Below are 57,671 nucleotides of genomic sequence, written 5' to 3'. Positions count from 1 at the left end.
ATTGGTTGGATGAAAACGACAATGCCAACCGCCAAGAAGCAGTGAAGATGCTATCAAAAAGCGAATATGTTGGAGCCGATGCCGAAGTTATCGCCAACTCAATGACCGGCACATTTGAATACGAGAAAGGCGACAAACGAGACGTGCCAGACTTCAACGTGTTCTTCCGTCATAACGCCACGTATCCGTATTACAGCGATGCGATTTGGTATCTGACTCAAATGCGCCGTTGGGGACAAATCTCAAGCGAGAAATCCGATGATTGGTACATGGATGTGGCGAAAGAGGTTTACCGTCCAGATATCTACCAACAAGCAGCTCAAGCGCTAATTGAAGATGGTGTGTTGAGCAAAAAAGACTTCCCAGATTTTAGTGCTGAAGATGGTTTCCGTGCGCCACAAACACACTTTATCGACAACATCGTTTATGACGGTCGCGAGCCAAATAAATATCTAGAGAAGTTCTCTATCGGGCTTAAAGGAAAAGACAAGGTTTAACCATAACGATAAACGCCACAAGCGAGGGAATTCGCTTGTGGCAACAAGGATGTAAATTTCTTAGGAGTGAGTATGTCTAGTAATGTCATTTCCCTGTTTCCTGCTAAGCAGGTAGTGAACCGAAGTCGGTTGGTGCTTTTACCCGTCATTGGCTTGCTGATCTTTTTGGCAATGTGGCACTTAGCAGCGAGAGAAGTGCAAACTTCATTAGGTACGCTACCGGGACCTGTGCAAACTTTTCAGCAGTTCAGCAATCTTGTCGATGACCATTGGCAAGAGCGAGAAAAGGAACAAGCGTTTATCGAGCGTCAGGAAAAGCGCAATGCTGCGAAGTTAGCCAAGAATCCGGACGCGGAAGTGAAGATTCGTCCCTACACAGGTAAACCGACGTTCTTCGATCAAATCATAACAAGCTTAGTGACTGTGACTGCGGGCTTTTTACTGGCGACTGTCATCGCGATTCCGCTTGGCATCGTGCTTGGTCTTAATCAAGGGCTGTATCAAGCGTTCAACCCAATCATTCAACTGCTCAAGCCCGTATCACCTTTAGCTTGGCTGCCTATCGTCACTATGGTTGTAAGTGCCACTTATGTGAGTGATGACCCGATGTTTGCTAAGTCGTTCATTAACTCTCTGATCACTGTAGCGCTGTGTAGCTTATGGCCGACGCTGATTAATACCGCAGTGGGTGTAACGAGCGTTGATAAAGACTTAATCAACGTGAGTAAAGTGCTTCAACTTTCGTGGTGGCAGCACATTCGCACTATCGTTTTACCTTCTGCCATTCCAATGATCTTCACAGGTTTACGTCTCTCTTTAGGTATCGCTTGGATGGTGTTGATTGCGGCAGAAATGCTCGCTCAGAACCCGGGGTTAGGCAAGTTCGTTTGGGATGAATTCCAGAACGGCAGCTCGGCATCATTGGGGCGCATCATGGTGGCAGTCATCACCATTGGTTTTATCGGTTTGATGCTCGATAGAGGCATGCTGCAACTTCAAAAGTGGCTGTCTTGGAATAAACAACAAGCGTTGAGATAAGGGAAACGATCATGGAAAAAGCATTATTAGATCTAACGCGTTTAGGGATGCGATTCCCAACGCCAGATGGCGAGTTCATCGCGCTTAAGAACGTCGATTTACAAATCAATAAAGGCGAGTTTGTATCCCTAATTGGTCACTCTGGCTGTGGTAAATCAACGGTATTGAACTTAGTCGCAGGGCTGCACATGCCAACAGATGGCGGCGTGATCGTCGATGGACGAGAAGTAGCTGGACCGGGACCTGACCGCGCAGTGGTGTTCCAAAACCATTCATTATTGCCTTGGTTAACCGTGTATCAAAATGTTGAGTTAGCTGTAAAACAAATTGCCGGCAAAAAGGGCAAAGCGTGGATTCAGGAGCAAGTGAATCACTATTTGGAGTTGATTCAAATGCAGCATGCCGCGCACAAAAAGCCCGATGAAATCTCGGGTGGTATGAAGCAGCGAGTCGGCATCGCCAGAGCACTGGCACTTCAACCAAAGGTTCTACTGATGGATGAGCCATTTGGCGCGTTGGATGCGTTAACTCGTGCGCATTTGCAGGATGCACTGATGAAGATTCAAGCCGAGCTAAACAACACCGTCATCATGATTACCCACGACGTGGATGAAGCGGTGCTGCTATCCGACAAAATCGTGATGATGACTAACGGACCGGCAGCAACCATTGGAGAGGTGTTAGAAGTGAACCTACCTCGCCCTCGTGAGCGTGTCGCACTGGCGGATGATGCGCAGTATCAGAAGTGTCGCCAAGCGGTGCTGAAGTTCCTTTACGAGAAGCAATCCAAAGTCGAGATTCCTGCTTCGAAAGAAGACAAACCCAAAACCGCAGCGCAAACGGCATAAGGAGGCAGCGATGAACAGTCCTTTAACGATTCCAGTAAAGAACGCATTGAGCCACATCGTTGTGGTAGGCAACGGTATGGTCGGGCAACACCTTGTCGAGCAATTGGTACAGAAAAACGCGCATTTGGAGCACCGAATTACCGTGATTGGTGCAGAGCGCTTTATCGCGTATGACCGTGTACAGTTGTCCTCTTTGTTTGCGGGCAAATCTCATGATGATTTGATGCTGAGTAACCAAGAATGGTACGACATGCATGGCATCCAACTCGTACTTGGCAGCCAAGTAACAGGCATCGACAGAGAGCAAAAGCGTATTCTGCTTGATGGTGAAGATGTGCTGGGTTACGACCAACTCGTGCTCGCGACCGGTTCTTACCCGTTTGTGCCTCCAATTGAAGGTAAAGACCGAGACAACGTGTTTGTCTACCGCACGCTTGATGACCTTTCACAAATCAAAAAGGCATGTGAAGGCGCAAGAACAGGCGCAGTGATTGGCGGCGGCTTGTTGGGTTTAGAAGCGGCAAACGCACTCAAACTATTGGGGTTAGAAACTCACGTCATTGAGTTTGCGCCTCGCCTGATGCCCGTGCAATTAGATGATGGTGCAGGCTTGGTGCTAAAAGAGAAGATTGAAGCGCTAGGGCTAACCGTTCACACCTCAACGGGTACGGAACGAATCTGCGATGGTGAAACGGCTAAGCATCGTATGGTGTTTAAAGACAAAGATCCTCTCGAAGTGGATGTGATTGTCTTCTCCGCAGGCATTCGTCCTCAAGATGAGTTGGCAAGGCTGGCTGAGCTAGAAATAGGCGAGCGAGGCGGCATTGTGATTAATAACCAATGCCAAACCAGCGATGAGAACATTTACGCGATTGGCGAATGTGCCCTTTGGGAGCAGAAGATCTTTGGTTTAGTCGCACCCGGTTACACCATGGCGAGAACCACTGCCGATGTCTTGACTGGGATGCCGAGCGAAGGTTTTAAAGGTGCAGACATGAGCACCAAGCTCAAGCTACTTGGGGTGGATGTGGCGTCTATCGGCGATGCACAAATGCAAACCGAAGGTGCTCAAGAAATGGTCTTGCAAGATGCGGTCGCAGGCATCTACAAAAAGCTGGTGGTTGATGCGAGCGGTAACCAATTACTTGGTGCGATTCTCGTCGGTGATAACAGCGATTACGATGCGCTCTTACAGTGTTATTTGAACAAAACGGTTCTACCAGACCACGCCGCGAACCTGTTGTTTGATACCGGAATGCTTGATGGAGAGATGCCAGACAGCGCCATCATCTGTTCTTGTCACAACGTCACAAAAGGTGACTTAGTTGCCGAGATTCAAGCCGGCACTACCAACCTGACGGACCTTAAAGCCAACACCAAAGCCGGTACTGGCTGTGGTGGTTGTAGCAATATGGTCAAATCGGTATTGGATACTCAATTAGCAGCCATGGGGGTAGAGGTTAACAACCACCTTTGTGAGCACTTTGAGCTCAGTCGCCAAGAGATGTTTCATATTTGCCAAGTGGAACAAATCAAAGACTTTGACACCTTAATTGCACTGCATGGCAAAGGGTATGGGTGTGATATCTGTAAGCCTACGGCAGCATCTGTGTTTGCTTCTTTGTGGAATGAACACATCATGGAGCCACAGCATCAATCTCTGCAAGATTCTAATGATGCCTTTATGGCAAACCTGCAAAAAGATGGTTCTTACTCGATTGTGCCTCGTGTTCCGGGCGGCGAAATCACACCAGACAAACTTATCGTGCTAGGTGAAGTTGCTCAGCAATACGATCTGTACACCAAGATCACTGGCGGTCAGCGCGTAGATTTATTTGGTGCGCAGTTAGAACAGCTTCCTGAAATCTGGCAAACCTTGATTGATGCTGGTTTTGAAACAGGGCACGCCTACGGCAAATCGGTGCGCACTGTGAAATCTTGCGTCGGTTCTACTTGGTGTCGTTATGGTGTTGATGATTCGGTTGGGTTAGCCATTGAGTTAGAGAACCGCTACAAAGGATTGCGAGCGCCCCATAAGCTTAAGTTTGCCGTATCGGGCTGTACTCGCGAGTGTGCAGAAGCGCAAAGTAAAGACATTGGGGTGATCGCCACCGAAAACGGCTGGAATCTATACGTTTGTGGTAATGGCGGCATGAGACCACGACACGCTGATTTGTTTGCATCTGACTTATCCAAATCAGAGTTGATCACCATGATCGACCGAGTATTGATGTTCTACGTCAGCACCGCAGATCGCTTGCAGCGCACGTCGGTGTGGATGGAGAACATGGAAGGGGGCCTAGATTACCTTAAACAAGTGATTTTGGATGACTCTCTCAACCTATGTGATTCTTTGGATGAACAAATGGCACGAGTCGTAGATACGTATCAATGTGAGTGGAAGAGTACGTTGGATAATCCTCAGAAATTGCAACGCTTCCGTCCTTTCTTGAACAGCACGTCGGGCAGCAAAGTCTTGCCGTACCAACGTGTGCGCGGTCAGCGTATTCCAGTGAAACAGGAGGTGTAAATGGCAGCTTTAACCAAAGTGAAATTGTGTCAGCTTGATGACTTAATGCCGTTTATCGGTGCTACTGTATTGATTGAAGGCGAGCACGTTGCGCTATTCTACATTCCAGATAGCGGTGTTTACGCCGTTCAAGATTTGGATCCAATTGGTAAGGCTTATGTGATGAGTCGAGGGATTGTCGGTGATATTGATGGAGAGATGTGTGTTGCGTCACCACTGTACAAACAGCATTTCAGCTTAAAGAGCGGGCAGTGTTTAGAAGACGAAGCGCACTGTCTAAAAACGTGGCAAGTAATGGTCGACGATAATCAGGTTTGTTATTTAGTCGAAGAGTGATCTCCGAAGTTAGCTTGCTCGATATGAGTGAATTCTTCGCGTGAGAGACATGCGAATAAAGCTCCAGATACACCACAGTATGGTTCTGGAGCTTTTTACTATTTGGAAGGATTCACTTGTAGTTCGGTATAGCCAGTCGAGTCGTCCATCGCTCTAGTGAACTCAAGTTCTGAGTAAGAATGGATGATCAATTCTGCGGTAGTATCAATCACTGTGCCTTCCAGCAAATGCCCACCGCAAACTAGTCCATCACGATCAGACACCGAGATATGAACGTGCTGATGCTCAGGCGTTAGTGTTCCCATCACAGAGACGATTTCAAATGGCTCTTGTTTGGTTAACGTACTCTCTGCACCTGCCAAACGAACGTTGAGGTCAGAGATACAGCCAACGCATGAGGAAATCGAGCCTGCTTTGATACCATGCTGCTCGACCAATTTCGCTAGGCTCAGCTTTAAGTCCATGCCTTTGGTAAGGCGTACCGCTATCACTTCAATCGACATATTATTTCCTAATCAAAACCAGCAAGCAGGAAAGCGCCGTATCCAAGTCTGCATAACGTTTGGCTTTGCCAAGTACGCGCATGCCTTGCATGTTGTTGAGAACAAAACGAGCGAGTTCTTCTGGTTTCAGCGTTTTCGGCACTAAGGTTTCTTTCTGCGCATTGGTCAGCGCATCCGCAATGATGTCGATAAGATGGTCAAACAAAAAATGCCCTTTGCGCAGTACGTCATCGTCTTCGCCAGCGTGCTCAATCAACGCATTTTGAATAAAGCACCCACAGTTGCGTTTGCGTTGCAGCTCAGCAAAAGATTTAAGGAACGATTCCAACTCAGGTAAAGACGCATCGTCTTTTTCTAAATCATTCAGTGACGGTAGCGAGACCTTTTTTAAGTAAGTATCGAGCGCTTCGTAGTAGAGCTGTTGCTTGTCACCATAGGTGTTGTAAAGACTGAAGCGGTTGATGTTCAACTCGTCGGTGAGATCCGAGATAGACGTGTTCGCAAAGCCCTTGCGCCAAAACACATCCATAGCCACGAGAAGCTTTTCATCTCGGTCGAAGTTGGCTTTTCTTGCCATAAATTACCTGCCTGGGTCTGCTTATCGGGTAATTAAATTGCTTTGGAGGGATGGTACAGAGAACCTCTAGCGTTCGAACTGAACCAATATGGTGAATACCCATCTATTCTTGGGTATCAGCCCCCAAATTCATGTGAACTCACAAACGGCATCAAAAATCTCGCTCAGCAAACAGCCCCACAACTGTTTGAAAATTTTTGATAGTGAAGTTCTTGACTGATCGTTTATAAACTGGCTACAGTATATCCTAACCAATCGGTTAGAAAAAGATAAAAGGATGTGAAATGAAGCTCTATGAAACCGCAATGACTCCAAGTTGTAAGCGAGTTAGCATTTTTCTAAAGGAAATCGGTGGCGAGGTTGAGCGAATTGCGCTGAACGTTCGTGAGGGCGATAACCTATCTGAACCGTTTAAATCGAAAAGCGTGAACGGTAAAGTGCCTCTACTAGAACTGGATGATGGTACGACGATCTGTGAAAGCGTGGCGATTTGTCGCTACCTAGATGAAGCGTTTGAAAATGATCTGGCGCTGTTTGGTGCTAACCAGCTCGAACGTGCTCAGGTGGAAATGTGGCATCGTGTGGTGGAGTTCCAAGGACTAAATGCGGCATTTCAGGCGTTTCGAAACATGACCGGAGTTTATGGAGACAGAGAACGTTGCGTTGAAGCATGGGGCGAAGAATCAAAACAACGCGTCTACGAATTTCTGCCTGTCTTAGACAAGCGTCTTGAACATAATGATTTTATCGCCGTAGACCATTTTACTATTGTCGATATAACAGGCTTTATTTTGATCAGTTTCGCAATTAAAGGCCTAGAAATTGATGTGCTATCGACGTCGCCAAACATTGCTCGATGGTATAACCAAATTTTAGCTAGACCTGCATTTCAGAGTTAATGTATTGCAGCGAGTGGATGATAGCTCGCTGCTACTACCTTACCGATTCTTAACTCAGCAGGATATTCAAATTTTTTCAGATTTTTCTTATTTTTTCTCCTATGCCTATAATTGGAAAAACAACCTCAATTTGCTTCGTTGCGTTTTAGAGCCTCGAGCTCTTGGTCCGTAGACGCTCTCTTTCATCATGGAAAGTCTAATAATAGACAAGGAGAGGTCATGAATATTCAAGTGAAAACTATCAATAATATTTTAATAGCCCTGTTAATGGTTTCGGTTTTTGGTCTATTCGCACTGTACCTCAATTACACACAGCAGAATGAACAGATTGAAAGGCTGCAAAGTCAGTTAATCGAAAAAGAGCATCAGATACTAATTTCTAATGAAGCGTTGTCTTACACTCGATATCAACACCAATTATTAGCCGAAGACTACAGCCGTTTTAGAAATGAGCAGTCAGTGACTAGTGTTTTGCGTTAGCCAGTATAGCAACCGTATTAAGGAGGAAGATGAAATCCATTCTTTTGGTCGATGATAGTAAAACAGTCCTGCTTTACATCAGCAGTGCATTGGAAAAGCAGGGCTATGAAGTGGTTGCAGTTGAAGACGGAAGAGCGGCGCTTGAAGTGCTAACCCACCGCCCTGATATTCAGTTTGTGCTGAGTGATTTAATGATGCCTGGAATTAATGGTATTGAATTGTGTCGCCAATTAAAATCTAAAGTTAGCGAGCGTTACATTTTCTTTGTTCTACTGTCTTCTAGAAATGACCAAAGTTCGATCGTGAAAGGCATTGATGCTGGCGCAGATGATTTCGTAGATAAGAAGACGTCTGTAGAGGAACTTCAGGCCAGAATCCGTGCGGGGTTTCGTACTTTAGAACTGCACAACAAACTCGTTGAGAGAAATAAAGAACTCGATGCGGCCTATCAAACAATTCACCAAGACCTGCAGTCTGCGAGTCATCTGATGGAGCAACTACTACCTGCTGAATCAACTATCCAAAATATACAGTTTAGTTATGTCTACAAACCATGCTCCCAGATTGGTGGTGATATGTTGGGGTATTTGGAGCTCGATGAACAACATGTTGCGTTTTATGTATTTGATGTTTCTGGTCATGGTATTTCTTCAGCTTTGATGGCTTTTTCTATTCAACAGACGCTATCTCAAAGTCAGGGGCCTGATTCGATCACGATGGAGTTGAGAGATGACGGCTATTGCGTAAGTGAGCCTGCATCTGTGATTGAACGGCTAAATCGGCGTTATCAGCAAACTAGAAACAGTCAACATTACTTTACTATGGCTTACGCCATTCTTAACACAAAATCAGGGCGACTTAGCTATTGCACGGCTGGCCACCCTAGGATCTTAGTTTGGCGAGCGAGTACGAAAACGATGGAACAGATAGGTGACGATAACTTTATCGTTGGTGCAATGCAGCCGATGGAATATAGCGGTAACCAAATTAGTCTAGATGAGGGCGATGCATTGTGGCTTTATTCGGATGGTTTGATTGAAGCGAGGCAGGGTGAGGAGATGTTTTCACTACAACGATTGGCATCGAGTATAAAAGCTGTTTGCACGCTGCCAGTTGAAGATCAAGTGGGAGACGTCTTTAAAAAAGTACAATCTTGGCACAACGAAGATGAGTTTGATGATGATGCCAGCCTTTTACAGGTAAAATGGCATGGTGAGAGGCTCAATTTTAAGGAAAAGAATGTCAAAGAGCGAATTTAAACGAACTTACGGGAGCTCCCTTACTCACTCACGAAGTGCGAGCAAAGACGTTGTTCGGTTTTTGATGGGTCATCAAATCCCCTTAAATGCAATTCAATCATTGGAGCTTTGTGTCGTTGAGCTCATGAATAACGCTTATATTCATTCTTACAGTGAAATAGAAGGCCTGCCAATTGAAGTGGAGTGTAGGGTTGGGGATGACCAAGTGTCCGGTTTCGTGGAACTGAGAGTCTCTGATTGCGGAGCGCCGATCAATGAGAAGACGTTCATCCAACATAAAAATAAACAGATTGAGGCACCTAACTTAATGGATGACGATAGTTGGTCCTCCTCTGGTCGCGGACTGATGTTAGTCGCTCAATTATCTGACCTGTTTAAATTGGAAAAAGGTTTCGATAACAATACGTTTGTTGTAGTGAAAAGGAATTGGGAGAGAAACTAACAACCAAGCAAAGTCGATTTGCTTCACTTGGTCCCTAGCGTTAATCTGACGGTTGCGTTGTATATCATTGTTATTTTGTATTCGTTGTTGGTGCTGGTGATAGTAACGCCTCCAACTCTTCTGGTGTTAGAATATCACTGATGTTTAACATATTACTTTCATCATCTAGCGCCATCTTTGTACGGCTAAGTAAGTACCTTTTTTGAGTTGGTGTTAGGTCTTTGAGAGACTCAATCAACTCCCTGAAATTGCTATTATTCATTGCCATATTTCCCCCAGTTAAGCCTTGAATTTCTTTATTGCATATTCTTCAAGTAAGTGAAGATTTGTTGATTAATTGCAGCTAGCTCTTTAGTAACTATAGCTATATCTGAGCTATCTGGCGCTGTATCGTTTCTGGTTTTTTCTTCTATTCTTTGAAACGCAATGACCGCGGTGTCTTCTCCGAAACTCTCTAGAATGCCCTTTAAACTATGAGCTAATAGATAGAGTTCTGACCAACATTTGCTTGCATATAGCTCATCTATACGCTCTATATCATTCGTGTGATCTTCAAGGTATGTAGAAAAAACAGTGACGATCAGATCTACGTCGTTATCCATGTATGTATTGAGAACATCAAAATTAATCATGTATACCCCTATTAAACGTTGAGGTAGAGGAATGTTTCGGATAATGAAGGCTTAGCCGAAGGTATGAATGGCATAACCAGTATTTGAGCAGAAATAGTTTGCTTGTCGCTTGAGATAAACTTACAAAAAGAAAGTCATTGTTAAAGATATTTTGACTTATATCCAAACGGCAATGGTCGAAATGTAGGGATGAAAAAACTTCAACTCGCGTGTTTTTAACACAAGTAGCAAAGGGGACGTTTCCAAGTAAAACGCCGAGTCGGTAAGTGTCTTGCAGTCCTAGTTTAAGGCTATCGTTACATACGGACGCCAGACGTTCGCCAACTTTGACTATTCCTTCAGTCAAGGCTAACTCTCCTCATTAAGTATAAGTATAAATTAGCAATCTAGTTGCATATTGGAAAGTAATCTGCGGCAAAAAAGGGACTCGCGTCCCTTTTGTATTACTAGCTTTGTTTAGAGTCCTGTTCTATTTGCTTCATAAGCTCGTTGGCTTTCTTCATAGCGCGTCTTGCGCTTGAAGTCCTTCGCTTATTAAGTAATATATCGGAGAAGCGTAAGTATTTATCAGCAGTTTTGAATCTTAAATCGTTAACATCCTGAAAACCAATAGGAAAGTTTTTCGAGAACAGATCCACATCCTTCACCAAGTTATCGAGATGAGTTGTCGTCCTTGCCTTTTCTAGGCGAGAATAAAAGTTTTCAAACTCTTCTTGGAACAGGATTCTAGCGGCATCTTCTGGAAACGGTAGAGGGCTGTTGGAATCTAGCGCTGTCTCATATAATTTCATTTCAAGCACTGCATCTTTCATCGCATTACTTATCTGTAAGTTCTCTTGATGCTCTTCTACGTTTGAAAAGAAGGTGTTCCCAACCTTAATAAGAGCAACAAGTGCAGCTGCGTCTTTCTTTTTGAGTGCTTCAGTGAGGTGCTGACCGAAAACATCGCTAGATAACGAACTTGGCGTGAAAGGATAACCTTGATGAATCTGATTTAACTCATCCTTGAGCTCATAGATGGATTTACTGCCGTCTTCTTTACTGTACCGAGACTTTTCAAGTTGACTGTTGATTTGCCTTGCTATCGAAAGTAACGTGGAGTGCTTGCTTGACTGAATATCTAAGGCAAGAACTTCTATTTTATGTGAGTCAGGGTAGTAGGTTTTTGCTTTATCAAGTATGGACTCAATTTCATCATAATTCGGGTAGTTGTTGGCATCAGAATTCAAAACCTGATCAATTTCAGATTCAAACTCGCTGAGAATATAGGTCTTGTGTAAGCGTAATAAGCCAGCCTTAACGACTGGATGTAAGCTTTTTTCACTATCAATCAGTGCCAAACTTTTTTCTGCTGGCGTATCAAGCTGCCACTCTTGTCCGGCAATTTGATCATTTTGCTTGCTAATAACGGTTTCCAAAGTGGCAATGGTTTCTTGTTGCTGCTGATAACCAAATACAATGCCGCTAACTAATAATATACTCGCTGCCGCGCCGCTAGCGATAGGCCAATAGCGCATATTCAATTTGCGTTTCAACTGCTCAGGGGTCAGCTCGTTCGGAATGATGCCAGTTGAAAATACGCTTGAAAATATTGGCCACTTAGATGCAGGCATGTTAGTTGGTTTAGAGACCTTGATCTTCTTTTTGAGAGCTTCATTAACTGGAGTTCTTGCGTAAGGGTGTTTGCAACTCAATAACTCGTAAGCAATACAAAATAGAGCAAACATATCGTCGCTTAAGTTCGGTTCCTTACCGGATAACAGGTTGAGTGATGCATAGTTGGGAGTATAACCAAGCGTTTCAACATTTTCGGATTTACGTTTAGCCGCATATTGATCCTGCTTTAATTGATGAGTTTTAGATACACCAAAATCAAGCAACTTAACGTTACCCTCAGACGTTAAAATCACATTAGCGGGCTTTAGGTCGGCGTGCACTACACCAAGAGAGTGAGCATATGAGAGTGCATCGAGTACCTGATTTAGGATTGATAAAGTTGCATTAAACTTCAGCCCATGCGGCCTAGAACGCTGTATTAAACTCTCTAATGTTTCTCCGTTAATATACTCCATAACTAAAAAGTATATTTCGCCATCAACACCAAAATCAAAAACCCTAATGATATTAGGGTGGCTTAACCTTTGAGTTTGTTGAGCTTCACGTATTAACATGCGTGCAGTCTCTGGTTGAGAAGCAAACTCTTTCTGTAATATTTTTAACGCAACGTAGGGTGTTTCTGAACCTGAAGATTCAAGAATCTTATCTTTAGCTAAGTAAACATCACAAAGCCCACCATGCCCAATAACCGACTCAATTTCATACCGATTTTTAACGGTCGTTCCTATTAAGCTTTCGTTAATAACATCTTTGTTATTATTTAATGAGTCATCTTTATTGTTTTTTTTCTTATTAACTAACGGAGTGTTTTCTTTTTGAGACAGTTTTGTATTTGTTTCATTTTTATTTTTAACGGAGGTTTCATTATTAGTGAGTTTGGTTGATTTAATTGCATTGTCTCGTTTTTGAGTCTTTACAATTTTAGTTTTATCTCCGCTGTCTTCGTTATTTATAGAATTGTTTTTATTACTGTCTTCCATCACAAGAACTCCGTATAAATGATGGGGGAATATATACCTTTCTGCTCAATGAAAAGTCATTATGTTAGAATTTCTCGGCCAAACTAACATTCGTTTTTTTATTGATGAAAGTCTAAGTGTCAAAAATTTGAACTTGGTTGGATAATTAAAATTGTTGAACAATACGTGATTGCTTTGATAAAAAAATGATTCATTATTCCGTGCATGATTTTCAATGGCAGTATTAAGGTTTTTATTAATCTTACTGTTAATAAGAAAGTGGTTAATAATAAAATTAAAAATAATATCTAGCAGGTCTTTGGCGAGGTTTACATGAAGTTGGTTTTAACCATAACAAGTTTTCACAAATTTACTCCAGAGATTGAGAGTGAGTTCGTGTTTGAATCAAGTGATGAACATGCCAAGGTTACATTTGGTCGGTCTGAACAATGTGATTGGACACTACCAGATCCTGAAAGAGTGGTATCCGGAACCCACGGAGAACTGATTAAGTTTGGTGACAAATACTTGATAAAAGACCTCTCAACTAATGGTACTTTTGTAAATAATGCTGTAACTCCTGTGGGTCAAGGAAATGAAATAGCACTAAGCGATGACGATATGGTTAGCTTAGGGGATTATCAAATTTCAGTTTCTATTCAAACAGATACAGATGTATTCAGTCTTGAGACAAGTAAAAGTCTTTCTAGCGCCCCCCCTGAAGTAGCCTCAAGTCCATCGGAAGAGGAATTTGTTGACCTAGGCCTTAGTGCTAGTGAACTCTTAAACGAAAGTGTTCCTTCTGACTTTCAGCTAGATATTGGTTTAGTCGATGATTTTATTGATATCCCAAAGCCCGAAAAACAGAGCATCGTATCTGAAACTTTACCGAAGGTTAACCGACAATCAGAACACCTATCGACTCCCAACTTTGATACCAATGGGGGTGAACTTGCGGCTTTTGTTAGAGGGGTGGGTATAGATCCAATGATGATTCCCAGCGATAACCGAGAGGAATGGTTTGAACAACTGGGGGAGTCATTTTCTTTGATGCTAGTTGGTTTAATGGAAACACTGCATAACAGAGCAGTGTTTAAACAAACAAATCGACTTAGTCATACCGCATTTCGTAAGTCAGAAAATAACCCTTTAAAGTTTTCTGCAAACTTAGAAGATGCGATTCATAACTTATATAACCGTCAAACTGCTAGCTTCTTAAAGCCAAATGCAGCCATTAAAGAAGCATTTAATGACATCGAAAGTCATGAGCAAGCCTTAATGAAAGGTGTTGAAGGTACGGTTTCAAGTGTTATGTCACTTGTTGAACCTACTTCTATATACTCAGATGCTTTAGCGAAAGACACGGTTATTAATAAGGTTATTCCAGCTAGAAAATATGCTCAAAGTTGGAAGAGGTTTGAGGATATTCATGAAAAGCTATCCGATGATATTATCAATAAAGAGTCTCCGTTCTATTTAGAAGACTTCGCTAAGCACTATGAATTAGCATTAAAAAACAAAGGCTAGGAATTAGGGTGATGAAAAAGTTTTACCAATATATTTTGTTATTAATTTCAATGGCTTTATTTGGGTGCTCAGCAGCGAACCTAGTTGTTGATCCATACTCAGATTTAGAAATAGCAGCAAGTCATAACATTAATCCTGATTCAAACGGCAGGCCTTCTCCTGTAGTGGTGTATGTGTTTGAATTAACGTCAAATACCATTTTCGAAAGCCAGGACTTTTTTTCTATTTATGAAGAAAGTGAAAAAGTCTTAGGACCTGATTTAGTGAATAAATATGAAGTTTCATTAACTCCAGGTCAGAAAGAAACATATCAAGCAAGTATGTCTCCAAAGACAGAATATTTAGGCATTGTCGTAGCGTTTCGAGATATTGAAAACTCAAATTGGCGACAAGTCATTAAAGTGGATAAGACCGGTTACAACACATATCAAGTATTGTTAGAAGATCTGTCTTTGGTCGTTAAATAACGTTTAGTTGGCTAATTATAAATGACGCAATACTCCAAGACGGCTTGGTGCGAAGGAATGTTTTTACGTCCCCAGCACTTCCAACAACAAGAACGCGCAACCTCTCAAGAATTCAAGGGCTTACATCAGTTAGGTGGGGTTTACAATTGGGGAGTTTGGAAATGTCGAGTAAAAAAACACGCGCTAAAAGATGGTCTTATTGAACTTGAGCATCTTGAAGCTGTTTTGCCAGATATGACGTTGGTTAATACGTTAATATCCAACGATTCAGTTTCGCCTCTACTTATTGATAAAAACACTGAAAATACGTTAGTAAAAATAACTCTCCCTCTTTCAAGTGTTACAGGTAAAAACGTTTCGGATGTAAGCGAATCGATCGTCTCTCGTTATGTACTTCAAGATATCGACGTGATAGATAACCTTACAGGACAAGATGAAGAAACCATCCAAGTTGCAGCCCTCAACCTTGAGTTGAAAGCGAGTAATGACAAATTAGCGGGTTATGTGGAGTTACCTATCTTAAGGATCAAAGAGGTAACTCCTGAAGGGGAAGTTATACTAGACGATGAGTACGTTCCTCCGCTTATCAATCTCCTGAGCGATAAAGTCATGTCAGCTTATCTACGTAACGTTATCGCGATGACAAAGATGCGTGCTGACGTTATTGCGCAGCGCTTGATTAAGGGCAAATCTGCATCGGCATCTGCTGTTGATTTCATCATGCTCCAAATGTTGAACCGATATGAGGCGAAGTTAAAGCATTTCAGTGAGTTAGATAGGTTACATCCACTGGAATTAGCGACGACACTTAAAGGTTACATTGGTGAGTTAGCCACTTTTTCTAATAAAACTAAAAGACTCCCAAGTTTGCTTGCGTATGATCACTTAGATGTATCAAGTGTTTATAGCGAGTTGAATCAGATACTCAGTCAGTACCTCAGTGTTGTTCTTGACCAAACTGCGACCAAACTTCCGTTGGAGCCTCGCCAATACGGTATTCAAGTGACGCCGCTTCCAGATAAACGCTTGCTTGAGTCATGCCAATTTGTGCTAGCAATTAAAGCAGATACCACAACAGATGAAATAAGACGCCTGGTCCCAGCGCAACTCAAGTTTGGCCCGGCAGAACAGATTCGCGATCTAATTAATAATCAGATCAACGGTATAAACGTAGTGCCGTTGAGTGTCGTCCCGAGACAGATTCCTTACCAAACGGGCTATGTCTATTTCGAAGTTGTCAAGAAAGGGCCATTTTGGATGAGGCTAAAAGATAGTGGCGGTATTGCGCTTCACCTATCAGGGCATTTTCCGAATGCTGAACTTGAGCTTTGGAGTATTAATCAATAGGCGCGCTCTGTATGGAACAAACGATAGTAAAACCAACACCGGGTGGAAGAGCACCCGCATCGAAACCACAATCAGAAAAGTCTGTGGATAATACCGTAGTTATCTCAAAAAGCCCTGAATTGGTGAACAATGATTCAGTGGTCGCTTATGGGAATAACTCTCTACTAGCAGAGGCGAATGGCCTGTTATCTATTATCGGTCAAATTCGGTCGACAGCGACTCATTCCGATCCGTTGTTTCTAAAAGAGACATTGGCACAAAAGCTTAGAGATTATGAGAACCGATTACGTCAGCATGACGTTGATTTGGATACCATTGATACAGCTCGTTATTGTTTATGCTGTTCACTAGATGAAGTTGTCCTTAACACCAATTGGGGTGGGCATTCATTCTGGAGTCACGATTCATTACTCAGCTCCTTCTATGCTAGCAGTCAAGGTGGGGAAGCGTTCTTTAAGCATCTTGATAAGTGCATGGCGAAACCAGATGCGAACTTAGATTTGCTTGAACTAATGTATGTGTGCTTATCTCTCGGGTTTCTGGGTCAATACCGTTTAGAAAAAAATGGACTGGAATCGCACCGTAAATTGAGAAGACAGGTTATTGCTACTCTTAAGTCTTATGGGAGAGGAGTCCCTCAGGAGCTAAGTAATAGTATCGACCAACACATTTTGAATGGCTCAGAGGCTTCTGATAGAGCCCCTCTTTGGGTTGTATGTTCTGTAACGGCGGCATTATTGGTCTGCATATATATGTATTTTAGCTATGAGCTAAATAAGGCATCCAATCGTACCTTTTCTCAATTAGTCAATTTGATTCAACCGCAACAACTTAACCAAGATGCAACGTCAGAATCAAAATCAGCGCCAATTGCAGAAAAGATTTCAATGTATCTAGCAACTGAGATCGGTAAGGGGCTAATCAATGTTGAGCCGCTGCAAGACAGGGTAAGAATTTCGTTAAAGTCTCAAGATCTATTTGAATCAGGTAGTGCTGATGTTGTCGCTTACATCCAACCCGTTATTTCTAAGCTTGCGAGAACATTGGAGTCGACCCAAGGCAAGATCATTGTTACCGGTCACACCGACGATAGGCCTATTTTCACGAGTAAATATCCCTCGAACTGGCACCTATCATTAGCTCGAGCCACTGCTATGTCTGAACAACTGATCTCGAATAGTGCATTAGAAGGGCGAGTGATACCCGAGGGGTTGGGGGATGCAAGACCATTAGTTGAAAACAGTAGTGATGAAAACCGAGCTATTAACCGCCGGATTGAAATCGACCTTCTTGTCGCGAATTAATAATAGGTAGATAGAGATGCGTATTAAAGAAATTGGCAGAATATTTACTCAAAGATGGTTTCTCGGTCTTATCGGTGTCGCTGCTTGTTCTATTTTCATTTGGGTTGTTGGTCCACTTATTGCGATAGCGGGATATGAGCCCCTAAAGAGTGACTTTCAACGGCTAGTCACTATTCTAGTGTTGGTGTTGCTTTGGGCGATATTTAACGTTACCAAGCAGCATAAGCAAAAGGTGAAAGAAGACGAAAGTATTCAAACGTTGCTTGAGGTTGATAGCCAATCAGATAAAGAAGCTGCAAGTGAAATTGACTTAATGCGCGAGCGTATTGAGCAAGCTGTCAAAGTAGTGACAAAAACACACAAAGGCAAGAGAAGCTTGTATGACTTACCGTGGTATGTGTTGATTGGCCCTCCTGGAACGGGGAAAACAACCGTATTAAAGCAGTCGGGGTTAGAGTTTCCATTAGGAGACAGCCTTGGCTCTGACTCTATTGCCGGTGTAGGCGGCACTCGCCACTGTGATTGGTGGTTTGCAAATAAAGCAGTTCTTATAGATACGGCTGGCCGGTATACGACACAAGACAGTCAAGAAAAGGTCGACTCTAAAGCGTGGCATGGTTTCTTAGGATTGTTGAAAAAGTATAGAACGCAAAGACCAATTAATGGTGCGATTGTTACGATAAGCTTAGCCAGCGTGATGTCTCAGACTCGAACCGAGCGAAGTCTTCATGCTCGAGCAATTAAGTCGAGACTTCAAGAACTGAAAAACCAGTTAGGCATGCAGTTTCCGATTTACGTATTGCTCACCAAAATGGATTTAGTTGCCGGTTTCAATGAGTTCTTTGCCGATTTAAGTAAGGAAGAGCGAGAGGAATTATTTGGTTTCATGTTCCCTCGTGAAGTGGATGATGAAAGAGGCGTTATTTCTCTATTCAACAAAGAGTTTCATGGCATGTTGGAGCGTCTTGATGCCCGTATGCTTAGAATACTTGAAACTGAGGACGATTTAGATAAACGCGCGCTTATCTTTGAATTTCCAAAGCAATTAAGAGTGCTACAAGCTAATCTTGACGAGTTTTTAGCTGAAATTTTTGCACAAAACAGTTTTGAAGAGCCTGCCTTGATTCGTGGTGTGTTTATGTTGAGTTCGGTTCAAGAAGGCTTACCAGTCGATAAGCTGATGAATGAATCAACCAATGGACTTGGGTTAAATCGTTTAGCTCTAGCAAAGAGTCAGACTGGTTCCCATAGTTATTTCGTAAAGAATCTTTTTGACAAGGTTATTTTCAAAGAGCAACTGTTAGGAACAGTTAATCGTCACTATCAAAAGCAGTCAGGTTGGATGCGTCGAGGTGTTTACATTGGATGTACAACGCTACTGCTAGGAGCTTCTGCGCTTTGGTTTATGAGTTATAAGTGGAACTCACAATTAATTGTCGACACCAATGAACAAGCTAGCCATATTGATGCAATGATTGGCGCTCAAAGTTTAGATTTTGAAGCGGATATTGTTTCAGCTGTAGAAACATTAGATAGGTTGATGGCGCTTCCTCTCGGAAAGCAAAGCAACTACGGTGATGCCGACTCTGTAAAGAGGTTTGGTCTCTATCAAGGAGACAAAGTATCTCAGGCGGCAAACAATGCATATTCTGATGCTTTGACCCAATATTACGCCCCTTTGCTTCTTGATAGCCTGGTGTCAGAAATGGAGAGCAATCAACAGCATCGTGAGTATTTGTACGAAACGTTAAAAACGTATTTGATGCTATTCAATCCAGACAAATATCAACAAGATGAAGTGTTGGCTTGGTTTAACTTTTATTTCGAACGTCAATATCCGGGTGAGCTAAACTCAGACTTAAGAAGACGCTTGCTACAGCACACTCAATATTTATTAGGCAACGATGGACAAGGCTTTACTTACAACACTGCTGCCGTGACGAGTGCTCGAGAAGTGTTGACTCAAATGTCTCTACCTGAACGTGCTTATCAGCGAATGAAAATACAATTTTCTAAGAGTCATGTACCTTCATTTCGCTTGACTGATGTATTGGGACCTAAAGGGCTTGAGCAGTTCGAGCGAGCTAGTGGAAAACCGCTATCACAAGGCATTTCGGGTTTCTACACGTACAATGGTTTTCATAGCATTTTTCAGATTCAGATCAACCGTACAGTAAAAAGCCTAATGGAAGAGAACTGGGTTTATGGTGACGATCTTAAGGCTCATGAAATTGATCAAGATAGTGCCATCCAAGGCGTTCAGTCTCGATACTATCAAGATTATGTTAATGAATGGAAAACGTTGATCGAAGATATTCAATTGAAGCAGGCTCCGAGCCTAGAACTTGCGACAGAGCAAGCGAGGGTTTTATCTGGAGTTGAAAGACCAATCGAATCTTTGTTGAGAGCAATCCAAAAAGAGGTTGCTCTATCAAAAGTATCATTGTCAGAAAATCAAAAAGCCGCTTCTGAAGTTGCTGGTAAAGTTGCCAAAGTTAAGTTTTCAAATACGGCAGATAGACTAGACATGTATTTACCTGAAGAAAACGGTTTCAATGTTGCTCTGCCAGGTAAAGAAGTCGAATCACATTTCTCAGAGATTTTACGCCTTGGTGAGCAAGACTTTGATGATATTCAACAAGCAATGATTAACTTGCGTTCGTATTTAAGTGACTTATCAAGCTCTGGTAACAATCAGAAAATTGCCTACAAAAGTATTTTAGATGGAACCGTTACACAAGATGTCGCAGCTTCCTTTGCTCGTGCTAAAGAACTTTTGCCGAGACCATTTAATCAATGGCTAGGTGGGCTTTCTCAAGAGTCGGTCAAGTTTGCGGAGAGCGGTTCGAAGGATCATCTAAATCAACTTTGGGTAACACAAGTGGTGCGCCCTTATCAGCGGACTATTGCTGGCAGATATCCATTCGAGCCCAATGCGAGCAGAGAAGTCAGATTGAAAGACTTTAAGCGATTCTTTGGTTATGGGGGCACGCTTGACGCATTCTTCCAAGAATACCTCGAACCGTTTGTGGATACTTCGAAAAGTCGTTGGCGATTAGAAAAGGAAATTGGAGTTCGTCCAGAAACACTAATGGTCTTTCAAAGAGCGCAACGTATCAGGCAGTCTTTCTTTGAATCTGATAATTCATTACGCGTAGAGTTTGGTATGAAGCCTGTTTATCTAGACCAGCACATTACTCGATTTGTCTTAGAGTTGGGTGGACAAGATTTGGTTTATAAGCATGGACCAGCAAGAGCTAAATCGTTGAGTTGGCCTGCCGGTCAAGATCAGACTCGAATTGTGTTCACACCACCTGAATCTAAACGCGAAATTGCGCATACCTATGAAGGTGAGTGGGGCATATTCAAGCTTTTGGATCAATCACTTAAAGCAAGGCCAGAATCGCGTAAAGACAATATAGTTATGATTGATTTAAAGGGAAACAAGGTGCAACTAGAGCTTATTCCTTCTAGTGCCATTAATCCGTTTTGGTCAAATGAAATGGAGAGGTTCAGATGTCCACGAACCTTATAACATCAGGCTGGGGATATATCGGTAAAATGCCTGCAAAAGGGGACTTTGTGAAAGATGGTTTATCACAAGATTTCTCGGAGCGTTGGCATGATTGGCAACAGGCGGTTATTGCAGTCAGCAGGGAACAACTGGGCGAAAGCTGGAATGAGCACTTTTTAACGGCTCCTGTGTGGCACTTTGCTTTGGATATTAGCTATTTAGAAGACTCAACCTACATTGGTAGCATGATTCCTAGTGTTGATGCATGCGGTAGATACTTTTTCTTTACTATAGCTCGTGCCGTAAAAGGTGAAGCTGCGCAATATTGGGGTGACAGAGCTTGGACGGAGGACAGTGCAGCTCTTGCTCTTTCGGTACTTGAGGACGACTTTGTCTTTGATGTTTGGCATAAGAGTACTCAAGAAAAAAATGACCTCGTTGCGAATGTAACAAGTGAAGTGAGGTCTCTGGAGTTTCTTTATCAAAGCCAAATATCTACAGTTTTTCATGATGACGGCAATACTGATCAAAACACGCTTTTGAATTACCTCATTAAAGAAAAATTGAGTAAACCATGTTTTTGGTGGACTGAAGGTTCAACGAAGGTTGAACCATGCATGTTCATTACGAGTGGATTTCCTTCAATTGGTCAGTTTTCAGCCATGCTTGATGGCGGTTGGAAAAAGTGGAATTGGTAGGATAGAAGAATGAATTGGAACTATTTTACCTTTGCTAAATCGCACGCAGGAAAAGTACGCCCTTATAACGAGGATGCTCTGTTGGATATGACAGAACAGCATATTTGGGTGGTTGCCGATGGAATGGGTGGACACAGTGCTGGCGATATAGCAAGCCAGATGCTAGTGGATAGAGTCGCGCGCCACATGCAGGATGTCTCCAATACTAATATCGATGATATCCGAAGAGTGGTTCAAGAAGCGAACTTAGAAATTTACCAATACGCACAAAATCACTTAGACGGTAAAACGATGGGAACAACACTTGTTTTGTTGTTTATTCAGGATGGGTATTACCACTGTCTTTGGGTGGGTGATAGCCGAATTTACCAGCTTAGAAGTGGTAATTTTGTCCAAAAAACACGTGATCATAGTCAAGTCATGGACTTAGTGGATCAAGGCTTATTGGCATTTGAAGATGCCGAATCTCACCCTCTTGCAAATGTTATTACCAGAGCTGTTGGAGTCGACGAAAGTGTCACTATTGATCAAGTTTCAGGGCAGTTGGCTGACGGCGATCAGTTTTTACTCTGTAGTGATGGACTCTCTAAGGAACTTACGAGTGATGAAATTCATCGGACATTGTATGCAGACTCAGTCAACCAAGCTGGATTAGCGCTCATGCATTCGGCTTTGGTTCGGGGCGCAAGTGATAACGTAACTTGTGCTTTGATCAAAGTTCGCCAAGCGCAAACGGAGTGCGAAACAGTAACTAGAGAAGACGCGACAATACCTGTCTTTCTAAGAGGGAGAGCTTATGAGTAATGAAATGTTTGATTGGTATGAACAAGCGTTGGCTCCTATATCTCAAGAAAATCCTACAGGTGTTGATCCTAGAGAGGATGTATCACCACAGTCTGCTTACTATAGGTTGAAAGATCAGCGTATGGCCGCCCGCAACGCTGAACGTAATGCTCTTATAGAAGAAGAAAGTATCTATACCCACAGTAATTTATGGCGAGTATTTATTGAAGATGTCCCAGAAATACTCACGAATCAGTCTAAAGATTTGGAATTTGTTGCCTGGCTTATAGAAGCCCTAACTCGATTGTATGGTTTTCGTGGTATGGGCGTTGGCTACAAACTCGCAACCAGTTTAATTGAGAACTTTTGGGATGATCTGTACCCAATGCCTGATGAAGATGGTATTGAGACAAGAATATCGGCGATTATTGGCCTCAATGGTATCGATAGTGAAGGAACACTTATTTTTCCAATTGCTTGTATACCATTGACTGACTTAGGCGTGGAGCAAGCTTATGCCTATTGGGAATATCAGCAAGCTATAGAGCTTGAGCGCTTAGACGAAGATAAGCGCCGAAATCGAGTCGAGCTTGGGGCTGTTGAGCTATCTGAAATTATAACTACGGTTAAGTCGACTTCTGATACGTTTTATCGAGAATTAATCACGGATTTGGAGTTCGCTACGGAATCATTTAATGAATTCAGTCAGCGATTAGATGAAGCGGTCGGTGATGTGACTCCTAGCTCTTATATATCAAAAAGACTTGAATCAATACAATCGGCATTAAAGCACCTTCTAGGAGATCGTTTCAATCAACCACAAGCCGTGTTTGAAGAGCTAGAGGATCTTGATGAATCTTCTTCTGAACAACCGTTAAGTTCACAAAGTTGTGATGCATTATTAGCGACAAACATGAAATCACGAGAGCAGGCAATTAGACAATTGCAGCAAGTAGCTGATTTCTTCCGAGAGAGTGAACCTCACTCACCAGTTTCTTACTCCATCGAACAGATTATTCGTTGGTGTGGGATGCCTCTGCCGGAGTTACTGGCGGAACTTATCTCCGACGGGGATGCAAAGAAAAGCTACTTCCGTTTGGTTGGCATAGCAGAACAAAATGAAAATTAATAAAGGGAGAATGGTATGACGAGTATCCACTCGAAACTATCACGAGTACGGAAGCCTCGTGTCCACATTACCTATGATGTTGAAACTGAAGGTACGACTCTTAAGAAAGAACTGCCTTTTGTTGTAGGTGTAATGGGTGATTTCGCTGGTCAAAACACAGAAGCGTTGAAGCCATTAAAAGACCGCCGTTTTATTCAGATCGATCGAGATAACTTTGACGATGTACTCAAAAAAATGAATCCATCGGTGAAGTTTAAAGTTGCGAATAAGCTTGCGAATGACGATTCACAGTTTGAGGTCGATTTAAACTTTAAATCAATGCAAGACTTTGAGCCTGCTGCGATCGTAAATCAAGTTGATCCACTACGCCAATTGATGGAAACGCGTAATAAACTGCGTGATTTGATGACAAAAGTTGACCGCTCAGAAGAGCTTGAAAATATCCTAGAGGATGTTTTGAACAATACAGACAATCTGGCAAGACTTGCAGGCGAGTTAGATCTTGGCAAGAAAGCGAAGTCAGACAGTACTGAAGGAGCGGAATAATGACGACTGAAGCTGAAAAACAGTTAGATCCAACTGTTAATGAACAGACAACTTCATTCTTAGATCAAGCTATTGGTGCGACTAAGCAGACCGAAGCTTCTCGTGCTGAGGAGCTGATTAAAACGCTCGCTGAAGAAGCAATGAAAGGGACAGTTACTTGGAACAAAAACCTAACAGTAACTTTTCGTGAAGCGATTAATTTGCTCGATAGGCAGATTTCTGATCAGTTGTCTGAAGTAATGCATCACCCAGAATTACAGAAACTCGAAGGTTCTTGGCGCGGCTTAAATTATCTAGTGATGAATTCAGAGACCAGCTCTACTCTGAAAGTTCGCATGATGAGCATGACCAAGAAAGAGCTACATAAAGACTTGAGCAAAGCTGTTGAGTTTGATCAAAGCCAGATCTTTAAAAAGGTTTACGAGTCTGAGTTTGGTAGTGCTGGTGGTGAACCGTATGGTGCATTGATTGGAGACTATGAGTTTACCAACCACCCAGAAGATATTGAGTCGTTACGCCTAATGTCAAATGTAGCGGCTTCTGGCTTCTCTCCATTCTTGTCCGCGGCTTCACCAGCACTATTCGGCTTTGATGAGTGGACTGAGCTGTCAAAACCACGCGACCTAGATAAGGTATTTGAATCACTAGAATACGCCCAATGGCGTTCGTTCCGCGAGAGTGCCGATTCGCGCTTCGTTAGTCTGACGATGCCAAAAGTCCTTGCTCGTTTGCCATACGGACAAGCTACCGCTCCAGTCGAAGAGTTTGGGTTTGAAGAGTTCGAAGTAGATCCTGTTTCAGGTATTGCTGTTAACGCTGAACATAACGACTACTGTTGGATGAACTCTTCGTATGTTCTTGGTGTTAAGTTAACCGACGCATTTTCAAAATATGGATTTTGTACTGCCATCCGTGGTGCAGAAGGCGGCGGTCGAGTGGATAACTTGCCAACGCATTTCTTCATGAGTGATGATGGCGACCCTGATATGAAGTGCCCAACAGAGATTGGTATTACCGACAGACGTGAGGCGGAGCTTGGTAAGCTTGGTTTCTTACCGCTTTGTCACTACAAAAACACCAACTATGCAGTGTTCTTTGGTGCGCAAACCTGTCAAAAACCAGCGAACCATGAATCCCCTGAAGCAACGGCCAATGCGGCCATTTCTGCCCGCTTACCTTATATGATGGCAACATCTCGTTTTGCGCATTATTTGAAAGTAATGGCTCGAGATAAAATTGGTAGCTTTATGGAAGCAGAAGACGTTGAGTCTTGGCTGAACCGCTGGATCCTAGGTTACGTCAATGCTTCTGAAGGCGGTGGTCAAGAGATCAGAGCGAAATACCCTCTAGCAGACGCTCGTGTTCAGGTTAAGGAAATTCCTGGCGCACCTGGTTCTTACAATGCCGTAGCATGGCTGAAACCTTGGTTGCAAATGGAAGAACTGACGACATCTTTGCGACTTGTGGCCAAGATCCCTCAGTCAGGTGGATAAGAAACGAATTGGCTGGTCGAAAGGCCAGCCATGACCAATCTTTATGTTCTAGATGGAATTAGCAGTGTCACTTAACTTTCGCGACCCTAGCAAGCTAAAACATGAGTTCAGTACCGGAGGCTACGCTGAACTTGATAGCCCGTGGTTGACTCGATTCAATGAATCTTCTGATCTTGTATCGTCAGCGCGAATTTGGCTAGAAGGTACACGTTCAAGAGATTTGGACAGCTTTCGTCATAGTGTGATGAACACAATTAACCGCATTGATGAGCTATTAGAATCTCAACTAAATGAAATATTACATCATCCTGAGTTTCAACAGCTCGAAAGGGGGTGGGTTGGAGTTAGGTATTTATGTGAACAGGTTGATTCTCGTTCATCGGATTCTGTAAAAGTTAAGGTTTTAACGGCGACATGGAATGAAATCAGTAAAGATGCTTTAAAAGCCATCGAGTTTGACCAATCAGCACTATTTAAGTTGCTCTATCAAAATGAATATGGCATGGCAGGGGGAGAACCCTTTGGTGTGGTGGTTGGAGATTATCAGCTTCGCTGTGATCCTAGTAAAAATTATTTTGATAGAGATCTGTCTGTGTTGAGTAAGATCTCTCAGTCTGCAGCTGCAGCATTCAGCCCATTTATCATGTCTGCATCGCCAGAGATGTTTGGTGTTGATAGTTTCGCTCAACTCTCTGCGATAAGAGATATAGCGGCCCAATTTGAACAGGAAGATTATGCAAAGTGGCGTAGTTTGAGAGACAACGATGACGCTAAATTTATTGGTTTGACTGCACCTAACGTCTTGTTCCGTCAGCCATACAAAAGTGATGGCTCGCGGAATGATAAATTCAATTTTCAAGAACACATCTACGACTCCAACCGAGATTTGCTATGGGGGAGTAGTGCGTACTGTTTTGCTGCCGTATCAATTAGAGCATTTCAGGAACATGGTTGGTTCACGCATATGCGAGGGATTAAACAAGGCGATTACAGTCAGGGTATTATCGTCGCTCCTACAAGGAGCAAGATGCGTGTTAATGGCAAGAATGATCGTGAAAGATGTCCGTTAAACTTGAAAATCTCTGAGAGAAAAGAACAAGAATTGTCTGAGTGCGGTTTTATTTCTATTTCGCCAATACCTGAGACCGATATGGTGGGGATGACCTCGAATGTATCTCTCTACAAGCCCAAACAATACGCAGAAAAGCATATTTCAACGAATGCAAAACTGACATCGATGTTGCAATACACATTGTGTGTATCGCGAGTCGCACATTATCTCAAGGTTATGGGGCGTGACAAAATTGGTGGGTATCAAGACGCAGAAAGCCTAGAGCGTGACTTTCAACGCTGGTTACATCAGTACACTACCGCATCAGATGAAGCGTCTGATGAGCTTCGAGCTAAATACCCCCTAAATGAAGCGAAAATTACAGTTCGAGAGAAAAGAGAAACTCCTGGACATTATTACTCAGTTATCCATTTGCGACCGCATTTTCAACTCGATCAAATGGTATCTAGCATTAAATTAATTACCGAATTATCACCAGAGCACATGGTGTAAGGAAATAACAATGACTCAATGGAAAAATGCTTTGTCCCAAGGCCTATTGCAACACGCTCTAGAGCAATTAATTGATGAAATTAAAGCAACACCTAAAGATGCGAGCTTGAGAAGTTCCTTCATTGAGCTTCTGTGCATTGATGGGGACTTCGAGCGTGCGGACGCTCAGCTCATGCAATCGATTAAATTGTTTCCTGAGTATCTGCCTGGTGCAAGTCAGCTACGACATTTAGTGAAAGCAGCTCAAGCTAGAAAGGATTTTATCAATGGTGTGGCTAGTGCCAAAGTATTAGGTGATGAGGAATTAACTAAAGAGCTTGTTCGATTTAATCTTGCTCTCGGAAATCAAGAGTACGAAGAAGCGTCACGTCTATCGCATCGCATTGAAGAGCATCGTACTATTAAAGGGTTTAACGTAAACGGCACAAACTACGAAGATGCTAGAGATATTGATGATCGTTTAGGTGGTTACATTGAACTGTTTTCTACAGCAGGTAACTATTTTCTTGTACCCATATCGAGCATCCATACGCTAGAAGTTAAAGCACCTACTTCTTTGTTAGAGAGTATTTGGCGACCTGTCGAGTTTGATATCGATGGACTTGGTGAAGGCGAAGGCCATATGCCGTTGACATATGTTGACTCAGAGACCGATGCGCAAAAGTTAGGTCGAGAAACGGATTGGAAGCAGATTGGTGAGCAAGAATCTTTTGTTGGCTTGGGTCAAAAATGTTGGTTAGTTGGTGACTCAGCGCTTCCAATCTGTGATTTGACTACATTATTAGAACAGAAACAAATAGCGTAGAAATATCATGTCGTTAACCGTTTCTCTGCTCGACAAATTGATAGATAGTGATCCTCTCACTCGAGATGAGAAAGACTTCCCTGCAAGCCAGCAACAGATGTTGAGCAGCTTACTTAGAGATCTAGAGTCGATGCTGAATAGTCGTATTGGATGGAAAAACATTCCTGATGATCTTCTAGAGGTTCGTTATTCAATATTGAATTATGGGCTGCCAGATTTTTCCTCAATGCCCTATAGCAGCCAAGAAGGGCAGAATCAGCTTTGCGACATCGTTCATGATGCAATTAAAGAGTTTGAGCCGAGGTTAAGGAACCCTCATGTCCAGATTTCGGACGAGAAAAACGCTATTGATAGGGTATTGAGGTTACAGATAAATGCCACTTGCTTAATTGATAACAGTATTCATGAAGTGCGATTCAATTCTGAAGTAGAGCCGGTAAATTTAGGTATGAAACTGAGTAGAGCAAAATGAGTGAAGAGTTTCTCAAGTACTATAATCGCGAGTTAGCTTATTTGCGTCACAAAGGGCAAGAGTTTGGTGAGCAGTATCCCAAGATTGCCGCGAGACTTCGTATTAGTGAGGAACAGGTTGACGATCCACACGTAGAAAGATTGTTAGAAGGCTGCGCATTCCTAACAGCAAGGATTAGACAAAGCTTAGACAATAGTTACCCTCAGTTTACAGAGTCTTTGATGGGACAGTTATATCCGGATTTTCACGCCCCAATCCCGTCAATGTCAGTCATTAAAATGAGCTGTTCTAACTCCACTTCCTCTTATTTTGATGTAGAAGAAGGCGAGCGAGTTGTTATCGGTGCTCCTGGATATCATGAGTGCGAGTTTAGAACTTGTTATCCGGTCAGAATGTATCCTGTTGATGTGACCTCTGGCGTTTTTAAAAATGCGCCTTTCAAGCCAGTTGGCTCACGATGGGAAAGCAATGCTCATTCAGTTTTGAAAGTACAGCTCACGGCTCAAGATGAAGAGACTCCTCTTGGTGAAATGGGGGTAGAACGGCTGCGCTTCTATTTAAACGGTCAATCTCAATTGACTTTTAAGCTCTACCAAATGCTGTTTCAAAACCTAATTGGTTTATCTGTTGTTGTGGATGGCAAAGAAGTTCGTCCTTTAACCAAAAGACATCTTTCTGAAGTGGGATTTTCAGAAGATGAGAAAGTTGTGCCATACAGTAAAAGAAGCTTTTCAGGAGCAAGATTACTTGTTGAGTATTTACACTTTCCTGAGAAGTTTATGTTCTTTGATATCACCGAACTTGGATTATCAGAGCTAGATCTTAGAGAGCAAGTCGAACTGTATTTTTACTTTGATACCAACGACGACTGGCTTCCAAAGCAAGTGGACGAAGAAAGCTTAATGGTAGGCTGTGTGCCTGTGATCAACTTATTTAAAAGTATTATGGAGCCTAAGCGTATTCTACCAACTGAATACGATTACCACTTGTCTCCACAATACCAAGAAGCTGAAAGTAATGAGGTTGTCTCAATTTCTGACGTAACGTTGAGAAACTGGAACAAAACGTACCACAATTTGCCATGTTATCACGCTGGTGAGCACACGCATTATACGAACACTAGTGAGATTTATTGGTTGATGAGACGTGAGGATAAGAACTGGGCTGGTGGGTATGATGAGCCAGGTAGAGAAACTTACATTTCTTTTGTTGATAAAAAACATCAATTGTTCAGCCCGGATAGCCGGGAAAACTGGTTAATGTACGTGGAAGCTGAGTGCTGTAACCGCAACTTAGCGCAGAAACTTCCATTTGGAGGTGGGCTGCCGCAAGTATCTTTACCGGAGGTAAATGACAATTTCGAATCTGTTCGTTGTTTAGTTTCTTTATCAGAAACCATTCGGCCAGAAATGGATGAAAGCACACGATGGCAGTTAACTAAGCTTTTAACTTTAAACCATTTTACCGAGGAAGATGGTTTAGCAACTTTGAAGCAGACCCTTAATCTCTATGCATTTTCTGGGACAGCAGAAACGAAAGCGGTAATCGATGCTTTAACTAAGTTAGAGTTTGAGCCTACTACAGGAAGAATTAGTCAGAAAGGTAAAGTTGGATTTGCGCACGGTATAAAAATTATTTTGACGGTTTCTGATCAAATTTTACCTAAAGAGCAGATCTTTCTCTTAGGTAGTGTTTTATCTGTTTACTTCTCGCAATATGCTGAAATTAACATTTTTACGCAGTTGGAAATAAGACTTAAGTCTACGGGAAAGTCTTTCCACCTATGGCCCGCATTAAGTGGCGATAAGGTGTTGCTATGAGCGCGGAACAATTTTATCGAGAATTAAAACAACATCCATTGTTTGAAGCGATTCATCTTATTGAACACGAAGTCCTGCAAGCAGAGGCGCAAATAGGAACAGATGCGTTACCGAAGCATGAAAAGCTAAACTTAAAGGTTAATCCATCATTAGGTTTTGAAAATGCTCAGCTTTGTGAACTGAAAAATATAGATGACAGCAAGTTAGAGATTGAGACCAATTTAATAGGCCTAACGGGTGAGCAAGGTGTGCTTCCCCAGCACTATAGTGAATTAGCTTTACATCGCCAAAAAGAAGGCGATACGGCTATGGTGGACTTCTACGATATTTTCAATCATCGCTTATTATCTCTTTATTATCGATGTTGGCAACTGAGTCAGCTGACTGTTCAGTCTCGTGCGCATGCGCAGGGCGCGCGCTCGCCGTTAGAAAGCTGTAAATCTGCATTAACTGGGAAAGGGAGTTCACTGTCCCGGCACTATGGTGGTGTGTTTGCTTCACCAATGAGAAGTAAAGGTGGACTAAAAAGTATTCTTGAATGTTTATCTGGATGCCAAGTAAAAGTTCATGAATTTCAAGGACAATGGTTACACCTTACGAAAGAAGAGCAAACACGCCTTGCATCCCGAACTATGCCTGAAGGGCAGTTTGCTCAACTTGGTTTAGGAGCTTCTTTGGGTTCGAAAGCATGGAATATCAACGCGGGGACAACAATAGAATTTCTGCCAAAAGATAAACAGCTAGTTAGTAAATTGCTTCCTAACCAACCCAATATAGCAATCATTAAGAACGCTGCTTATGAGTTGATTGGAAAACATAAACAACTGAAGTGGCAGCTCACCACCAAACATAGTTTGCTACCACAAGCTTGTTTATCGAAACAGCAGGGGCAGTTAGGTATTGGTTCTGTGCTTAAAAAACACGAACGTACAAAAGATCGAACTATAACAATTACTATTTAAAGGAAATGTAATGGCTTCACTCTCACTTTCAGCGTTGGTCGAAAGATTGTCTCCTCAGGCTAAGGAAACACTTGAACAGGCAGCTGCGATGGCAAGCTCCCGAACTCATCACAGTATTGAAATGTCTCACTGGTTAATGATGATTATCCGCCATCCTGACGATATTTACTCTGAAGTTTTTGACGAATTTGATGTCGATAAAATCAAGGTTGAAACCGATATTCAAAAGGCATTAGAAAAATACAAAACAGGATGCCAGTCGGTGCCTGGGCTATCAGCTCATACGGTGACTGTTATGCAAAATGCCTTGTTGTCTGCAACCATTGAATTCAATCAAGAACAGTTGGGGTGCATCCATCTTTTATTTGCCTACTTGTCTGATGATACGTTAGTCAACATGGTTGGTTCGATTAGTCCTGAACTAAACAAGATAGAACCATCTCGCTTATTGAACTTTAAAGAAAGTAATGCGCCTCAATCAAGATCGAATGACTTAGCGCAGTCAAACGCGAATTCCGCCTTGAATCAATTTACAACAGACCTTACTGAGCAAGCTAGGGAAGGTAAAATAGATCCGGTGATTGGTAGAGATAATGAAATTCGCCTAATGATCGATATTTTATTAAGACGCCGACAAAACAACCCGATTCTTACGGGAGAAGCTGGTGTTGGAAAAACAGCCGTTGTTGAAGGTTTGGCGCAAAAGATCATTGATGGCGATGTACCTCCCGCTCTGCAAAATGTGGCAATTAAGTCTCTGGATTTGGCGTTACTGCAAGCCGGCGCAGGCATGAAAGGTGAGTTTGAAAACAGGCTTAAGAACCTTGTTAAGGAAGTAAACGACGCTCCACAGCCTATTATATTGTTCATTGATGAAGCTCATGGCCTAATTGGCGGTGGTGGGCAAGCGGGCCAAGGTGATGCGGCGAATATTCTGAAGCCAGCATTAGCGAGAGGTGAACTCAGAACGATCGCAGCTACAACGTGGGCAGAGTATAAAAAGTATTTTGAAAAAGATGCAGCTTTAACTAGGCGTTTTCAAGTCGTAAAGGTTGATGAGCCTGCCCCTGAACTCGCGATCGAAATGTTACGAGGCTTACTTGATGTAATGGCACAACACCACGATGTTCATATCACTAACCAAGCTCTCAATGCAGCGGTCCAACTCTCAGCTCGATACATTAATGGTCGTCAACTGCCAGATAAAGCGGTTTCTGTTTTGGATACGGCCTGCTCTCGAGTTGCGTTAAGTCAGTCATCTACACCGGGAGGCCTAGATGCGAAAAGAAATAAACTTAAAGCAAAGCAAGCTGAGTATGAGCATCTTAGCCAAGAGAATCGGCTAGGAGCATCTCTTGATGTGCAGCTGCAAAGTGTCCGAAAAGAGATTGATGCGCTATCTAATGACATTATTGAATTAGAAGTACTTTGGGAAAAAGAAAAAGAATGGGTAAGTGAAGCTAAGTCACTTAGAACCCAAATAATCCAGGAGGGTTCTGAGACTGCGAGAGACAAGTTACAAGAGCTTGAAAATAACCTCTCCGCTAACTCACAGCCCTTAGTTTTTTCGCATGTAAATGAAGCGCTAATCGCAGAAGTTATTTCGGATTGGACCGGTATACCGCTGGGTAAACTTCAGGATGATGAAATCCAAGCAGTATTGGGTTTGAAAGAAAGTTTGTGCAAGCGAGTTGTCGGGCAGGATCACGCTTTAGAGCTCATGTCTGAAGTGATAAAAACCGCGAGTGCGCAGCTCACGGATGAGACACGACCAAATGGTGTATTTCTCCTAACCGGACCAAGCGGAGTGGGTAAAACCGAATCGGCTTTGGCGATTGCAGAGAAAGTCTATGGTAGTGAAGAAAATGTCACGACTATCAATATGTCGGAATTTAAGGAAGAGCATAAAGTCTCATTGCTATTAGGTTCTCCTCCTGGTTATGTCGGTTATGGAGAAGGAGGTGTACTGACTGAAGCTGTTAGACGTAAACCTTATAGCGTAATTCTCCTCGATGAAATGGAAAAAGCGCACCCTGGTGTTCAAGATATTTTTTATCAGGTATTTGATAAAGGCTCAATTAAAGACAGTGAAGGTCGAGATATAGACTTTAAAAACACTATTATTATTATGACCGCGAACACAGGGACCGAAACGACGATGTCTTTGTATTCTGATCCTGATTTAGCGCCTGAGCCGTCAGCACTAAAAGATGCTTTACGCGATGATTTGTTGGTTGACTTTAAACCAGCATTTTTAGGGCGTGTGAATGTATTACCTTATTTGCCTCTATCAAGAAAAGTATTGATAGAAATAACAAAATTAAAGTTGGATAAAATTACGACTCGTATTCGTAAGCACTATAACGCTGACCTGTTTTTTGATGAGGAACTAATTAATGATATTGTAGACAATAGCAATGAATCTGGGAGTGGTGCGCGTGTGGTACAAACAACCATAGAAAATACATTGCTTCCGAAGATCTCTCATGAAATATTGCATGCAATTCTTAATGATAAGACGTTTGATGAAATTATTGTTAAAGGTACAACTAGTGGACTTAATGTCTCAATAGTTTAACATCCTTTACACTCTCAATAATAATTGGGAGTTGGTTCATATTAACTATTATTTTTTATAAAAAACGCTTAAATTAAATCTTATTTAAAGATATAACAGGGCGTATTTAAAATGAAGTTTTTGATACATTAATCACTAATTATCACCAAACGTCAGATAATTAAATTATTACGATATATGTCAATTAATAATGCTATAGGAGATTAGCATGCAGTCTAATACGTATCTTAAATACGCAGATATTAAGGGTGAGGCAACAGCCGAGCAATACAAAGATTTGATTACACTACTATCTGTAGATTGGAGTGTAGGTCGTGAGATCTCATCATACACTGGTACAGCGATGGACCGTGAAGCGAGCGCTACTCGTCTATATGATTTGACTATCACTAAACTTCAAGACCGTTCTTCTCCTGACTTATTTAAAGAAGCGACGATTGGTAAAGGTAAACCAGCGGTTTTCCATATTACTAAGCAGGGTGAGAAGGTTGAAGAGATCATGAAGATCGAACTGACTGATGCGATGATTTCTAACTACTCAGTTTCTATCCAAGACGATCGTCCAGTTGAAACTATCACAATTTCTTACACAGAAATGATGATGACAGTGACTCCTACTGACGATAAGAACAACACTTCTGCTCCATTGGTATACGGCTACAGCGGTGTTAAAGGTCAACAAATGTAATTTTCATGCGGGGGAGTATTCCTCCGCATTTTTTTGAAAGAAGTATTTAATGAAAAGAGCAACTCAAGATAACAATTTCATCCGAATTTCTTCGCCATTCGGTAAAGATGCCATCATACTAAACTCGTTTGAGTATAGAGAAGAGATCTCAGAACTTTTTTCATTGCGTGCTAAAGCTTACTTTAATGATCAACGAAGTGAGTTAAACGAAATTATTGGTAAGGAAGTTACCATTACCCTTGAAAATAATGAGGATGTTTCTTCAAATCCTCGTTATATGCATGGTTATGTTTCTGCTGCAAGATTAGAAGGGAAAAGGGTTTCTAATACACATAAAGGCGAAAATTATAAAAACATAGAATTATTAATAGAGCCTAAATTACGTTTCGCTGAATATCGAAAAAATTGTAGAATATTTCAGCATAAGGATATAAAGGAAATTATCTCTGAAGTACTATCGGAGCATAGTGTTGCCTTTAGTTTTGAGTTAACCAAGTCCTATCCTAAATACACATACAAAGTACAATATGAAGAATCAGATCTTGAATTTGTTCGACGTCTGTTATCGGAGGAGGGGCTATCATTTTGTTTTACACATACTAAGTCTGCCCATACGCTCAATATTTTTGATGACATCAGTTTTTATAAGCCGGGTACTGAGTTTTTAGTCGATTTTGATACAGGTACGGCGAAGTCTAGCCACATTTCTTCTTGGCATGAAACGCAAATTCTGACTACTAAAGCGAGTCAAAAGTCAGGCTATAACATGCTCAAGCCTTCTTCGAATCCTAAAAATACTGCAAAGGGTGAAAGTGATTTTTTTACAGTACCTGGAAGCGAGTATTTTGAATACATGGGTGAAATGGAGAGCAATGATCAATACGCACTGAGAAACACGCATGCAATAGAAGCACTACAGCAAAATGCATATTTGTGTCGTGGCGAGGCTACGTGCAGAACATTCAGCGTAGGTAAGTGCTTCAAGTTTAAAAAGCATGAAGATAAATCTCGAGTCGGCAAAGAATATGTACTGTCTTCTGTTTTTTTGTCAGCTGCTGTTTATAACCAGACTGGTCAAGGTGGCACCGGTGCGCAAGGTGTTAAAGTCTCGTTTAGTTGTGTTGACTCAAAGACAATCCTTCGTCCTTCAGTTAACTATCCGAAACCTCAGATGAAAGGTTTGCAAACTGCAATAGTTACGGGGAACAAAGATGGTGAAATTTACATAGACAAACATGGCCGTATCAAAGTTCAGTTTCACTGGGACCGTGTTGGTAAATACGATGTAAATAGTTCATGTTGGATTCGTGTTGCGCAAAATATTGCAGGTAACGGATGGGGGTCGGTGTTTCACCCTAGAGTCGGACAAGAGGTCATCGTCGAGTTTGTTAACGGAGACCCTGATCAACCAATCGTTACGGGGTCACTATATAACGGTAGTCAACTCCCTCCTTACGCTTTACCAGAGCAAAGTTCTCAGAGTGGTTATAAATCACGCTCTGTACAAAAAGGTACATCCAATTTTAATGAGTTGCGCTTCGATGATAAGCCTGGTGAAGAGCACATTTATCTTCATGCTGAAAAACTGTTCCAAATGCTAGTTGAAGACTGTGTTGATATCGCCGTTGAAAACAGTAAAACCGAAAAAGTGACCAATGATGTTAATCAAGAGGTTGGTCAGAACGCGAGCTTGAAAGTAGGTAAAAACTTTTCGAATGAAACGGGTGAAGTACTGTCTTTTAATGCAGGAAAGAGCGTCGAGATCAAAGTAGGTGGTGCTTCTATTCAGATGTCTAGCTCTGGAGAAATCAATATCAAAGGTAATAAAATATCCATTAACGGCTCAGCTATTGCTCTTAAAGCTGGGCAAATTTCATTGAACTAAGGTGATTTAAAGTGGGTAAACCAGCCGCAATTTTGGGCAGCTTTCATCTTTGCCCTAAAAAAACAGGAAAGATACCGCATGTCGGTGGTCCCGTCGTTGTTGGTTCACCAAACGTAACGATTGGCGGGATACCTGCGGCAAGACAAGGCGACAAGCTTATTTGTATCGGTCCTCCGGATAGTATCTCAGCAGGTTCTTCTAGCGTAACAATCAACGGTAAACCAGCCGCGAGAGTCGGCGATTCAACGTCTCATGGTGGCAAAATTCTATCTGGTATGCCTACGGTTTTAATCGGAGGCTAGATGCCACTCGCATTTCAAACGCATCTTCTATCCTTTAATGGCCGTTCACACACCGTTCGCGAGATAGCTGATGATTCTTTTAGATTGTCCGAGGAAATCCGTCCCCCTGACTTTGCTCAATCAATAGATGAGCATATATTAAGCCTCGTGCGCTCTGAGCGCGAGAGTCTTGAGCAAGCTGATATCAAGGGGAATCTCTGTGTTCTTTTACCCTCTTCGGTAGACAAAAGCTTGCTTAAAGCATTGATAAGCGAGCTTTCTATTTTCGTTGGCCAAACTGTCAATACTGAAATTTACTTTTATCCTTATGGCCAAGCTGCATTTTTGATGGCACTAAATCGGATAAATCGTGAAGTTAATGAAACGCAAGCGACTTGGATACTGGCTATAGAGGTTACGAGTGATGTAGAAGGGTATGTCAAACCTCAAAGCTCTATCATTTTAACCAAGTGTTTTTTTCGACATTCAGGTCTTGTGCCTGATGTTGTTCGAATTGATTTAGATGCCAAACAACAACGCATCGCCGTGGACAAGGTGTTTAAGCAATTAGGAGTAAGTTGTGAACATCCACTCAGTCAATTGTATTTATCCGTTAATAAGGAAGAACCGCAATGGTTAAACTCAATGCAATTCTTGTCTCCGTGGGTGACCGATCAAACTCAGTATCAATTTGTTGATATCAAACTTGGCGGATTGGGTGCATGTGGCGGCGTTTTAAAAGCGTTAGTGATTGATGAGCTTCAAAGAAGCAGCCCCTGCCCAGACTTTCACGTGTTGCAAGTCGACATCGAGCCAGATGGCTATGCGGTAGGAGTAATATACAATTGGCGTAGTGAATAGGTCTGGCTATTGCTTTTCCTTCTAGTAGCTGAGGTTTTAGTGATGCAAATGTTATGGGGGATTGACTCGAAACTGGCCCTTTAATGATGTTTGGACAATGACTAGGCGCAGCTTGCTTTTCAAAATAGCTTTGCTCACCGCGTTTTTACAGTGTTCTTCTCGCTTTCTGATTAAATAGCCAGCCATAGAACACAAACCACATGAAAAGCTGTTCGACTCAAGATATCCTTACCGATATAAAATAACTTGAGTTTTGGCTTGTTCGAGATCCCACCCGTGACGCATTCCTTTTTATAAACGGTACATGGACTCTGACAGAAGCAAGCCTACTCATAGAATTGGCGGAAAGTGAATTCGAATGAAGTTTATCCACACCTCAGATTGGCATCTTGGTCGACAATTCCACAACGTATCACTACTCGAAGATCAACAAGCAGTACTCGAACAACTGATTAACTATATTGAACGCAACCCCGTCGATGCAGTTGTAGTGGCGGGAGATATCTATGACCGTTCGGTGCCACCAACGGTTGCAATAGAACTGTTAAATCGAGTCGTGAAACGCATTTGTACCGAGTTAGAAACACCAATGATATTGATATCTGGCAACCATGATGGTGCAGAAAGGTTAGGTTTCGGCTCAGAGCAAATGAAAAATGCAGGTCTTCATATTGTTAGCAACTTTGAAGATATGCTCACTCCCATCATCATAAAAACGGACTCTGCGGATGAGGTCGCGTTTTATGGTATGCCTTATAACGACCCTGAACAGGTCAGGTTTGCCTACAAAGCCTCGGTATCCACTCATGATGAGGCTCATCAATTGCTTGTTGAGCAAATTAAAGAGCGCTTTATCTCTAAGCAAAAGCGCGTGCTCGTGAGTCACTGTTTTGTTGATGGGGCTATCGAGTCAGACTCTGAACGACCATTATCTATTGGTGGTTCTGATCGCGTGAGTCATGAACACTTCTTAGATTTTGACTACGTCGCACTTGGTCATTTGCATCAGCCTCAAAAGAAAGGCGCAGAGCAGATCCGTTACTCTGGCTCTCTCATGAAGTATAGCTTTGGTGAACAGAACCAGAGAAAAGGTTTCACGTTAGTTGAACTGGACAAGAAAGGATTCGTTTCTGCAAAGCATATTGATCTTACGGCTCCTCATGAAATGCGTATTGTAGAGGGCGAGCTGGATAAAGTTATTGAGCAAGGGAAAACAGACCCCAAGAATGAAGATTATTTGTTAGTTCGTTTGATGGATAAACATGCGATTTTAAACCCAATGGAAAAACTTCGTTCAGTGTATCCAAACGTTTTACACCTTGAGAAACCTGGCATGTTAATTGGGGTAGAGCAGGAAATGGCGCAAGCAAAGTTGGCGCGAAGCGAAATTGATATGTTCCGAGATTTTTTTATTGAGGCGCAAGATAGCCAGTTGTCTAAAGAGCAAGAGCAAGCTGTTACTGACATTATTAAGCAATTATCACAGCAATAGGGACCAAAGATGAAACCAATTAAACTAACCATGCAAGCCTTTGGTCCGTTTGCAAAAACTGAAATCATTCATTTTGAGAAGCTTGGCAGTAACCCTCTATTTTTGATTAATGGTCCTACAGGTTCCGGTAAAACGTCGATCTTAGATGCCATTTGCTTCGCCCTTTATGGTGAAACAACAGGTAATGAGCGACAAGGTATTCAGATGCGGTGTGACTTATCCGCGCAAGACTTACCAACCGAAGTAGTTCTCGAATTTTCGTTACACGGCAAACAATACCGAGTTGTTCGAGCCCCTGAGCAGGAAGCGCCCAAGGCCCGTGGCGAAGGGATGACGATTAAAAAGCACACTGCGGCTCTTTATGAACTCGGTGAGACTGAAACGCTTATCACCAGCAAGACGACTCAGGTTAAAACTGAAGTTAGCAATATTATTGGATTGAATGAAACTCAATTTCGTCAAGTTATGGTGTTGCCTCAAGGAAAATTCCGAGAACTGTTGCTTGCTAGCTCTAAAGAGCGTGAAGAAATTTTTGGCCAGCTCTTTCAAACTGACATATATAAAAAAATTGAGTACGCGCTCAAAGATAAAGCGAGTGCAATTAGTAAAGCGAAAGGCGAATTTGATAATCAAATTCGAGGTGCTTTACAAGTTGCAGAAGCGAGTTCTGAACAAGAGCTATTACAACAACTGGAACAAGTAACTAAGCAATTAGAGTCTGATAAAAAGAATGAGCAAGCAGCGTTAGATAAGCTCAATACTGCTAAATCTGAATTGCAAAAAGCAGAAACCTTGAATGGAGAGTTTTCGAAACGAGAGCAAGCAGAAAGCGCACTCAAGCTGCATCTAGAACACTCAGATTCGATAAAAGCTCGTCAACAGCAATTAGAAAACGCTAAAAATGCCAATAAGATAGAGTTGCCCTACATCTCATTACAAAATGCAAAAGCTCAAACGCAAGAGCTTAGGCAAAAAATCGTAGCTTTGAAAGAGAGTCTCGAAAAAGCTCATGTCGTTGCGAGAGAACAAGAAAACTTGCAGCAAAGTGCAAAAGAGGCCGCTGCAAAGGTCCCGCAGTTAACGCAACTGCAGTATCAGCTTGAAAGTATGAAAAACAAGTTGGTCGAGAAAGACAATTTGGAAAGTAAAATAACGGCGGGTTATCAACAAAAACAACAATTTGAAGCAACGTTAAAACGGTACATAGAACTAAAAGATAAGTTAACGTTACAGGCCCAGCAGGGACAGAAGGAGCTAGAGAAAGCACGAGTTGATGTTGCGCTTATTGGCAGCATCGATGCGGAAATAAAACAAAAACAACGGCTGCTACAGGATCTACAAAAGCTGCATGATCTTACTTTAGAGCTCTCTAAACTCAATGCGCTAACTGTAAGTAAGCAGCAGTCACTAAACGAAGCCAGTCAGCGCTATATGCAGTGTCAACAAGACGCTGATACGATAGAGCTTAAGTGGCACAACGCTCAAGCAGCAGTATTAGCGCAGCGACTAAAAGCAGGTGAAGCATGCCCGGTGTGTGGTAGCGAAACGCATCCTAACCCCGCAACGTTTGTTGAAGAAGCCGTTACAAAAGAGCAAGTTCAGGCGGCTAGAGCGAAAGAGCGAGAAGCTCAAACCTTGTTGAACCAACTAAGCAATCAGCTAGAACAACATAACGTTGTCATTAGTCAGTATCAGAATCAGTATAACCAGTTGAAAGAGGAGTTGGGTGAGTATGCTACATCTGAGATCTCGACGGTTCAAAATGATTTGCAAGCGATCAATGCTCAACTCCTACGTCTACAAGCTATTGATATTGAAAAGCTAGAAAAAAACGTTGAACAGCTTAATCAACGCTGCGTCGTGGGTGAAAATAAAATTCATGAGCTGCAGAATAAAATGGCGGCAAATGAATCAACCGTTGAAGCGAACCAAGAACAATTGGCTCAATTACAAGCTTCTATTGACCCAAAATACAGTTCCGCTGACTTGCTTGAACGTGAAATTTTGCTGACAAAAGAGCAAATTCTGAGTTTGAACACAGGCTTAGAAAAGGCGCAAACCGCTTTGCAGCAAGCGATATTGGAGAAATCAAATGCGGAAAGTCACTTAGCGACGAACAAGCAGTGGTTATCTGAGTCAGAGCAAAAACTTAGCCAAGCAGAATTAGCGTGGAATGAGGCACTACAGGCGAGTAAATTTGAGGATGAAAGCCATTATCTAAGTAGTCGAGTGGGAGACGATGAGCTTCAAGCCTGGCAGCAAGAAATAGACAGCTTCAAACAGGCACAAACCAAGCTTGAGCAAACACTACATGATTTAAATCATGTATTGAAAGATCTTGAAAAGCCTAATTTAGAGTCGTTTAACGACAGGTTAACCACTCTGCAGGCGCAATATATCGAAGTAAGGAATCAACTTGATACCACACGCTCAATATTTGAACGTCTTGAAAAGGTTCGTAAAGATATTGCCGTGTTGCATGAGAAAAATAGTAAGTTAGAAGAAGAATACAAAGTCTTTGGTACGTTGTACGACGTTGCTAGCGGTAAAACAGGCAGCAGGGTTAGCCTACATCGCTTTGTTCTTGGTGTACTGTTGGATGATGTGCTGACTCAGGCCTCCCAACGCTTAAGCCTTATGAGTAAAGGGCGCTATATTCTTGCTCGAAAAACAGAGGGCTTCAAAGGCGCTGCGGGTCGCGGATTAGATTTAATGGTTGAAGATGGCTACACAGGAAAAACGCGTGATGTTGCGACACTTTCCGGCGGTGAATCATTTATGGCAGCGCTTGCTCTGGCACTTGGTTTGTCGGATGTTGTGCAATCCTATAGTGGCGGTATCCGTTTAGACACTTTATTTATTGATGAGGGCTTCGGTAGTTTAGACCCAGAGTCTTTAGATCTTGCTATTCAAACGCTAGTGGACCTGCAACAGACTGGGCGCATGATCGGTGTTATTTCTCACGTTTCTGAGTTGAAAGAACAAATGGCGCAGAGGATTGATGTAGAACCATCAAGACTTGGTTCAACGGTGTCGATTAAATCTCAATGTCGCTTCGCTGTCTAATTCAGTGACTACTGTTAGATCAAAAAGCCCCTAATGTTGGGGCTTTCTGACTAAGTCGCTACTGTTCGCAAAAGTGGCCTTCTTTTGGCGATTGGGTAATCGCATATTCGCCATCGAGGTTGCGATAAACAATCGTGTTCCAAACAGAGCCATCATCCAATTCAAACTCAATAGCATAGTTGACGCCACTAACGATTTGCGCGTGAACATTCAGTATTTGTTTAAACGACGCTATTGTGTCCATTTTCTTTAAAACAAAGGCCATTGCCTTTTGTGCATCAGGGGTCGCGTTAAACTCATTCCACCCACCTGGCATGTTTCCTTGTGCATTACATACATCTGCCGAGGTCGTTAATTGTGTCGTTTCGCTCGGCTTTTCCTGCTGACAACCTGCAAGTAACACCAAAAGTGCACAAACTGACACTGTTTTTAATTTCATAACAATAACCTCTGTCTATAACGCAACGTATTATAGGAGGGTGATATGCCTACGAATGTCTATGTTGTGCAAAGTTTCTATATGCATAGGGTTAAATGCTGACAAAATATACAAGCATGGTCAGCTTGTAAGTCAAAAATAGAGCAATCTTGTTAACGATTTGCTGAGATGACGAGGTTTCGGTGTTCAGCGCGCTATTGATGATGAAGAATTGTGATGTGTCCCTATTAGGGCGATGGTGCGGCTTAGTGATCGATTTGTTATCTTCTAGAGTAAAATCAATCACTAATTAAAATTTAGGTGTTGTATGAAATCGATAAAAATATTTTTACTTTTGTCACTTGCAACTTTATTTGGTTGTACCTCGAAGCCGGATGGGGTGGAACCCGTGAATAATTTCGATTTAGAGCCATATCTAGGTAAGTGGTACGAAATTGCACGCCTAGACCATTCATTTGAGCGAGGCTTATCCAACGTTACCGCTGAGTATCAGGTTCGCGAGGATGGTGGGGTTAAGGTGATAAACCGTGGATATTCCGAAGAAGAGCGACAGTGGTCAGAAGCTGAAGGCAAAGCTTATTTTGTTGAAGATAAAACGGTTGGACACTTAAAGGTTTCCTTTTTTGGGCCAATATACTCTTCTTACATTGTTTTTGAGCTAGGTGAAAACTATGACTATGCGTTTGTTTCCGGTTACAACCACGACTATTTGTGGCTACTGTCTAGAACGCCTAACGTTGATGAGAAAGTAGTGGAGCGCTTTAAGTACGTAGCTAAAGAGAAAGGTTTCGCTATAGACGAGCTCATTTTTGTTGAACAAGAGAAACAAAGACAGCTTTAAGTTCATCAGCGTGGCTGAAAAAGCGGACAGAGGGGAAGCTTCCTAATTAAGAGCTCAGTTTGTCATTTCGCTTAACAGTAATTTGTTACCGCGTAACTTAATGTGGTCAAAATGGATATAGCCCCATCATTTGTGATTACTCGTGATGGGGCTTATATAAATTTGAGTGAGCGTCGAAAGGTTGATCTATCAACAAACGGTTATGGTTTACTTAATCAAACGAACGATCAGGGAACCTGGTGCTCGAATAGATTCAACATTGTGGCTAAGTACTGTGCCGCTTGTTGGGGCGGTGTAGCGTTTAATCTCAGCGCCAAAGCTGTCGTATTGAATCGCAAGAAGTTGGCCTTGCTCGACAAAATTCATCAAACTGACATGAGGCAGTACAAAGCCGCCGTGTGTCGCTTTCACACTGACGATTTCGTTTCCTTCCAAGCATGACGTAATAGGGTCCATATCACCTTCAACAATGTTATGCTTTTTCAGCACATTAAAAATGCCTGTTACAGTTCGACTGATGAACTCTTGCTCGGTATATCGCCCCATACCTACTTCAACAGTAATACTTGGGACACCATGGTTATTCCAGACCGTTTCAAGGACGCCAGCATCTCCAGGATCATTTAAAATCGCATCAGGATTAATGAGGCGAGCCATTTCTAATGATTGGTCGATTCGGAAATCTGCAAACACGTAAAGTGGATAGGCCGCACCACTGGTTTGAGTGTGAAGGTCAATGGCTAAATCAGCATTTGGCTTGAGCAAATCATTCCACAATGCATATAAGTAACGTTGGGCCTCATTGCCGTTTTGGTCACCAGGAAAAAAGCGGTTTAAGTTTGCAGGAGACGCATCAGGATCTGCGGAATAGAAATCGCGGCTGTGGTTTAGCATACCTGGCATGTTAATGGTTGGAACAATAGTGACAGTACCAGCGACTTCAGTGCCGATGAGCTCTCGAGCAGTTTTCTGCGCTGCTAACACACCATTGTACTCATCACCATGAACCCCTGCGGTAATTATGATCTTCTTGCCAGGTTTTTCACCTTTGAACACTAGCACAGGTAGGTGTTGCCACTGAGAGAGAGCATTCGTTGCGATGCGAAACCAAAACTTATGCTCGCCCGAATTTAGGTCTGCTACATTGAGAGATTGAATCACTTGATGACCCTGAATCATGTCATCGAGAAATTGTGTTGCCATTAAAGTTACCACTCCAAAACCATAAGCTAATCTAAAACCTTAGCGTCGTCATACGATGAATATTAATAAGGCGAGAACATGTCTCGCCTTAATTACCAATTGGTTTCGTTTTACGCAAAACCCATAATATGAGCTGCGATAACGACGATACTTGATAGGGTAAAGAGTAATAGAATAAATCGCCAGCAGAATTTTGCCCAGTCACCCCAGTCGATACGGCAGACACCAAGCGTTGCCATGAGAGATGCCGAAGTAGGGACGATAACGTTAGTAAAGCCATCGCCAAGTTGGAATGACAAAACTGCCACTTGGCGCGTAACTCCTGCAATGTCTGCCAGAGGGGCCAGTAGAGGCATCGTTAGTGCCGCTTGTCCAGAGCCCGAAGTGACGAAGAAGTTGAAGATAGATTGGAATACATACATTAACCATGCCGCAGCCACGTCAGGAAGCCCGCTAATCACGCCGCCAGCACTGTTTAGAATTGAATTCAGTACACTCGCTTCATCAGATGTACCACCACCAAGTATAAGCAATACACCTTTCGCACAACCCACTAATAGGGCAGGTGCAAGCATAATAGCTGCACCTTCTTTAAATGCATCAGCTGCGCAGTTTAGCGTCATACCGTTCAGGCGGAAAATCGTACCGATGATCGCGACAACAAAGCCCATAGTGAAAAATTGAGAAGCGATTTCTGGGATGTACCATGCGTTAGCGACTACGCCCCAAACGACCCACACCGTGGTCGCAATAACCGTAAGGATAACGAGTGTGTCACCTAGGTTCCAACGAGAATCTTGATTGCCAAGCTCTTGCTGACGGAAATACTGGTCTGTGCGGTGGCTGTAAGAAAGTTTAGGATTTGACTTCACACGAGCGGCGTAGATCATTGTGAAAGCGATACCGATTAACGTAAAGCCAGCCCATAACCCCATGCGCACTGTCATGCCGGATAAAACAGGTACACCCGCAATGCCTTGCGCAATAGCGACGGAGAAAGGGTTCATCCAAGAAGTAGCAAAGCCAATTTGAGTCGCAACATAGGTAACCATTACCGTAGTGATACCATCATAACCAAGGCGAACCATAAGCGGCGCGATAATAATCGCAAATGCTACGGCTTCTTCACCCATACCAAATACCGCACCGCCTAGCGAGAACAGCAAAAATAGCACTGGAATGAATAGCGCTTCGTTACCTTTGGTCTTATCGATAAGGCGCAGGATACCGTTATCGATTGTGCCTGTGCGCATTACAACGCCGAAAGCACCGCCGATAACCAACATGAACATAATCACGCCGATTGCGCTGCCCCATTTAGAGCCAGAAACTAGCCCTTCGAAAGGGAAGTTCATCAGACCAATGCCACCACCAGAAGCAAACAGGCCAACCTTGTTGTAAACCAATTCACCGTTTTCGTCGGTTGCATAAGAGAAAGAAGAAGGATCGATAACTGTGCGAGTTTTTTCTGCACCGTCGACCATGTAGGTCACCTGTTGGCTATCAAAATGACCAGCAGGAATTAAGTAGGTAAGAATCGCAGCAAGAATACCAACAATGAAGATCAAAATGAGGGTATCTGGCATCTGCCACGACTTAGGGGTAGCAACCGAGTCTGCTGGTTGCGCATGTGTGTGAGACATAACTTACTTCACGTCAAATTCAATAAAGCATGAAATATCGATAAAATAGAATAAAAAGTCAATATTAATGCTTATGTTGAACTATAAATTCATCAAATATTTGAAGTGAAGTTAATTTGATTGTTTTGTGGTCAAATGTTGGGTTAATGTTTCAATATGCGTTGAGTTTGGATGATTCACGAGCTTTCATAGTACATCTACAGGTGATCTAATCACTTGATTTCTGTCTGTTCTGCATAAAAAGCAGCGACATCACGAAGGTCTTCATCATTTAACATTTTTAACTGTGCTGCCATCATTTCTGCAAGTGGCCCTTTACGCTCACCGGCTTGATAAGATTTCATTGCATTGTAAAGGTACTGAGCATTTTGACCAGCAAGGCTTGGATAGGTGTTGTTCGTTGCGATGCCTGTAACACCGTGACAATAGACACAGCTAGGTGATTTGATTTTACCTTTATCAGCATCACCAAACGGCTCGGCATGGATAGCGGAAGAGAAAATAAAAGAGATTAGAAGTACAAATCTGAGCATGGAGGTTATCTATTCGCTAAAAATCATGCCGATACAATAAAGCTTCCCCTTAGGGGAAGCTCAATGATCAAAATCAAATTAAAGTAGAGATTTTATACTTGATAAGAAAGTGTCGATGTCTTTCGCTGAAATATCTTTATGAGTTACAAAACGAATTGGATTTCCAGGGGTTATCGTGATGTTTTGTTCCTTTAGTTTCGCAGCGATACTTACTATGTCCACTTGAGGATCAAGCTTCGCGAACACGATGTTCGTTTGAACAAATTCAGGGTTGACTGAAAAACCAGGCAGTTCTGCTAAACCTTCCGCTAAGGTTTTTGCGTTGATGTGATCTTGTTTTAGCTGTTCCACTTGTTCGGTAAGGGCAAGTTTGCCTGCTGCGGCAAGAATACCCGATTGACGCATACCACCGCCGACCATCTTTCTTAAGCGACGTGCTTTTGCGATGTAGTCTTTGCTACCAAGCAGTAGCGAGCCAACAGGGGCAGCCAGACCTTTCGACAGACAGATCGTCATTGAATCAAAGTACTGACCGATCTCTTTTACCGGAACATCAAGTGCAACGGCTGCGTTAAAAACGCGAGCGCCATCTAGATGCATCTGCAAGTTATGTTTATTCACGAAGTCACGTGCTTCTGCTAAGTAAGACAGAGGTAGTACTTTACCATTAATTGTGTTTTCTAAGCTGAGAAGCTTAGTGCGAGCAAAGTGACAATCATCTGGTTTAATCGCAGCAGCCAGTTTATCAAATGGTAGCGTGCCATCTGGGTTATTTTCGACTGGTTGAGGTTGAATTGATCCCAAAACCGCCGCGCCACCAGCTTCGTATTTGTAGTTATGTGCTTGTTGCCCACATAGATATTCATCTCCCCGCTCGCAATGCGCCATTAAACCGAGCAGATTGGCTTGAGTGCCTGAAGTGGTAAACAAAGCTGCTTCGAAACCAGCAAGCTGCGCAGCAAATTTTTCAAGCTCATTGACCGTAGGGTCATCACCATAAACATCATCCCCAACGGGGGCCTTAAACATGGCTTCTCGCATGGCTTGGGTGGGCTGTGTAACGGTATCTGATCGAAAATCCATGAATGTCTCCTTGGTCAAAGTCCTAAATATATCCGCAAAGGCGCGCTTTGCTTAAGCAAGCGATCGTTTTGGCATCGGTGATCGTGCCATCGACAATCTTTTCTTCGAGTTGCTTGATTGACAAGGTGACGACCTCAATCACTTCGTCTTCATCGCACTCGTAACGGTTTGTTTTATTGAGCTTTTCGGCAACAAATAGATACTGTATCTCATCACAAAATCCGGCAAGAGGGGTGACTTGGCCGAGAGACGTGAATTTCTCTGCACTAAACCCAGTTTCTTCCTCTAACTCTCTTTTGGCGCAGCAGAGTGGCTCTTCGTTGCCTTCTCTGGTACCAGCAGGCAGTTCCAATAGCCATTTATTAAGTGAAGGCCGAAATTGGTGGACAAGGACAATGTGACCCTCCGCTGTAATAGGGAGAATCACCGCAGCGCCCGGATGATGGATTGTGGTGTGCGTAATTGCCTGTCCTGTAGGAAGCATAACGTCTTCTTCAATCAGAGAAATTTGCTTCCATTTATGAATTATCTTGCTCATGCAGTTATGAACCCTAGCTGTTACCGCATTTTTGACGTTTTTCGACATTAACCACAAATGGTGGGAAACAAAAGCAAAAAATACTGCAACACGACGAAAGCGTTTGCACTTTAAGTGAGCAATGTCTCATAAATGGAAACTTTGATTGCTTCGTCAAGATGGGGAAAAGCATCTGCTATAAGGGGAATTCGACAAAATACATTTGTAACAAAGTTATAACAAGTGTATAAAAATGTTAACGCAATACCACTTCAGTAGCCGGAGAACGTATGACACAAACCTTATTTGCCTCAAATGCCGAAAAAGCGCTTCTCTCAGAACGCATCAATAAATTGGCGAAAGCGTTAACGGATGGCGTTTATGAGCGTGAACATACGATCAAGCTCTGCCTTCTTGCTGCACTTGCTGGTGAAAGTGTTTTTCTTTTAGGCCCCCCTGGTATTGCAAAAAGCTTAATTGCCAAACGACTCATCCAAGCGTTCGATAACAGCAGTTACTTCGAATACCTGATGACGCGCTTCTCAACCCCTGAAGAGGTGTTTGGGCCACTGAGTATCCAAGAGCTAAAAGACAACGGCCGTTATGTTCGCTTAACTAAAGGGTATTTGCCAACTGCACAAGTCGTATTTTTGGATGAAATCTGGAAGGCGGGCCCTGCAATTCTTAATACATTGCTGACAGTGGTTAATGAGAAAACATTCAAAAATGGCAGCGATATCGAGCGTGTGCCAATGCGCTTGTTGGTATCGGCTTCCAATGAATTACCCGATGAAGATAGTGGATTGGATGCGCTCTACGACCGCATGTTGGTACGTGTGTTTGTGAATCGAATTCAGAATAAACAAAACTTTAAGTCGATGTTGACTGTGGGCACATCGCAAGAGGCACAAGTACCAGAAGGCCTAGCGATAACTGATGAAGAATATCATCAATGGCAACAACAGCTCGACAAATTGACGCTAACCGACAATGCATTCGAAAAGCTTTTCCAGCTTAAAACGATGTTAGAAAGCAAAGTTGAAGCTCAGTTTGGTGATGTGGCCAATACCGACATGTATGTCTCTGACCGCCGCTGGAAGAAAGCCGTGAAGTTGTTAAAAGCGAGCGCGTTTTTTAATGGTCGCGATGAAATAAATCCGCTTGACCTTCTACTGTTGCAAGATTGTTTATGGAACAGTCCTGAATCGCGAGATGTGGTACGTGAAGTGGTTCAAGAGTTCGCCTTAAAACATGCATTTGATCAACAAGACGCGGAGCAGGAAATTGAGTACTGCCGTGAGTCTTTGGTTGATGTTCAACATGAACTTGAAGATGCCTACCGCATGACGTTAACGTCTGAAGCGGCAACGGGTATTTTGCGTAAAGAAACCATGCGCTTTGATACCTCTAAAGCCAAGATGTACAAAGTTGGCGCAGCCGTTAACTTAGTTAAATTGGTTGTCTTGCAAAGCAACATGTCGGTTTCAGAATCAGAAAAAGGTGATAGCCGCTGGGTTTATGTACCCAAAGATGAGTTAGATCGAGTCATTAAAGAGGGAAGCGGTGATGTGTATGGTTACGTCAATCAAAACACCAACATGTGCCGTTTACGATTTGACGTTGACGCGGCGAACAACCTAGTTATCCGTGATATCGCGAACCGAGGCATTCTGGTTAGTCTAGTGACTCAAGAGGGCTTGGATGTAGAGCTTTACCAAAAGTGGTTAACGCAGAGCGAAAAAGCCGTAAATCAGCTTAGTGAGGCAGAACACCATATGCGTAAGGTGAAAGCGAACTTTCATGATGCGCTTCCGCATAGCTTTGTTGATCCTGAATTACCCCGCCTTATGGAGTCGAGTCTACAACAGGTCAGTCAGAGACTTGAATCAATCCAAGCAGAAAGTGAAAAAGTTATCCAACGCTTTAAAAACTTAAATCAGTTTTTCTCATAAGGAGACGACATGCTAGGTGCAGACGGACTTAACCTCGCGCTGATGGTGGCCGACTCCGGCATCATCGATAGCGCAGTTAATGATTTGATGGCTCGTTCACAAGTCATGATGATGGCAGAAAACCGAGGTGTTAAATCTTCGGTCAAAGGTCACTTGTTAAAGTGGCGAGGCAGCGTTAAAAAACGGATCACCAAGGTATGTGAGACAGAGCGTTTCCAACAAGAGCTGTCTTTATATCAAGAGGTTATTCATTGGGATGAAGAGGCGTTTTTTGAAAACATCGAAGATGTGATTAAAAAGCTGGAATGGCACTCTGCGTTTTACATGCAAGCTCGCCGAATGATGGAAAAGAACAAAGGGATGAATAACCCTATGTTCCCACATTACTTTTGTGACCAATGGTACCAAAGCCTCACCGATGCAATAAAACAAGCGCAAGTAAGCGAGCTTGAAGCCAATAAAGAAAAGGTGCTGAATGACCTGTATCAACGTATGGAAACCATGCGTAATATGGATAAAGTCACGGAGTCGGGTGATGCTGAAAGTGTAGGGCGCCTGTGGGATATGGCATCTGCCAAGTTGAGTAAAACAGACTTAACGGTGATGAAACGCCATGCTGAGTTTCTGAAGAAGCACCAAGGCTTGCAAGAAATTGCGGAGCAACTCGGTCGTATGGCGGGGCAAGTAAATGATCCTGAACTAAATCGTGCGCCCACTGAAGAACTTCAATTGGTCGAAGAGAAAAGTGATGAGGCGACGGATGATATTGTCGGTATTCACGAAAGCGATGATCTAAATAAGCTACTTCCCAACGAAACGATGTTTTTGGCGTATCCTGAACTTGAAGTTGTGTTCTATAAACACTTAGTTGATAAACGGCTCATGAACTATCGTACACAAGGCAAATCGCGCACGTTACGTAAAGTTAAAGCTCACCGACCTGACCATAAAGCGGTAGATATCGAAAAAGGCCCCTTCATTGTTTGTGTGGACGCGTCCGGTTCCATGAGTGGCTTTCCTGAGCAATGCGCCAAAGCCATGGCTTATGCTCTGATGCAAATCGCACTAGCGGAGCAACGTGATTGCTATGTCATTATTTTTTCTACGGAACACATTACCTACGAACTAACCAAACAAGATGGTCTGCGCGAGGCGGCGGACTTTCTAACTTATAGCTTCCATGGTGGTACAGACTTAGAGCCAACTTTGATTAAATCTATCGACTTGATGAGCGGTGATAAATATAAAAACGCAGACATGGTAGTCATTTCCGACTTTATCGCGCCAAAACAACAAGACGAGTTACTGGCCAAAGTGGATGCGCTCAAAGCGAAGAAAAACCGTTTTCACGCGATTAGCTTATCGAAATACGGAAATCCTGCATTAATGTCGATGTTTGATCACACTTGGTCTTATCACCCTAATGTTGTGGGAAGATTGCTAAAAAGGGTCAGCAACTATTAAACGCCTTAATGTTTCATGGGACAAAACGAACTGAAAGCGAGATTTATATTGCTTCGTTTTAAGCCAATAAGATCGAACTTTGGTCGAATTGACTTAAAAGAAATCAAACGAACAGAAAATGAAATGTTTTTGTTTGACTATCTTCCCTCAATCCGTAAAGTAGCCACCAACGCAACGGGGTAGAGCCCTGAAGCGTAATAAAAAGGCGCCTTGGCAGAGTGGCTATGCAGCGGATTGCAAATCCGTGGACCTCGGTTCGACTCCGGGAGGCGCCTCCATTATTCTTTTGAGAGCGAATGGCTTTCGAGAATAAATGCGACACTAGCTCAGTTGGTAGAGCGCAACCTTGCCAAGGTTGAGGTCACGAGTTCGAACCTCGTGTGTCGCTCCAAATTATTCAGATATGGCCATGGCGGTATCTCGATGCCAAGTGCATCAACTTAAAACCAGCGAAAGCTGGTTTTTTTGTATCTGAAGACTGATAAATTCACACCATCTCTTTTTCATTACCTGTGAGCTTAGCAACCCCATCTCTGTCACGAGTTTCTGATATTAAGTGTGACCTGATGTTTCGCACCTCAGCCAATTTCAGTTTACAATACGGGCTTCCAAAGGATTTGACGAAGACGCATGAGAAATACCGACGATTACATCATTTTTTATCACTTGATCGAGCAAGGTTCATTCAGTGCAGCCGCGAGACATATGTCACTGACTAAATCGGTCGTCAGTAAACGCATTGCCAAGCTTGAACAAGAGCTTGGTGTACAGCTTCTCTACCGAACAACGCGAACGCTAACGTTGACTGAAGCAGGACGAGCGTTTTTTACTCATGCAAAAGCGGTTTATCAAGCGGTGGCAACGGCGGAAGAATCCATTGTGGGTTTAGGTAAAAACTTATCTGGAAACATTAAAATTTCGGTGCCTACTATCTCTGGTGAATTAATTCTTCCTCAAGTGATTAATGAATTTAATCAGAAATACCCAGACATCAATATCGATATGGATCTAGATAATCGTTTCGTCGATATCGTGAATGAACGTTTTGATTTGGCAATTAGAACGGGTGTGTTGCCAGATTCTAGTCTGATTGCAAGAAAGCTGGTGGATGCAAATTGGATCATTTGCGCGTCACCCCAATACCTAGCTAAACATGGCATACCTAAACAACCTCAAGCCTTGGCTAAACACAATTGTTTAGTCTATTCCTACCAAGAAACCGGAGCGCATGAGTGGGCGTTTAAAGATGGAGACGAGGTATATCAAATCACCGTCGACGGTAACCTCTGTACTAACAATTCTTCTGTATTGAGAAATGTGGCGCTGTTAGGGCAGGGAATCATCTATGTACCGCGTGTATTGGTTTATGAAGACTTAAAGCAAGGCAGTCTGATTCAGTTATTTAAAGACGAAACCGCCAAATGTTTGGGTATTTATGCGGTGTATCCTTACACTCGTCAGCAACCAGAAAAAATTAAGATCTTTATCGATCATCTATACACAAGCTTTCAAAGTCAAAACCATCGATTTTAAGCCAATAACTCAACACCGATCGTTATGTTGGTGTTGAGCTTATGTTTCCATCTTCATTTCTAAGAGTCCTCTTAAATTTAGGAGCTTACGCTTCTCCTCGTTTTCTTCACTAATATTGATAACAAGATACCCCGCACAACTGTTAACAAATGGTTTTGCTATTGTTTCTTTTAAGAAACGGTCTGTTTCTTACGTTAAATTTCTCAAATGTGAAAGATAAGTGACAGAAAAATAAAGAATTATTTTGTTTGTTGTTTATTGATTACGTATTGCTCGCCCGTCTGACATAGACGCAGAGAAATGGACTGCTTATAGTGGCTCAAACGCTATGCCTGCCGCTAAGCGGTGTTGTGAGCGAAGTACAATAACTAGAGATACGGATATGAAACAAAAGCAGCTGATTGAAGAATTTAAAACCATCGTTGGGGAAGAAAATGTTCTAACCGACGAGGTTAAAACGAAATATTACCGCTCGGGGTTTCGTTCGGGTAGTGGTAATGCGCTTGCTATCGTGTTTCCTAACACTCTTCTAGAACAATGGAAGATTATTAAACAGTGTGTTGAAGCAAACTGCATCATTATCATGCAGGCGGCTAAAACAGGTTTAACAGAGGGCTCGGCTCCGAGTGGTAATGATTATGATCGCGATGTGGTTGTGGTCAATATTACCAAAATCAAGAAGATTCACTTATTAGATGGTGGTAAGCAGGCGGTTTGCTTGCCTGGTGCGAGCTTACACTCTTTGGAGAAAGAGTTGAAGGCAGTGAACCGAGCACCGCATTCTATCATCGGCTCTTCATCCCTAGGTGCCACTGTGGTTGGTGGTATCGCTAATAACTCAGGCGGTGCGCTAGTTAAGCGTGGTCCTGCTTATACGGAACTGGCGATCTACGCGCAGGTCGATAAGCAAGGCCAGTTACATTTGGTGAACCACCTTGGTATTGAAGGATTAGGTGAAACGCCAGAAGAAATTCTAACAAACCTGCAAGAAGGGAACTTTGACCCAGCGAAGATCATTCATGATGAGCGAATGGCGTCAGACAAAGAATACGATGAACGTGTTCGAGACGTGACTTCTGACATTCCTTCTCGCTTTAATGCCGATGAACGCCGATTATTTGAAGCCAGTGGCTGCGCTGGTAAGTTGGGAGTTTTTGCCGTTCGGGTTGACAGCTACCCAGTACCAGAAAAAGAGCAGGTTTTTTACCTCGGCACCAATGACCCTGCGAAACTAACCAAGCTGCGAAAAGACTTCTTATCTACGTTTGATAACTTGCCTGAGATGGGAGAATACTTGCATCGAGATATCTTCAACATGGCAGAGAAGTACGGCAAGGATGTGTTCTTATCCATCGATTTGTTAGGCACAGATAAGCTGCCAAAAATGTTCGCACTTAAAGCTAAGGTAGAAAACTTCTTAGAGCGCATCCCGTTTGTCAGTAAATATCTGCCAGACACCATTCTGTACTACGCGAGCAAGTTGTTCCCACAACATTTACCAGAGCGAATGCTGGATTTCCGTGACAAGTATGAGCATCACCTGGTAGTGAAAATGAGTGATGGTGGTATTGCTGAAGCACAAAAATACCTCAAAGAAGTTTGGGCTGTTGAAGACGACTGTGATTTCTTCGAGTGTACGCCGGAAGAAGGTAAAAAAGCTTATTTACATCGCTTTGCAGCAGCAGGTGCAGCAATTCGTTACGAGACGATTCACCGAAAAGACGTAGAAGACATCGTTGCACTTGATATTGCATTGCGACGTAATGATGAAGAGTGGCTAGAAACTTTGCCTGAAGAGGTGAGTAAGAACCTTGTTCAAGCGCTCTATTATGGTCACTTTATGTGTTACGTCTTCCATCAAGATTACATTTTCAAAAAAGGGACTGACACGAAGTTGATGAAAAAGCTGATGCTAGAGCACCTCAATAGCCGTGGTGCCAAATACCCAGCAGAACATAACGTGGGTCACTTGTATGAAGCCGAAAACTCGTTGCAGAAGTTTTACCACGAATTAGACCCAACCAATACCTTTAACCCTGGTATTGGTAAAATGGACAAATATAAGCGCAATTGTAACTGCTGTGCGTGATGTGCTGTCTCACCATGATTAATAATCGTTGTTCATCGTTAAAATGATGAGCATAAGATAAGCCCTGATGACACTCGTGACATCAGGGCTTTGTGTTTTGGGTCTTTTTATTGATGACTGGTATCGGCGTTGAAACAGCGACTAAAGAGCACGTACTGCAGCGGCGGCGATGATGCCTGCTGCAATTGCGGGTAGAGGCTTTTTCACGATGAACATGACAACGGCAGTAGAAAACAGTGCTGCTCTAGCACCATTATCCCCCTCTACTGCTAGCGGAGCTAAAAGCGCAACCAGTACGGAACCTGACATCGCAGTAATGAAACGTTGAACCCGTTCGCTAATTGGAATGAATGACATAACATACACTCCGCCCCAGCGGGTTATGAGCGTGACTAAAGCCATAGCGATGATGATAAGCAGTGTGCCACCTAAGGTTGTTTCGATGTTCATGCTTTCTTCTCCTTCCAACAAGCACCCAATACTCCGCCAGTAATGGCGCCAACCACTACGTGGCTATTCTCTGGCAAATACCAATATGCCAACATAGAAGAGGCTGCTGCTATGGCCCAAATTGCAAAGATTCTTAAGTCTTTCGGCCCAGCCACCACCATAGACAGCAGGAAGCATCCCATAACCATATCGAGCCCGAGGCCCACCGGATCTTTGATTGCGCTACCAAAATAAATGCCGATCCAGGTGCCCACAATCCAAAAAGACCACATCGCTAAGCCGCCACCAACAAGCAAGCCAAAGCCGGGTTCTTTTCTACCAAATGCATTGAGTGCCATTGCCCAGTTAGCGTCTGATGCAACCAGCATTACACCGTAACGTTTTGTTGGTGGGAGTTGTCGTAACCATGGATAAAGTGTGGCTCCCATCAAGAGGTGACGAGCATTAATAGCAAATACAGTAATAAGAACTGGAATGAGAGGGACTTCTGCTCCCCACATTTCTAACGTGGCAAATTGTGAAGCACCGGCGAAGACCAGTGTGCTCATCAACATAGTGGGAAATACATCTAGTCCAGTCTGTACCGCAGCAACACCGAAAGCGAGGCCAAATATGACCACGAACATAGAGAGGGGTAAAAGTTGGGTGAATCCGTTCCAGACGTCAAGCCGATTAAATTCGTGCAACTCAGCGGAGGAGCGTTGAAGGTGTTGAGTATTTTCTGTCATAGAGATACCTAGCTAGCAGGCAAAGGGGCAGTGCCATACGAGTGTGTTTGTTATTCTTTTGTAAACTTCATGTTTAACATCAATTAGAGGGGCTTTCAAACACTAAGTGCTATATAAAATTGAGCCATCCAAGCGGCTTTAAGAAACAGAGTGTAGAGAGTCGCACTTGGTAGTGCTAAAGGAGATTAAAACAACAGAAATGGTAAGCTCTGTTTAATTGATAGAATCACGAGCTAGTACAGATTAGTAAATAAGAAAGAAAGCGAGCACGAGGCTCGCTTTTTCGCTCTGTTACGAATAACTGAATAGGTTTATTTTACGTAGACACGAGGGTTCGCGCTTCCCCAAACCGTGTATAGTTCAGGGAAGATGACTTCTGCGTGTTTTTCCATCTCAGCAGCTGAAATCGTTTTGCCTTGTTGGGAGCCAAACAAAACAACTTCAGAACCAGGCTCAACATCTTTGATACCTGTAACATCTACCATTGTGGTGTTCATTGAAGCAACGCCCGCAACTTTTGCACGTTGGCCATTGATCAGAACTTCTGCCGCATTCCCCATTTTTCGTGGGTAACCATCAGAGTAACCAACAGGAATGTTCGCCATTAAGCTTTCTTTGCTTGTTGTGTAGCTACTGTCGTAACCGACTGTGCTATTTTTTGGCAGGTGGTGAACGGATGCCACGCGTGTTTTGAAAGACACGATAGAAGGGTACTCAGGGTTAGTCGGTAGGTCTCCGTATAAAACGCCACCAGGGCGAACCATATCAAGCTGCGCCTCTGGAACATTAAGCGCGGTGTAAGAGTTAGCTACGTGCAGTAAAATGTTGTCGCGTTTTAGATTCGCTTCTTTAATCAGCCATGCAGAACTGTCTTTGAATGAAGCTAACTTTTGGCGCACGTCGTCTGCATTGTAGTTAGGGAAATGAGTCATGATACCAACAATACTAACGCCAGCTTGTTGAGCGATTTCTAGCGCTTCTTTCTTGCCCGCTTCTGTCGTCATATCAACACCATTACGTCCCATACCACCGTCGTTCAGAGCAAGGTGAACTTTGATTTCTTTACCAGCTTTCTCGGCTAGTTTAGACAGTGCTTTAGCTTGCTCTGCTGTGCCTATCAACTCTTCGACATTTAGGTCGATTGCGGCTTCAATCTCGCCAATATCCGCTGAGCGTACACGAATAAGTTGGCCTTTAAAGCCACTGTCGCGAACAGTTTGTGCTTCGGCGTTACTTGCAACGGCAACACAAGGAATTTGTTGCTCGATAATAGTCGGCATCAGGCCTGCGATACCAT

50 protein-coding genes and 2 tRNA genes (2 of these 52 only partly in view) are annotated in these 57,671 nt (G+C 42.8%); 38 read left to right on the top strand and 14 right to left on the bottom strand.

The genetic code is table 11. From position 1 onward, the window contains the following. The 5 genes from KI742_RS05340 to nirD all read left to right on the top strand — a co-directional run. A protein-coding gene (locus KI742_RS05340; protein WP_005375887.1) for a CmpA/NrtA family ABC transporter substrate-binding protein crosses the window boundary here: on the top strand, positions 1–497 show its 3' portion. The gene continues 868 nt to the left of window position 1, outside the view; the window shows 497 of its 1,365 coding nt (coding positions 869–1,365); its start codon lies off the left edge, out of view; its stop codon occupies positions 495–497. A gap of 72 nt (positions 498–569) precedes the next feature. Continuing rightward, positions 570–1,535 carry an ABC transporter permease gene (locus KI742_RS05335; RefSeq protein ID WP_005375889.1) on the top strand — a complete coding sequence of 322 codons (966 nt, stop codon included), beginning with the start codon at positions 570–572 and terminating at the stop codon, positions 1,533–1,535. A gap of 11 nt (positions 1,536–1,546) precedes the next feature. Next, the gene (locus tag KI742_RS05330) at positions 1,547–2,383 is read left to right on the top strand and encodes an ABC transporter ATP-binding protein (protein WP_005450080.1); all 837 of its coding nucleotides are present in this window, start codon (positions 1,547–1,549) and stop codon (positions 2,381–2,383) included. 10 nt (positions 2,384–2,393) lie between these two features. Continuing rightward, complete coding sequence (gene nirB, locus KI742_RS05325; protein ID WP_285384904.1) at positions 2,394–4,913, top strand: nitrite reductase large subunit NirB; 2,520 nt, start codon at positions 2,394–2,396, stop codon at positions 4,911–4,913. Beyond that, positions 4,914–5,249, top strand: coding sequence for a nitrite reductase small subunit NirD (nirD, locus tag KI742_RS05320; RefSeq protein ID WP_253657114.1), 336 nt, complete (start codon positions 4,914–4,916; stop codon positions 5,247–5,249). 98 nt (positions 5,250–5,347) lie between these two features. On the opposite strand, the gene KI742_RS05315 is transcribed toward nirD, so the two are convergent. Further along, positions 5,348–5,752: a PPC domain-containing DNA-binding protein gene (locus KI742_RS05315; protein WP_253657113.1), complete on the bottom strand. Its 405-nt coding sequence runs from the start codon at positions 5,750–5,752 to the stop codon at positions 5,348–5,350. Between the two features lies 1 nt (position 5,753). Further along, on the bottom strand, positions 5,754–6,329 hold the full coding sequence (locus KI742_RS05310) for a TetR/AcrR family transcriptional regulator (RefSeq protein WP_005375904.1): 576 nt from the start codon (positions 6,327–6,329) through the stop codon (positions 5,754–5,756). Between the two features lie 284 nt (positions 6,330–6,613). Between KI742_RS05310 and KI742_RS05305 the strand changes: the two genes are divergently transcribed. From KI742_RS05305 to KI742_RS05290, 4 genes are all read left to right on the top strand, one after another. After that, a complete protein-coding gene (locus KI742_RS05305) occupies positions 6,614–7,228 on the top strand; it encodes a glutathione S-transferase family protein (RefSeq protein WP_005375905.1) in 615 nt (204 codons plus the stop codon). Between the two features lie 219 nt (positions 7,229–7,447). Next, the gene (locus KI742_RS05300) at positions 7,448–7,708 is read left to right on the top strand and encodes a hypothetical protein (protein ID WP_005375908.1); all 261 of its coding nucleotides are present in this window, start codon (positions 7,448–7,450) and stop codon (positions 7,706–7,708) included. Between the two features lie 29 nt (positions 7,709–7,737). Next, the gene (locus KI742_RS05295; RefSeq protein ID WP_085568998.1) at positions 7,738–8,967 is read left to right on the top strand and encodes a PP2C family protein-serine/threonine phosphatase; all 1,230 of its coding nucleotides are present in this window, start codon (positions 7,738–7,740) and stop codon (positions 8,965–8,967) included. After that, positions 8,948–9,409: an ATP-binding protein gene (locus KI742_RS05290; protein WP_085568999.1), complete on the top strand. Its 462-nt coding sequence runs from the start codon at positions 8,948–8,950 to the stop codon at positions 9,407–9,409. The genes KI742_RS05295 and KI742_RS05290 overlap by 20 nt, the downstream gene beginning before the upstream one ends. Positions 9,410–9,479: 70 nt before the next feature. On the opposite strand, the gene KI742_RS05285 is transcribed toward KI742_RS05290, so the two are convergent. The 3 genes from KI742_RS05285 to KI742_RS05275 form a co-directional block, all read right to left on the bottom strand. Then, positions 9,480–9,671 (bottom strand): hypothetical protein, encoded by a 192-nt coding sequence (locus KI742_RS05285; RefSeq protein WP_025767706.1) that lies wholly within the window; start codon positions 9,669–9,671, stop codon positions 9,480–9,482. Between the two features lie 34 nt (positions 9,672–9,705). After that, complete coding sequence (locus KI742_RS05280; protein WP_031781126.1) at positions 9,706–10,041, bottom strand: Hpt domain-containing protein; 336 nt, start codon at positions 10,039–10,041, stop codon at positions 9,706–9,708. Between the two features lie 446 nt (positions 10,042–10,487). Next, positions 10,488–12,638: a serine/threonine-protein kinase gene (locus KI742_RS05275; RefSeq protein ID WP_085569000.1), complete on the bottom strand. Its 2,151-nt coding sequence runs from the start codon at positions 12,636–12,638 to the stop codon at positions 10,488–10,490. A 312-nt stretch (positions 12,639–12,950) separates the two neighbouring features. On the opposite strand from KI742_RS05275, the gene tagH reads away from it, so the two are divergent. The 22 genes from tagH (at position 12,951) to KI742_RS05165 (ending at position 41,899) form a co-directional block, all read left to right on the top strand. After that, positions 12,951–14,144, top strand: coding sequence for a type VI secretion system-associated FHA domain protein TagH (gene tagH, locus KI742_RS05270; protein ID WP_085569001.1), 1,194 nt, complete (start codon positions 12,951–12,953; stop codon positions 14,142–14,144). A gap of 11 nt (positions 14,145–14,155) precedes the next feature. Next, the gene (gene tssJ, locus KI742_RS05265; RefSeq protein WP_017820223.1) at positions 14,156–14,611 is read left to right on the top strand and encodes a type VI secretion system lipoprotein TssJ; all 456 of its coding nucleotides are present in this window, start codon (positions 14,156–14,158) and stop codon (positions 14,609–14,611) included. Between the two features lie 21 nt (positions 14,612–14,632). Then, a complete protein-coding gene (gene tssK, locus KI742_RS05260; RefSeq protein ID WP_085569002.1) occupies positions 14,633–15,958 on the top strand; it encodes a type VI secretion system baseplate subunit TssK in 1,326 nt (441 codons plus the stop codon). 11 nt (positions 15,959–15,969) lie between these two features. Next, complete coding sequence (gene tssL / locus KI742_RS05255) at positions 15,970–17,262, top strand: type VI secretion system protein TssL, long form (RefSeq protein WP_213869733.1); 1,293 nt, start codon at positions 15,970–15,972, stop codon at positions 17,260–17,262. 16 nt (positions 17,263–17,278) lie between these two features. Then, complete coding sequence (gene tssM / locus KI742_RS05250; RefSeq protein ID WP_285384903.1) at positions 17,279–20,797, top strand: type VI secretion system membrane subunit TssM; 3,519 nt, start codon at positions 17,279–17,281, stop codon at positions 20,795–20,797. Then, positions 20,779–21,474 (top strand): type VI secretion system-associated protein TagF, encoded by a 696-nt coding sequence (gene tagF, locus KI742_RS05245; protein ID WP_169644549.1) that lies wholly within the window; start codon positions 20,779–20,781, stop codon positions 21,472–21,474. The genes tssM and tagF overlap by 19 nt, the downstream gene beginning before the upstream one ends. Positions 21,475–21,483: 9 nt before the next feature. Next, positions 21,484–22,278 carry a PP2C family serine/threonine-protein phosphatase gene (locus tag KI742_RS05240; RefSeq protein ID WP_005375947.1) on the top strand — a complete coding sequence of 265 codons (795 nt, stop codon included), beginning with the start codon at positions 21,484–21,486 and terminating at the stop codon, positions 22,276–22,278. Beyond that, entirely contained in the window at positions 22,271–23,386 is a 1,116-nt protein-coding gene (gene tssA, locus KI742_RS05235; RefSeq protein WP_054574308.1) for a type VI secretion system protein TssA, read from the top strand. Before KI742_RS05240 ends, tssA begins: the two co-directional genes overlap by 8 nt. Positions 23,387–23,401: 15 nt before the next feature. Continuing rightward, complete coding sequence (tssB, locus tag KI742_RS05230; RefSeq protein ID WP_005375949.1) at positions 23,402–23,932, top strand: type VI secretion system contractile sheath small subunit; 531 nt, start codon at positions 23,402–23,404, stop codon at positions 23,930–23,932. Further along, positions 23,932–25,425 carry a type VI secretion system contractile sheath large subunit gene (gene tssC, locus KI742_RS05225; protein ID WP_005375950.1) on the top strand — a complete coding sequence of 498 codons (1,494 nt, stop codon included), beginning with the start codon at positions 23,932–23,934 and terminating at the stop codon, positions 25,423–25,425. Before tssB ends, tssC (KI742_RS05225) begins: the two co-directional genes overlap by 1 nt. 52 nt (positions 25,426–25,477) lie before the next feature. Beyond that, positions 25,478–26,989, top strand: a complete 1,512-nt coding sequence (tssC, locus tag KI742_RS05220) for a type VI secretion system contractile sheath large subunit (protein ID WP_025767712.1) — start codon at positions 25,478–25,480, stop codon at positions 26,987–26,989. A gap of 10 nt (positions 26,990–26,999) precedes the next feature. Then, on the top strand, positions 27,000–27,794 hold the full coding sequence (locus KI742_RS05215; RefSeq protein ID WP_203345464.1) for a type VI secretion system accessory protein TagJ: 795 nt from the start codon (positions 27,000–27,002) through the stop codon (positions 27,792–27,794). Positions 27,795–27,801: 7 nt separating this feature from the next. Further along, positions 27,802–28,266: a type VI secretion system baseplate subunit TssE gene (gene tssE / locus KI742_RS05210; RefSeq protein WP_017635621.1), complete on the top strand. Its 465-nt coding sequence runs from the start codon at positions 27,802–27,804 to the stop codon at positions 28,264–28,266. After that, entirely contained in the window at positions 28,263–30,086 is a 1,824-nt protein-coding gene (gene tssF, locus KI742_RS05205; RefSeq protein ID WP_285384901.1) for a type VI secretion system baseplate subunit TssF, read from the top strand. Before tssE ends, tssF begins: the two co-directional genes overlap by 4 nt. Further along, positions 30,083–31,048: a type VI secretion system baseplate subunit TssG gene (tssG, locus tag KI742_RS05200; protein WP_065275344.1), complete on the top strand. Its 966-nt coding sequence runs from the start codon at positions 30,083–30,085 to the stop codon at positions 31,046–31,048. Before tssF ends, tssG begins: the two co-directional genes overlap by 4 nt. Positions 31,049–31,058: 10 nt before the next feature. Next, entirely contained in the window at positions 31,059–33,626 is a 2,568-nt protein-coding gene (gene tssH / locus KI742_RS05195; RefSeq protein ID WP_285384900.1) for a type VI secretion system ATPase TssH, read from the top strand. 208 nt (positions 33,627–33,834) lie between these two features. Next, the gene (locus KI742_RS05190) at positions 33,835–34,314 is read left to right on the top strand and encodes a type VI secretion system tube protein Hcp (protein ID WP_005375967.1); all 480 of its coding nucleotides are present in this window, start codon (positions 33,835–33,837) and stop codon (positions 34,312–34,314) included. Between the two features lie 49 nt (positions 34,315–34,363). Continuing rightward, the gene (gene tssI, locus KI742_RS05185) at positions 34,364–36,199 is read left to right on the top strand and encodes a type VI secretion system tip protein TssI/VgrG (protein ID WP_213968361.1); all 1,836 of its coding nucleotides are present in this window, start codon (positions 34,364–34,366) and stop codon (positions 36,197–36,199) included. Positions 36,200–36,210: 11 nt separating this feature from the next. After that, entirely contained in the window at positions 36,211–36,501 is a 291-nt protein-coding gene (locus KI742_RS05180; protein WP_005375969.1) for a PAAR domain-containing protein, read from the top strand. Then, positions 36,502–37,341, top strand: coding sequence for an NAD/NADP transhydrogenase subunit beta (locus KI742_RS05175; RefSeq protein WP_256896063.1), 840 nt, complete (start codon positions 36,502–36,504; stop codon positions 37,339–37,341). Positions 37,342–37,699: 358 nt separating this feature from the next. Next, on the top strand, positions 37,700–38,833 hold the full coding sequence (locus tag KI742_RS05170; protein ID WP_256896062.1) for an exonuclease SbcCD subunit D: 1,134 nt from the start codon (positions 37,700–37,702) through the stop codon (positions 38,831–38,833). A gap of 9 nt (positions 38,834–38,842) precedes the next feature. After that, positions 38,843–41,899 (top strand): AAA family ATPase, encoded by a 3,057-nt coding sequence (locus KI742_RS05165; protein WP_256896061.1) that lies wholly within the window; start codon positions 38,843–38,845, stop codon positions 41,897–41,899. A gap of 58 nt (positions 41,900–41,957) precedes the next feature. On the opposite strand, the gene KI742_RS05160 is transcribed toward KI742_RS05165, so the two are convergent. Beyond that, a complete protein-coding gene (locus KI742_RS05160; RefSeq protein ID WP_005387498.1) occupies positions 41,958–42,338 on the bottom strand; it encodes a cystatin domain-containing protein in 381 nt (126 codons plus the stop codon). A gap of 307 nt (positions 42,339–42,645) precedes the next feature. Between KI742_RS05160 and KI742_RS05155 the strand changes: the two genes are divergently transcribed. Further along, entirely contained in the window at positions 42,646–43,179 is a 534-nt protein-coding gene (locus tag KI742_RS05155) for a lipocalin family protein (protein ID WP_017820207.1), read from the top strand. A gap of 207 nt (positions 43,180–43,386) precedes the next feature. Here KI742_RS05155 and KI742_RS05150 read toward each other — a convergent pair whose 3' ends face one another. The 5 genes from KI742_RS05150 to KI742_RS05130 form a co-directional block, all read right to left on the bottom strand. Next, positions 43,387–44,382 (bottom strand): succinylglutamate desuccinylase/aspartoacylase family protein, encoded by a 996-nt coding sequence (locus KI742_RS05150; protein WP_285384899.1) that lies wholly within the window; start codon positions 44,380–44,382, stop codon positions 43,387–43,389. A gap of 110 nt (positions 44,383–44,492) precedes the next feature. Next, complete coding sequence (gene yfcC / locus KI742_RS05145; RefSeq protein ID WP_081008283.1) at positions 44,493–46,025, bottom strand: putative basic amino acid antiporter YfcC; 1,533 nt, start codon at positions 46,023–46,025, stop codon at positions 44,493–44,495. A 212-nt stretch (positions 46,026–46,237) separates the two neighbouring features. Next, positions 46,238–46,558: a cytochrome c gene (locus tag KI742_RS05140; RefSeq protein WP_017633643.1), complete on the bottom strand. Its 321-nt coding sequence runs from the start codon at positions 46,556–46,558 to the stop codon at positions 46,238–46,240. Between the two features lie 78 nt (positions 46,559–46,636). Further along, positions 46,637–47,641: a low-specificity L-threonine aldolase gene (gene ltaE / locus KI742_RS05135; protein ID WP_054578964.1), complete on the bottom strand. Its 1,005-nt coding sequence runs from the start codon at positions 47,639–47,641 to the stop codon at positions 46,637–46,639. A 22-nt stretch (positions 47,642–47,663) separates the two neighbouring features. Next, complete coding sequence (locus KI742_RS05130) at positions 47,664–48,179, bottom strand: NUDIX hydrolase (RefSeq protein WP_054579018.1); 516 nt, start codon at positions 48,177–48,179, stop codon at positions 47,664–47,666. Positions 48,180–48,448: 269 nt separating this feature from the next. Here KI742_RS05130 and KI742_RS05125 point away from each other — a divergent pair, with 269 nt between their 5' ends. The 6 genes from KI742_RS05125 (at position 48,449) to dld (ending at position 55,196) form a co-directional block, all read left to right on the top strand. Then, the gene (locus KI742_RS05125; RefSeq protein ID WP_054576741.1) at positions 48,449–50,110 is read left to right on the top strand and encodes an ATPase RavA domain-containing protein; all 1,662 of its coding nucleotides are present in this window, start codon (positions 48,449–48,451) and stop codon (positions 50,108–50,110) included. A 9-nt stretch (positions 50,111–50,119) separates the two neighbouring features. Beyond that, positions 50,120–51,574 (top strand): ATPase RavA stimulator ViaA, encoded by a 1,455-nt coding sequence (gene viaA / locus KI742_RS05120; RefSeq protein ID WP_033907023.1) that lies wholly within the window; start codon positions 50,120–50,122, stop codon positions 51,572–51,574. A gap of 204 nt (positions 51,575–51,778) precedes the next feature. Then, positions 51,779–51,852: transfer RNA gene (locus KI742_RS05115), tRNA-Cys, on the top strand. 37 nt (positions 51,853–51,889) lie between these two features. After that, positions 51,890–51,965 (top strand) — tRNA-Gly (locus tag KI742_RS05110). 239 nt (positions 51,966–52,204) lie between these two features. Continuing rightward, positions 52,205–53,107 (top strand): LysR family transcriptional regulator, encoded by a 903-nt coding sequence (locus tag KI742_RS05105; protein WP_017633645.1) that lies wholly within the window; start codon positions 52,205–52,207, stop codon positions 53,105–53,107. A gap of 382 nt (positions 53,108–53,489) precedes the next feature. Then, complete coding sequence (gene dld, locus KI742_RS05100) at positions 53,490–55,196, top strand: D-lactate dehydrogenase (protein WP_285384898.1); 1,707 nt, start codon at positions 53,490–53,492, stop codon at positions 55,194–55,196. A 141-nt stretch (positions 55,197–55,337) separates the two neighbouring features. Here dld and KI742_RS05095 read toward each other — a convergent pair whose 3' ends face one another. The 3 genes from KI742_RS05095 to alr form a co-directional block, all read right to left on the bottom strand. Further along, entirely contained in the window at positions 55,338–55,646 is a 309-nt protein-coding gene (locus tag KI742_RS05095; RefSeq protein WP_017820198.1) for an AzlD family protein, read from the bottom strand. Further along, entirely contained in the window at positions 55,643–56,374 is a 732-nt protein-coding gene (locus KI742_RS05090; RefSeq protein WP_054865294.1) for an AzlC family ABC transporter permease, read from the bottom strand. The genes KI742_RS05095 and KI742_RS05090 overlap by 4 nt, the downstream gene beginning before the upstream one ends. Positions 56,375–56,685: 311 nt before the next feature. Then, positions 56,686–57,671: the 3' portion of an alanine racemase gene (alr, locus tag KI742_RS05085; protein WP_172563840.1), read on the bottom strand. The gene runs 244 nt beyond the window's last position; only the last 986 of its 1,230 coding nucleotides appear in the window; the start codon falls outside the window, past its right edge — the gene reads right to left on this strand; it ends in the stop codon at positions 56,686–56,688.

This window comes from Vibrio sp. D417a (assembly GCF_030248595.1).
GTDB lineage: Bacteria > Pseudomonadota > Gammaproteobacteria > Enterobacterales > Vibrionaceae > Vibrio > Vibrio alginolyticus.
The sequence above is the reverse complement of the archived record's forward strand: the minus strand, read 5'-3'. Positions and strand labels throughout refer to the sequence as shown.

Coding starts and splice junctions, on each gene's coding strand:
- tssH (WP_285384900.1), top strand. CDS start 31,059: ATGGCTTCACTCTCACTTTCAGCGTTGGTCGAAAGATTGTCTCCTCAG.
- tssC (WP_005375950.1), top strand. CDS start 23,932: ATGACGACTGAAGCTGAAAAACAGTTAGATCCAACTGTTAATGAACAG.
- nirB (WP_285384904.1), top strand. CDS start 2,394: ATGAACAGTCCTTTAACGATTCCAGTAAAGAACGCATTGAGCCACATC.
- KI742_RS05285 (WP_025767706.1), bottom strand. CDS start 9,671: ATGAATAATAGCAATTTCAGGGAGTTGATTGAGTCTCTCAAAGACCTA.
- KI742_RS05275 (WP_085569000.1), bottom strand. CDS start 12,638: ATGGAAGACAGTAATAAAAACAATTCTATAAATAACGAAGACAGCGGA.
- yfcC (WP_081008283.1), bottom strand. CDS start 46,025: ATGTCTCACACACATGCGCAACCAGCAGACTCGGTTGCTACCCCTAAG.
- KI742_RS05240 (WP_005375947.1), top strand. CDS start 21,484: ATGAATTGGAACTATTTTACCTTTGCTAAATCGCACGCAGGAAAAGTA.
- tagF (WP_169644549.1), top strand. CDS start 20,779: ATGTCCACGAACCTTATAACATCAGGCTGGGGATATATCGGTAAAATG.
- KI742_RS05150 (WP_285384899.1), bottom strand. CDS start 44,382: ATGGCAACACAATTTCTCGATGACATGATTCAGGGTCATCAAGTGATT.
- KI742_RS05315 (WP_253657113.1), bottom strand. CDS start 5,752: ATGTCGATTGAAGTGATAGCGGTACGCCTTACCAAAGGCATGGACTTA.
- tssC (WP_025767712.1), top strand. CDS start 25,478: ATGGAATTAGCAGTGTCACTTAACTTTCGCGACCCTAGCAAGCTAAAA.
- tssB (WP_005375949.1), top strand. CDS start 23,402: ATGACGAGTATCCACTCGAAACTATCACGAGTACGGAAGCCTCGTGTC.
- KI742_RS05090 (WP_054865294.1), bottom strand. CDS start 56,374: ATGACAGAAAATACTCAACACCTTCAACGCTCCTCCGCTGAGTTGCAC.
- tssL (WP_213869733.1), top strand. CDS start 15,970: ATGGAACAAACGATAGTAAAACCAACACCGGGTGGAAGAGCACCCGCA.
- KI742_RS05105 (WP_017633645.1), top strand. CDS start 52,205: ATGAGAAATACCGACGATTACATCATTTTTTATCACTTGATCGAGCAA.
- KI742_RS05130 (WP_054579018.1), bottom strand. CDS start 48,179: ATGAGCAAGATAATTCATAAATGGAAGCAAATTTCTCTGATTGAAGAA.
- KI742_RS05095 (WP_017820198.1), bottom strand. CDS start 55,646: ATGAACATCGAAACAACCTTAGGTGGCACACTGCTTATCATCATCGCT.
- nirD (WP_253657114.1), top strand. CDS start 4,914: ATGGCAGCTTTAACCAAAGTGAAATTGTGTCAGCTTGATGACTTAATG.
- KI742_RS05305 (WP_005375905.1), top strand. CDS start 6,614: ATGAAGCTCTATGAAACCGCAATGACTCCAAGTTGTAAGCGAGTTAGC.
- tssM (WP_285384903.1), top strand. CDS start 17,279: ATGCGTATTAAAGAAATTGGCAGAATATTTACTCAAAGATGGTTTCTC.
- tagH (WP_085569001.1), top strand. CDS start 12,951: ATGAAGTTGGTTTTAACCATAACAAGTTTTCACAAATTTACTCCAGAG.
- KI742_RS05125 (WP_054576741.1), top strand. CDS start 48,449: ATGACACAAACCTTATTTGCCTCAAATGCCGAAAAAGCGCTTCTCTCA.
- ltaE (WP_054578964.1), bottom strand. CDS start 47,641: ATGGATTTTCGATCAGATACCGTTACACAGCCCACCCAAGCCATGCGA.
- tssG (WP_065275344.1), top strand. CDS start 30,083: ATGAGCGCGGAACAATTTTATCGAGAATTAAAACAACATCCATTGTTT.
- KI742_RS05165 (WP_256896061.1), top strand. CDS start 38,843: ATGAAACCAATTAAACTAACCATGCAAGCCTTTGGTCCGTTTGCAAAA.
- KI742_RS05140 (WP_017633643.1), bottom strand. CDS start 46,558: ATGCTCAGATTTGTACTTCTAATCTCTTTTATTTTCTCTTCCGCTATC.
- KI742_RS05330 (WP_005450080.1), top strand. CDS start 1,547: ATGGAAAAAGCATTATTAGATCTAACGCGTTTAGGGATGCGATTCCCA.
- KI742_RS05335 (WP_005375889.1), top strand. CDS start 570: ATGTCTAGTAATGTCATTTCCCTGTTTCCTGCTAAGCAGGTAGTGAAC.
- KI742_RS05160 (WP_005387498.1), bottom strand. CDS start 42,338: ATGAAATTAAAAACAGTGTCAGTTTGTGCACTTTTGGTGTTACTTGCA.
- dld (WP_285384898.1), top strand. CDS start 53,490: ATGAAACAAAAGCAGCTGATTGAAGAATTTAAAACCATCGTTGGGGAA.
- KI742_RS05290 (WP_085568999.1), top strand. CDS start 8,948: ATGTCAAAGAGCGAATTTAAACGAACTTACGGGAGCTCCCTTACTCAC.
- tssK (WP_085569002.1), top strand. CDS start 14,633: ATGACGCAATACTCCAAGACGGCTTGGTGCGAAGGAATGTTTTTACGT.
- KI742_RS05190 (WP_005375967.1), top strand. CDS start 33,835: ATGCAGTCTAATACGTATCTTAAATACGCAGATATTAAGGGTGAGGCA.
- KI742_RS05155 (WP_017820207.1), top strand. CDS start 42,646: ATGAAATCGATAAAAATATTTTTACTTTTGTCACTTGCAACTTTATTT.
- KI742_RS05295 (WP_085568998.1), top strand. CDS start 7,738: ATGAAATCCATTCTTTTGGTCGATGATAGTAAAACAGTCCTGCTTTAC.
- KI742_RS05215 (WP_203345464.1), top strand. CDS start 27,000: ATGACTCAATGGAAAAATGCTTTGTCCCAAGGCCTATTGCAACACGCT.
- KI742_RS05175 (WP_256896063.1), top strand. CDS start 36,502: ATGCCACTCGCATTTCAAACGCATCTTCTATCCTTTAATGGCCGTTCA.
- tssA (WP_054574308.1), top strand. CDS start 22,271: ATGAGTAATGAAATGTTTGATTGGTATGAACAAGCGTTGGCTCCTATA.
- KI742_RS05280 (WP_031781126.1), bottom strand. CDS start 10,041: ATGATTAATTTTGATGTTCTCAATACATACATGGATAACGACGTAGAT.
- tssJ (WP_017820223.1), top strand. CDS start 14,156: ATGAAAAAGTTTTACCAATATATTTTGTTATTAATTTCAATGGCTTTA.
- tssI (WP_213968361.1), top strand. CDS start 34,364: ATGAAAAGAGCAACTCAAGATAACAATTTCATCCGAATTTCTTCGCCA.
- KI742_RS05300 (WP_005375908.1), top strand. CDS start 7,448: ATGAATATTCAAGTGAAAACTATCAATAATATTTTAATAGCCCTGTTA.
- viaA (WP_033907023.1), top strand. CDS start 50,120: ATGCTAGGTGCAGACGGACTTAACCTCGCGCTGATGGTGGCCGACTCC.
- KI742_RS05170 (WP_256896062.1), top strand. CDS start 37,700: ATGAAGTTTATCCACACCTCAGATTGGCATCTTGGTCGACAATTCCAC.
- tssE (WP_017635621.1), top strand. CDS start 27,802: ATGTCGTTAACCGTTTCTCTGCTCGACAAATTGATAGATAGTGATCCT.
- tssF (WP_285384901.1), top strand. CDS start 28,263: ATGAGTGAAGAGTTTCTCAAGTACTATAATCGCGAGTTAGCTTATTTG.
- KI742_RS05310 (WP_005375904.1), bottom strand. CDS start 6,329: ATGGCAAGAAAAGCCAACTTCGACCGAGATGAAAAGCTTCTCGTGGCT.